Annotated in this window: 50 protein-coding genes and 1 pseudogene (2 of these 51 cut by a window edge); 22 read left to right on the top strand and 29 right to left on the bottom strand. The window is 74.5% G+C overall.

From position 1 onward, the window contains the following. Positions 1-693 carry the beginning of a glycosyl hydrolase family 95 catalytic domain-containing protein gene (locus ACQPYD_RS02055; RefSeq protein WP_433699533.1) on the bottom strand. It extends 1,914 nt beyond the left edge of the window, so the window shows 693 of its 2,607 coding nt (coding positions 1-693); the start codon lies at positions 691-693; its stop codon lies beyond the left edge, outside the window. Between the two features lie 374 nt (positions 694-1,067). Between ACQPYD_RS02055 and ACQPYD_RS02050 the strand changes: the two genes are divergently transcribed. Then, positions 1,068-3,059 carry a beta-galactosidase gene (locus ACQPYD_RS02050; RefSeq protein WP_433701921.1) on the top strand — a complete coding sequence of 664 codons (1,992 nt, stop codon included), beginning with the start codon at positions 1,068-1,070 and terminating at the stop codon, positions 3,057-3,059. 208 nt (positions 3,060-3,267) lie between these two features. Then, positions 3,268-4,425, top strand: coding sequence for a xylose isomerase (xylA, locus tag ACQPYD_RS02045; protein ID WP_433699532.1), 1,158 nt, complete (start codon positions 3,268-3,270; stop codon positions 4,423-4,425). A gap of 275 nt (positions 4,426-4,700) precedes the next feature. Here the strand turns inward: xylA and ACQPYD_RS02040 are convergent, their stop codons facing one another. Together ACQPYD_RS02040 and ACQPYD_RS02035 are read right to left on the bottom strand one after the other, a co-directional pair. Continuing rightward, positions 4,701-4,955 carry a DUF397 domain-containing protein gene (locus ACQPYD_RS02040; RefSeq protein WP_433699531.1) on the bottom strand — a complete coding sequence of 85 codons (255 nt, stop codon included), beginning with the start codon at positions 4,953-4,955 and terminating at the stop codon, positions 4,701-4,703. Further along, complete coding sequence (locus ACQPYD_RS02035) at positions 4,952-5,752, bottom strand: helix-turn-helix domain-containing protein (protein ID WP_433699530.1); 801 nt, start codon at positions 5,750-5,752, stop codon at positions 4,952-4,954. The genes ACQPYD_RS02040 and ACQPYD_RS02035 overlap by 4 nt, the downstream gene beginning before the upstream one ends. Before the next feature lie 351 nt (positions 5,753-6,103). Here ACQPYD_RS02035 and ACQPYD_RS02030 point away from each other — a divergent pair, with 351 nt between their 5' ends. After that, positions 6,104-6,586, top strand: a complete 483-nt coding sequence (locus ACQPYD_RS02030) for an ATP-binding protein (RefSeq protein WP_433699529.1) — start codon at positions 6,104-6,106, stop codon at positions 6,584-6,586. 144 nt (positions 6,587-6,730) lie between these two features. Further along, a pseudogene (locus ACQPYD_RS02025) lies at positions 6,731-6,892 on the top strand (BldC family transcriptional regulator); the annotation flags it as partial. Positions 6,893-7,440: 548 nt separating this feature from the next. Here the strand turns inward: ACQPYD_RS02025 and ACQPYD_RS02020 are convergent. Then, complete coding sequence (locus tag ACQPYD_RS02020) at positions 7,441-8,424, bottom strand: LacI family DNA-binding transcriptional regulator (RefSeq protein ID WP_433699528.1); 984 nt, start codon at positions 8,422-8,424, stop codon at positions 7,441-7,443. A gap of 351 nt (positions 8,425-8,775) precedes the next feature. Here ACQPYD_RS02020 and ACQPYD_RS02015 point away from each other — a divergent pair, with 351 nt between their 5' ends. Next, a complete protein-coding gene (locus ACQPYD_RS02015) occupies positions 8,776-9,156 on the top strand; it encodes a hypothetical protein (RefSeq protein WP_433699527.1) in 381 nt (126 codons plus the stop codon). 10 nt (positions 9,157-9,166) lie between these two features. Beyond that, a complete protein-coding gene (locus ACQPYD_RS02010) occupies positions 9,167-9,784 on the top strand; it encodes a hypothetical protein (protein WP_433699526.1) in 618 nt (205 codons plus the stop codon). 143 nt (positions 9,785-9,927) lie between these two features. On the opposite strand, the gene ACQPYD_RS02005 is transcribed toward ACQPYD_RS02010, so the two are convergent. Continuing rightward, positions 9,928-10,407 (bottom strand): DUF6194 family protein, encoded by a 480-nt coding sequence (locus tag ACQPYD_RS02005; RefSeq protein ID WP_433699525.1) that lies wholly within the window; start codon positions 10,405-10,407, stop codon positions 9,928-9,930. Positions 10,408-10,503: 96 nt separating this feature from the next. Here ACQPYD_RS02005 and ACQPYD_RS02000 point away from each other — a divergent pair, with 96 nt between their 5' ends. Continuing rightward, positions 10,504-11,223, top strand: coding sequence for a MerR family transcriptional regulator (locus tag ACQPYD_RS02000; RefSeq protein WP_433699524.1), 720 nt, complete (start codon positions 10,504-10,506; stop codon positions 11,221-11,223). Positions 11,224-11,302: 79 nt separating this feature from the next. Here the strand turns inward: ACQPYD_RS02000 and ACQPYD_RS01995 are convergent, their stop codons facing one another. The 8 genes from ACQPYD_RS01995 to ACQPYD_RS01960 all read right to left on the bottom strand — a co-directional run bounded on the left by ACQPYD_RS01995 (position 11,303) and on the right by ACQPYD_RS01960 (position 21,703). After that, a complete protein-coding gene (locus ACQPYD_RS01995) occupies positions 11,303-13,753 on the bottom strand; it encodes a PEP/pyruvate-binding domain-containing protein (RefSeq protein WP_433699523.1) in 2,451 nt (816 codons plus the stop codon). Positions 13,754-14,029: 276 nt separating this feature from the next. Continuing rightward, the gene (locus ACQPYD_RS01990) at positions 14,030-14,362 is read right to left on the bottom strand and encodes a thioredoxin family protein (protein ID WP_433699522.1); all 333 of its coding nucleotides are present in this window, start codon (positions 14,360-14,362) and stop codon (positions 14,030-14,032) included. Next, positions 14,359-14,757 (bottom strand): MerR family transcriptional regulator, encoded by a 399-nt coding sequence (locus ACQPYD_RS01985; RefSeq protein ID WP_433699521.1) that lies wholly within the window; start codon positions 14,755-14,757, stop codon positions 14,359-14,361. The genes ACQPYD_RS01990 and ACQPYD_RS01985 overlap by 4 nt, the downstream gene beginning before the upstream one ends. Before the next feature lie 238 nt (positions 14,758-14,995). Continuing rightward, positions 14,996-15,715, bottom strand: coding sequence for a class I SAM-dependent methyltransferase (locus ACQPYD_RS01980; RefSeq protein ID WP_433699520.1), 720 nt, complete (start codon positions 15,713-15,715; stop codon positions 14,996-14,998). Positions 15,716-15,726: 11 nt separating this feature from the next. Then, positions 15,727-16,098: an STAS domain-containing protein gene (locus ACQPYD_RS01975; RefSeq protein ID WP_267947713.1), complete on the bottom strand. Its 372-nt coding sequence runs from the start codon at positions 16,096-16,098 to the stop codon at positions 15,727-15,729. Positions 16,099-16,449: 351 nt separating this feature from the next. After that, positions 16,450-17,493, bottom strand: coding sequence for a methylmalonyl Co-A mutase-associated GTPase MeaB (meaB, locus tag ACQPYD_RS01970; protein ID WP_433699519.1), 1,044 nt, complete (start codon positions 17,491-17,493; stop codon positions 16,450-16,452). A gap of 62 nt (positions 17,494-17,555) precedes the next feature. Continuing rightward, positions 17,556-19,781 (bottom strand): methylmalonyl-CoA mutase, encoded by a 2,226-nt coding sequence (gene scpA, locus ACQPYD_RS01965; RefSeq protein WP_433699518.1) that lies wholly within the window; start codon positions 19,779-19,781, stop codon positions 17,556-17,558. Next, complete coding sequence (locus ACQPYD_RS01960; protein WP_433699517.1) at positions 19,778-21,703, bottom strand: methylmalonyl-CoA mutase family protein; 1,926 nt, start codon at positions 21,701-21,703, stop codon at positions 19,778-19,780. Before ACQPYD_RS01960 ends, scpA begins: the two co-directional genes overlap by 4 nt. Positions 21,704-22,018: 315 nt before the next feature. On the opposite strand from ACQPYD_RS01960, the gene ACQPYD_RS01955 reads away from it, so the two are divergent. Then, a complete protein-coding gene (locus ACQPYD_RS01955) occupies positions 22,019-22,849 on the top strand; it encodes a transporter substrate-binding domain-containing protein (protein ID WP_433699516.1) in 831 nt (276 codons plus the stop codon). Positions 22,850-23,031: 182 nt separating this feature from the next. Next, on the top strand, positions 23,032-23,853 hold the full coding sequence (locus ACQPYD_RS01950; protein WP_433699515.1) for a DUF4184 family protein: 822 nt from the start codon (positions 23,032-23,034) through the stop codon (positions 23,851-23,853). A gap of 52 nt (positions 23,854-23,905) precedes the next feature. Here ACQPYD_RS01950 and ACQPYD_RS01945 read toward each other — a convergent pair whose 3' ends face one another. Then, positions 23,906-24,304: a spore-associated protein A gene (locus ACQPYD_RS01945; RefSeq protein ID WP_433699514.1), complete on the bottom strand. Its 399-nt coding sequence runs from the start codon at positions 24,302-24,304 to the stop codon at positions 23,906-23,908. A 29-nt stretch (positions 24,305-24,333) separates the two neighbouring features. After that, positions 24,334-25,965, bottom strand: a complete 1,632-nt coding sequence (locus ACQPYD_RS01940) for a serine/threonine-protein kinase (RefSeq protein ID WP_433699513.1) — start codon at positions 25,963-25,965, stop codon at positions 24,334-24,336. Positions 25,966-26,318: 353 nt separating this feature from the next. Here ACQPYD_RS01940 and ACQPYD_RS01935 point away from each other — a divergent pair, with 353 nt between their 5' ends. The 6 genes from ACQPYD_RS01935 (at position 26,319) to ACQPYD_RS01910 (ending at position 31,915) form a co-directional block, all read left to right on the top strand. After that, positions 26,319-26,510: a hypothetical protein gene (locus tag ACQPYD_RS01935; RefSeq protein ID WP_433699512.1), complete on the top strand. Its 192-nt coding sequence runs from the start codon at positions 26,319-26,321 to the stop codon at positions 26,508-26,510. Positions 26,511-26,774: 264 nt separating this feature from the next. Continuing rightward, positions 26,775-29,174: a protein kinase domain-containing protein gene (locus ACQPYD_RS01930; RefSeq protein ID WP_433699511.1), complete on the top strand. Its 2,400-nt coding sequence runs from the start codon at positions 26,775-26,777 to the stop codon at positions 29,172-29,174. A 455-nt stretch (positions 29,175-29,629) separates the two neighbouring features. After that, a complete protein-coding gene (locus tag ACQPYD_RS01925; RefSeq protein WP_433699510.1) occupies positions 29,630-30,154 on the top strand; it encodes a hypothetical protein in 525 nt (174 codons plus the stop codon). 42 nt (positions 30,155-30,196) lie between these two features. Next, entirely contained in the window at positions 30,197-30,619 is a 423-nt protein-coding gene (locus tag ACQPYD_RS01920) for a hypothetical protein (protein ID WP_433699509.1), read from the top strand. A 15-nt stretch (positions 30,620-30,634) separates the two neighbouring features. Further along, positions 30,635-31,480 (top strand): hypothetical protein, encoded by an 846-nt coding sequence (locus ACQPYD_RS01915; RefSeq protein ID WP_433699508.1) that lies wholly within the window; start codon positions 30,635-30,637, stop codon positions 31,478-31,480. Between the two features lie 9 nt (positions 31,481-31,489). Next, entirely contained in the window at positions 31,490-31,915 is a 426-nt protein-coding gene (locus ACQPYD_RS01910) for a hypothetical protein (RefSeq protein ID WP_433699507.1), read from the top strand. A 146-nt stretch (positions 31,916-32,061) separates the two neighbouring features. Here the strand turns inward: ACQPYD_RS01910 and ACQPYD_RS01905 are convergent, their stop codons facing one another. The 12 genes from ACQPYD_RS01905 to ACQPYD_RS01850 all read right to left on the bottom strand — a co-directional run bounded on the left by ACQPYD_RS01905 (position 32,062) and on the right by ACQPYD_RS01850 (position 45,023). Further along, complete coding sequence (locus tag ACQPYD_RS01905) at positions 32,062-32,556, bottom strand: DUF4913 domain-containing protein (protein ID WP_433699506.1); 495 nt, start codon at positions 32,554-32,556, stop codon at positions 32,062-32,064. 88 nt (positions 32,557-32,644) lie between these two features. Next, a complete protein-coding gene (locus tag ACQPYD_RS01900; protein WP_433699505.1) occupies positions 32,645-34,261 on the bottom strand; it encodes a hypothetical protein in 1,617 nt (538 codons plus the stop codon). A gap of 22 nt (positions 34,262-34,283) precedes the next feature. Further along, a complete protein-coding gene (locus ACQPYD_RS01895; RefSeq protein ID WP_433699504.1) occupies positions 34,284-35,648 on the bottom strand; it encodes a hypothetical protein in 1,365 nt (454 codons plus the stop codon). A 68-nt stretch (positions 35,649-35,716) separates the two neighbouring features. Then, entirely contained in the window at positions 35,717-36,367 is a 651-nt protein-coding gene (locus ACQPYD_RS01890) for a hypothetical protein (RefSeq protein WP_433699503.1), read from the bottom strand. A 56-nt stretch (positions 36,368-36,423) separates the two neighbouring features. Beyond that, on the bottom strand, positions 36,424-38,238 hold the full coding sequence (locus ACQPYD_RS01885) for a type IV secretory system conjugative DNA transfer family protein (protein WP_433699502.1): 1,815 nt from the start codon (positions 38,236-38,238) through the stop codon (positions 36,424-36,426). An 8-nt stretch (positions 38,239-38,246) separates the two neighbouring features. Continuing rightward, a complete protein-coding gene (locus tag ACQPYD_RS01880; protein WP_433699501.1) occupies positions 38,247-39,800 on the bottom strand; it encodes a hypothetical protein in 1,554 nt (517 codons plus the stop codon). A 12-nt stretch (positions 39,801-39,812) separates the two neighbouring features. After that, on the bottom strand, positions 39,813-41,282 hold the full coding sequence (locus ACQPYD_RS01875) for an SCO6880 family protein (protein ID WP_433699500.1): 1,470 nt from the start codon (positions 41,280-41,282) through the stop codon (positions 39,813-39,815). Then, positions 41,283-42,860 carry a hypothetical protein gene (locus ACQPYD_RS01870; protein ID WP_433699499.1) on the bottom strand — a complete coding sequence of 526 codons (1,578 nt, stop codon included), beginning with the start codon at positions 42,858-42,860 and terminating at the stop codon, positions 41,283-41,285. A gap of 55 nt (positions 42,861-42,915) precedes the next feature. Beyond that, a complete protein-coding gene (locus ACQPYD_RS01865; RefSeq protein WP_433699498.1) occupies positions 42,916-43,755 on the bottom strand; it encodes a hypothetical protein in 840 nt (279 codons plus the stop codon). Between the two features lie 35 nt (positions 43,756-43,790). Then, entirely contained in the window at positions 43,791-44,132 is a 342-nt protein-coding gene (locus tag ACQPYD_RS01860; protein ID WP_330162310.1) for a hypothetical protein, read from the bottom strand. A gap of 2 nt (positions 44,133-44,134) precedes the next feature. Continuing rightward, the gene (locus tag ACQPYD_RS01855) at positions 44,135-44,473 is read right to left on the bottom strand and encodes a hypothetical protein (RefSeq protein ID WP_433699497.1); all 339 of its coding nucleotides are present in this window, start codon (positions 44,471-44,473) and stop codon (positions 44,135-44,137) included. A gap of 16 nt (positions 44,474-44,489) precedes the next feature. Beyond that, positions 44,490-45,023, bottom strand: coding sequence for a hypothetical protein (locus ACQPYD_RS01850; RefSeq protein WP_433699496.1), 534 nt, complete (start codon positions 45,021-45,023; stop codon positions 44,490-44,492). A 601-nt stretch (positions 45,024-45,624) separates the two neighbouring features. On the opposite strand from ACQPYD_RS01850, the gene ACQPYD_RS01845 reads away from it, so the two are divergent. The 7 genes from ACQPYD_RS01845 (at position 45,625) to ACQPYD_RS01815 (ending at position 54,781) form a co-directional block, all read left to right on the top strand. Then, positions 45,625-46,245, top strand: a complete 621-nt coding sequence (locus ACQPYD_RS01845; protein ID WP_433699495.1) for a hypothetical protein — start codon at positions 45,625-45,627, stop codon at positions 46,243-46,245. Continuing rightward, positions 46,242-47,708, top strand: a complete 1,467-nt coding sequence (locus tag ACQPYD_RS01840; RefSeq protein WP_433699494.1) for an NlpC/P60 family protein — start codon at positions 46,242-46,244, stop codon at positions 47,706-47,708. Before ACQPYD_RS01845 ends, ACQPYD_RS01840 begins: the two co-directional genes overlap by 4 nt. A 46-nt stretch (positions 47,709-47,754) precedes the next feature. Further along, positions 47,755-48,156, top strand: coding sequence for a hypothetical protein (locus ACQPYD_RS01835; RefSeq protein ID WP_433699493.1), 402 nt, complete (start codon positions 47,755-47,757; stop codon positions 48,154-48,156). A 195-nt stretch (positions 48,157-48,351) separates the two neighbouring features. Then, positions 48,352-49,365, top strand: a complete 1,014-nt coding sequence (locus tag ACQPYD_RS01830; RefSeq protein WP_433699492.1) for an AAA family ATPase — start codon at positions 48,352-48,354, stop codon at positions 49,363-49,365. Further along, a complete protein-coding gene (locus ACQPYD_RS01825; RefSeq protein ID WP_433699491.1) occupies positions 49,365-50,492 on the top strand; it encodes a DUF58 domain-containing protein in 1,128 nt (375 codons plus the stop codon). Before ACQPYD_RS01830 ends, ACQPYD_RS01825 begins: the two co-directional genes overlap by 1 nt. Further along, positions 50,480-52,747: a transglutaminase-like domain-containing protein gene (locus tag ACQPYD_RS01820; RefSeq protein ID WP_433699490.1), complete on the top strand. Its 2,268-nt coding sequence runs from the start codon at positions 50,480-50,482 to the stop codon at positions 52,745-52,747. Before ACQPYD_RS01825 ends, ACQPYD_RS01820 begins: the two co-directional genes overlap by 13 nt. Positions 52,748-52,795: 48 nt before the next feature. After that, positions 52,796-54,781 carry a protein kinase domain-containing protein gene (locus ACQPYD_RS01815; RefSeq protein ID WP_433699489.1) on the top strand — a complete coding sequence of 662 codons (1,986 nt, stop codon included), beginning with the start codon at positions 52,796-52,798 and terminating at the stop codon, positions 54,779-54,781. A 37-nt stretch (positions 54,782-54,818) separates the two neighbouring features. Here the strand turns inward: ACQPYD_RS01815 and ACQPYD_RS01810 are convergent, their stop codons facing one another. Further along, complete coding sequence (locus ACQPYD_RS01810; RefSeq protein WP_433699488.1) at positions 54,819-55,256, bottom strand: spore-associated protein; 438 nt, start codon at positions 55,254-55,256, stop codon at positions 54,819-54,821. Continuing rightward, on the bottom strand, positions 55,253-57,213 hold the 3' portion of the coding sequence (locus tag ACQPYD_RS01805; RefSeq protein WP_433699487.1) for a fibronectin type III domain-containing protein. It continues 250 nt past the right edge of the window; only the last 1,961 of its 2,211 coding nucleotides appear in the window; the start codon falls outside the window, past its right edge; the stop codon is at positions 55,253-55,255. The genes ACQPYD_RS01810 and ACQPYD_RS01805 overlap by 4 nt, the downstream gene beginning before the upstream one ends.

The raw sequence follows: 57,213 nt of genomic DNA, 5'->3' as shown, positions 1-57,213 counted from the left end.
CAGCCCGGGGGCCGTCTCGGACTCCACCGCCAGACGGACCGGCGGGCTCTCCTCCAGGAGGGTGAGGCGCAACAGCCCGTCCAGTCCGCCCCCGCCGGTCCCGTCCCCGGAGACGGCGGCGGGCACGCGCCCGGGGGCCGCCGCGCCGCCCCCGGCGCGGTCGCCCGCCCCCGGGCCGTCACCGGGTGCCGGCCCGGGTCCCGCGCCCTCCCCGGCGGAGGTGATCTCCACGGCCACCGCGTGGTCGGGGCGGGAGGCGAGGACCCGGTGCACGACACCGCCCGGCAGATCCTCGGTGACCAGGCCCGTGTCCAGGTCGCACCGGCGCTCCACCGGGCCCGACCGGGGCCTGAGCGGGACGAACGACAGCACGGCCGCCCCCACCAGCGGGTCGATCCACCGGGTCTCCGCGTACCCGGGGTCCTCCTCGGCCGCCGTCCGGACGATGAGCGCGGCGGCCTCCCGTGAGCGCCCCCGGAGCAGGAGCCGCCGGACCTCGGGCAGGACCCGGGAGGTCCGCGGGGCGGGCAGGGACTCCGTGACGGGCAGGAACAGCCGTTCGTGGCTGAGGGTGACGCGGGTGCGGCCGGCCGTGGAGTGCACGAGCGCTCCCAGGCGCCCGCTGCCGGTGACCAGCGCGTCCTCCCAGTCCGTGACCGGGTGGCGGGTGCGGACCTGACGTGTCGCGAACATGCGGGCTCCTCGCGTGGGGGTGTCGCCGGGGGACGCGGTATCGCCATACTTTGTTGGCCCACGCGCCGAACCGGCCCGCGCCCACCCTAGGAGGAGCCCCCATGCCCACCCCGCCGTCGCCTCCCCCGGACCGCCCCGACCCGGCGGGAAGCCCGCACGGGGCCCCGCCGCCGGCACCGCCCTCCGCCCCGCCCGCGACGCCTCCCGCCGCGCGGCCCCCCGCCCCGTCGGCCGCGGCCCCGCCCCCCTCCCGGCCCGCGGCCGCGCCGCCCACGACCCCGCCCGTCACACCCCCCGTGGCGCCCCAGGCCCGGCCCGCGGCCTCCCCCGGCGCCCCCTCCGCCCCGGTCTTCCGCGCCTCCCCGTCGTCCCCGCTGTGGTTCGGCGGCGACTACAACCCGGAGCAGTGGCCCGAGAAGGTCCGGGAGGAGGACATCGACCTGATGCTCCGCGCCGGGGTCAACCTGGTGACGGTCGGCGTCTTCTCCTGGGGCCTCCTCGAACCCCGCGAGGGCGAGTACCGGTTCGAGTGGCTGGACCGGACCATGGACAGGCTCGGCGAGGCCGGGATCGGCGTCGCGCTGGCCACGCCGACCGCGTCCCCCCCGCCGTGGTTCACCCTCGCGTACCCCGACGCGATGCCGGTGACCGCCGACGGCACCCGGCTCACGCACGGCAGCCGCGACACCTACGACGTGTGCGCCCCGGCCTACAGGGAGGCTTCGGCGCGGATCGCGCGCGCCCTGGCGGAGAGGTACGCGGGCCACCCGGCGCTGCGGATGTGGCACGTCCACAACGAGTACGGGTCGTGGTCGCACTCGGACCACACCGCGCGCGCGTTCCGCGACTGGCTGCGCAGGCACCACCACGACCTGGGGAGGCTCAACGAGGCGTGGACGACGGCGTTCTGGAGCCAGCACTACTCGGAGTGGGAGCAGGTCCTGCCGCCGCGCGCCACGCAGTACCTGCCGAACCCGGCGCACGTGCTGGACTTCCGGCGGTTCCTGTCCGACGAGATGCTCGACCACTTCCTCGACCAGCGCGACGTGCTGCGCGAGGTGCGCCCGGACGTGCCGGTGACCACGAACCTGGCGTTCGGGGACTGGGTGCCGGTGGACCCCTGGCGCTGGGCGGAGCACCTGGACCTGGTGGCGGTGGACGACTACCCCGGCCTGACGGGGCAGGGCGGCGCGGAGCAGACCGCGTTCGCGGCCGACCTGGCGCGCTCGTGGGCGGCCCGGGTCCCGGGCGAGGGCAGGCCGTGGCTGCTGATGGAGCAGGCGGCGGGTGTGACCTACACGGGCGAGCTGACCCGCCCGAAGAGCCCCGGCGAGACGGTGCGGCACAGCCTGGCGCACGTGGCGCGGGGGTCGCGGGGGGCGATGTTCTTCCAGTGGCGTGCCTCCCGGGGCGGTGCGGAGCAGTGGCACTCGGGGATGGTGCCGCACGCCGGCCCGGATTCGCGGATCTTCCGCGAGGTGTGCGAGCTGGGGAGCCTGCTGCCCCGTGTGGCGGAGGCGAGCGAAGCGGAGGTGGTCGCGGACGCCGCCGTCACCTGGGACCCGGAGTCCTGGTGGGCGCTGGGAAGCCCGTCGCTGCCCTCCCGCAGCGTGGACTACCTGGAGTCGGTGCGCCAGGTGCACCGGGTGCTGTGGCGGTCGGGCCGCACGGTGGACTTCGTGCGCCCCGACCGGGAGCTGCCCCGGGTCCCGCTGCTGGTGGTCCCCGCCCTGTACCTGCTGTCGGACGCGGCCGCGGAGCGGTTGGCGCGCTACACCGAGGGCGGCGGGACCCTCGTGGTGACCTACCTGAGCGGGCTCGCCGACCCCTCCGGGACGGTGCGGACCGGCGGGTACCCGGGGGCGCTGCGCGACCTGCTGGGGGTGCGGGTGGAGGAGATGTACCCGATGTTCGCCGGGGAGACGGTCGGCATGGACCTGGGGATGGTCCGTGAGGAGGTGACGACGTGGAGCGAGCACGTCCACCTGGCCGGCGCGGAGGCCGTGGCCAGGTACGCGGGCGGGCCGCTGGACGGGTTCCCGGCCGTGACGCGGCGGCGCTACGGGGCCGGTGAGGCCTGGTACGTGTCGGCCCGGCTCTCGGACCGCGGGCTGGGCCGGGTGGTCTCCGAGGCGGCGGGCACGGGCCCGTTCCCCGAGGACGGGCTGGACGTGGTGCGCCGGGTCGGCCCGGACGGGGCGTGGGTGTTCGTGACCAACCACGACGACCGGTCCCGGCGCATCGACCCGGCGCGGCTGGGGCTGGGGCCGGACGCCGTGGACCTGCTGTCGGGGGCGTCGGCGAAGGGGTTGAACCTGCCGGGGGGCGGGGTCGCCGTCCTGCGCGGGCATCCGGTCACCGGCTGACCGGCGCCCGGTGCGGGGACGGGTCCGCGCCCCGGCGCGGCCCCCGCTCCGCACCGGCCCACGGCGGGAACGGGTCCGGAACCCGGCCGGGGGACGGGTCCCCTTCGCCGGACCGCACCGGGCCCCGACACCGGGGCGCCGCACCGTTGACATTTAGTTGTCTGTCTAGACAAACTGATCGGAGGCCCCTACCCCCAGGAGACACGTCATGAGCGACTACCGGCCCGTGCCCGCGGACAGGTTCACCTTCGGCCTGTGGACGGTGGGCTGGCGCGGCGTCAACACGTTCGGCGACGCGGTGCGTCCCCCCCTCGACGGCGCCGACGCGGTACGCGCGCTCGCCGGCCTCGGCGCCCACGGGATCACGTTCCACGACGACGACCTCATCCCGCCCGGGAGCTCGGACTCCGACCGCGAGGCGATCCTCAAGCGGTTCCGGGCCGCACTGGAGGAGACCGGGCTCGCGGTGCCGATGGTGACCACGAACCTGTTCACGCACCCGGTCTTCCGGGACGGCGGGTTCACCTCCAACAGCCGGGACGTGCGCCGGTACGCGATCCGCAAGGTGATCCGCAACATCGACCTGGCGGTGTCCCTCGGCGCCAGGACCTACGTGTGCTGGGGCGGCATGGACGGCGCGGAGTCGGAGGCGGGCAAGAACGACCACGCGGCCCTGGACCGGCTGCGCGAGGCGTTCGACATCCTGTGCGGGTACGTCATCGACCAGGGCTACGACCTGCGGTTCGCGATCGAGCCCAAGCCGAACGAGCCTCGCGGCGACGTGCTGCTGCCGACGGTCGGGCACGCGCTGGCGTTCATCAACGAGCTGGCGCACCCGGAGATGGTGGGCGTGAACCCGGAGGTCGGACACGAGCAGATGGCCGGGCTGAACTTCGCGCACGGCGTGGCCCAGGCGCTGTGGGCCGGGAAGCTGTTCCACATCGACCTCAACGGGCAGCGCGGGGTGAAGTACGACCAGGACCTGAGGTTCGGCGCGGGGGACGTGAAGGAGGCGTTCTTCCTCGTGGACCTGCTGGAGAGCGCCGGGTACGAGGGCCCCCGGCACTTCGACTTCAAGCCGCCCCGGACCGAGGACATGAGCGGGGTGTGGGAGTCCGCCTCGGCGTGCATGCGCAACTACCTGATCCTCAAGGAGAAGGCGGCGGCGTTCCGCGCGGACCCGGAGGTCGTGGCCGCCCTGGAGGCCTCGCGCGTGCCGGAGCTGTCGGTGCCGACCCTGGGCAAGGAGGAGAGCCTGGCCGACGTCCTGGCGGAGGAGATCGACCTGACGGAGGTCGGGGAGCGCGGCTACCACTTCGAGCGCCTGGACCAGCTCGCCCTGGAGCACCTCCTCGGCGTCCGCTGACACGGCCCCGGGCCGGGTGCCGCGGAGCGCGGAGGGCTCCCGCCGCGGACGCGGACGGGCCGGCGGGTGTTCGCGGTGGAACCGGGCCGAACGGGGCGGCCGTCCGGCAGAGGGGCGGCGTGACCTCGGACGAGTACGGGAAGCAACCGCGGCCTGACGCTCCGGGAGGGGACTTTGGTCACCGGCACAGGCGGTGACCTGCGGGTAGCCTGGTCGAGCAGAACACGACCGCCCCCTGCCAACAGCCCTGGCAGGGGGCGGAACTGTGTGCGGGACTACTGACCGCTGAGGGCGAGACGCAGTGCGTCCCATTCGCGGACCGGCACCGACAGGTGGCCGGACCCGCGGTTCTGCGTGTCGCGCAGGAGCACGCGGGAGGCGGCGGAACCGGTCCGGGCCTCCACGCGGTGTCCGCCGTCGCCGTAGCTGGGCTTCTTCCAGGTCCCGCCCATCGCGTGAACGCGTGCCTCCACGCAGTTCCCGCCGTCGCCGTTGCTGTAACTGGACTTCTGCCAGCTCTGGCCCATCATGCGCTATCGCCTCGAATCTGTTCCATCAGAGACCGTGATGCGGGAACCGGCAGGGCGGCGCTCCTCAGCTCCGCGAAGGTCCGGTCGTAGCTGGCCACGATCTCCGGTTCCTTGAGGGACATGCCCGCTTTGTGGCCTTCGACGTAGGCGAAAGTGCCACGGTCAGGGGCAGAACTAAGCATAAACGCGCCCCCCAGACCGGCGTGGCCCTCTGTGCACATCGGGACGACCTGGAGGGTGATCCGGGGCCGGTGCGACGCCTTGATCAGATGGGTGATCTGGGCCGGCATCACGCCGGGGTCCGAGAAGCGGCGGAGCAGCAGCGTCTCGTCCAACAGCACCGTCACCCTGGGGGGATGGGGCCTCCCGAGGATCTCCTGCCGTTTCAGCCGCGCCGCGACGATCTGCTCGATGGCGTCCGGGGAGGCGTGCGGCGAGCCGATCTGGATGACGGCCCGGGCGTACTCCGCCACCTGGAACAGGCCGGGCACCAGCCCCAGGGCGTACTCCCGGATCTCCACCGCGACCTGCTCCGCCTCGGCGACATCGCGGAAGTAGGTGTTCATCCCGGACGGCGAGAAGGCCGTGTCCCAGGAATTGACGAGAACGTCGTGTGCGATAAGCGCCCTGTCGATGCGTACCACTTGCTCACGCCGTGTCCCTTTGATACCACGTTCCAACTCGCTGACCGTACTCTGGGCGATCACGGCAGCCCGAGCCAGTTCGTGTTGCGTCATACCTGCTTGCAGGCGGTATTTGCGCACCAGTAGACCGAACCGCTCGCGTGCGGAATCCACTTCTCCACACCTCATCGCTCATATCGCTGGATTATCGTTTGTCATCGCGCGGCATACGAAAGGCAACGTCTTTCCTAATGAATGTAGACCAGGAAATGCCACAAGTGGAAGAGTCGTCGCCGGGAGGGGCCCGGACCGGCCACGATGCGGCGGCACGGGGTGCTCCCGGCCACCCGTCCACCGGTCGGGGGGTGCGCAACCGAGCCGGAAGGACCGGACACGCGGGGCCGCTTCGTCCACCGAGGGACAGGGTGGGGCGGCCCCCCGGCACGAGTTGGCCCGGAGGCCGGGGACGCAGACGGCCGCCGGGACCAGGGCCCACCTGATGACAGAGACCACGAGGTGAGACGTATGCAGCCTGCCGCCGCACCCCCGGCGCCCCCAGGCCCGGACCCCGAACCCGTTCCGTACCCGCACCGCCTCCGCTTCGAGGAGCGCCACCGGAGCGGCATCGTCCTCGGCCCCGAACCCGACTACCGGACCCTGGACTCCTGGGTGCGCGGAACCGTCCTCGGCCCCGCCTCGGACAGGGTCGCACGCGTCACGGTCGCCCTCGTCTCGAACGCCCACCGCCACTCCCTCAGCGGCGAACCGGGCGGAAGCGTGCGCATCGTGATCGACCAGAACCCGTTCCTGCTCACCGTGCGCGTGACGGACGACGGCCCCCGACCCGGCGCGGAAGTGCCGTATCCGCGCCTGGGAGAGCCCGGCCGGGCCCCGCTCTCCGGCCTGCGCCTGGTCGACGAGCTGACCGTGTACTGGGACTGGGAGTGGGAGTGGCGGGGCACCACGATGGGCCCGCTCACGATCCGCGCCGTGGTCGAGACCCCCTGAGCCGGGTGCGGCGGTCGAGCTCCCGCGGGCCCCGCCGCCGCATCCCCACGCACCGACGCACCTGCAGACGCGGGAACCGCACCCGCACCGCCCACCGACCGAGGAGACCGCTCCGTGCCCGCCCCTTCGCCCCTGCCCGACCTCATGGACACCGCCGAGGACCTCCTCACGCCCGGCGAGGTCGCCCGCCTGTTCCGCGTGGACCCCAAGACCGTCGCCCGCTGGGAGAAGGACGGCCGCCTGTCCTCGGTCAAGACCCTGGGCGGCCACCGCCGCTACCCCAGGTCGCAGATCACCCACGTCCTGCACGCGGGGACGGGCAGCGGCGAGGTGGTCCGCGCCCTGGAGTCGGTCCACGCCCTCGCGCTGGAGGTCGGGGCGGTGGGCGACGCCGGGCACATCGCGGCCCTCATCGAGACCCTGCGCACCGGCCACCGCTGAACGCGCCGGACGGGAACACGTACCACCGGGCCCCGCTGCCGCACCGTCCGGGCCGTGGCCGGGGCCCACGCCCGGAAAAGGTCCCCATCCCCCACACTGTTAACAAAAGTGGCCAATACCGACACCAAGCATTGCCGGGGCAGGGACGGGAGAACCATTCCTTCTTTTCCGAACTCGCTGAACTGCGAGAATCCGAAGAGGCATGATTTTTTTCGCCTCTTCCGCGAAAAGCAGCACCCCCCTCGCCTTTCTGCTCTATCCTGTGACCGAACAGGCAGCCCAATCCGCACAATGTCCCCGACCGCGGTCGATTGACGCCGGGCGCCGGGGACGGCGAGCCCGACCCCTTTCACCCGAAAGGATTGTCGGCCTGCGCCGTTCGGCGCAGTCCGGCCCGGGCGGGGGCGCGGTGTTCAGGGCCGGGGCGCGGTGCTGTCCCTCGTGGTCAGCCTCGGCACCTGGAGGGTCACCCCCGGGTGCGCGGGCCCGTCGATCTTGTCCATGAGCAGGCCGACGGCACGGGCTCCGACCTCCTCGGCGGGGAGGTCCACCGAGGTCAGCGGCGGGACGCCGGGCGGCACCGGCCCGATGGCGACGACGGACAGCCCCGGGACGGTGCGCCCGTGCTCCGCGAACGCCTCGAGCAGCGGGCCCACCGAGGGCTCGTTGTGCACGATGAGGCCGGTGACCCCGGGGTGCTCCCCGACCAGCGTGCCGACGACCTCGCGGACGGTGTCGGGGGAGCAGGGGTGCGAGGTGGCGACGATCCCGCGCTCGGCCGCCGCCTCCTCGAACCCGGCGACGGTGCGCTCGGCGAACCCCGTGCGCCGCTCGTACACCGACGGGGGCTGGCCGACGAACGCCACCTCGGTGTGCCCCAGGTCCGCCAGATGGTGCACGCATGCCGCACCGGCGGCCGCGAAGTCCAGGTCCACGCAGGTCAGACCCTCGGTGTCCTCGGGGACCCCGATCAGGACGGACGGCAGGTCCAGGGAGCGCAGGACGGGCACGCGCGCGTCGTCGGCCTCCACGTCCATGACGATCACGCCGTCCACCATCGCGCTGCCGGCGACCCGGCGCAGCCCGTCGGGCCCCTCCCCCTGGGTGAGGAGGAGGACGTCGTGGTCGAAGGCGCGGGCCGCGGTGACCACGGAGACCGCGAAGCGCATCGCGACGGGGACGTGGACGTCCTCGCGCAACGGGATGACCAGGGCGATCACGTTGCTCCGGCGGCTGGCGAGCGAGCGGGCGCCGGCGTGGGGCTGGTAGCCGAGCGCGTCGATGCTCTCCCGCACCCGGCGCGTGGTGGCCTCGGAGATCGAACGCTTGCCGCTGAGGACGTAGGAGACCGTGCTGGGCGACACTCCGGCGTGCCGGGCCACATCGGAGATCCGCAAGTGCCGTCCCGTCCATCGTCGAACCGGTTCGAAGAGATGTTACGCACCGCGCCGAACCGGCGCAATGCCACGCCATCATGGCACGGAGCCCGTGGTTCCGGGGCGTATCCGGCGCCCGGCGCGGAGGCGGCGGGCCGTGGAACGCCAGGGGCGGCGGACCGGGCGGGGGCCGCGGGTCGGGAGCCGGACGCGCACACGGCGCCGGGATGGGGTGGGACGCGGATGCGGCGCCGGGGTGGAGGCCGGTGCGGTACGGCGCCCGGCGAACCCCTGTGGCCGGAATCAGCCAGAACCGGGCACGGAGCACACACCCGTCGTTAGGGTCGGGATGTCCTGCCCCTCGGAGGCCCCATGTCCAGCACCCCCCTGCTCACCGTCCTCGTCTCCACGCTGACCGTCCTCCTGCTCGCGGTCCTCGGCCTCGTGGTCCTGGTCCTCGCCTTCGCGGTGCCGTCCGGCCGCAAGGGGCTGGTGGCCGCGAGCGGCTCGCTCATCACCGTCGGCGCGCTCCTGGGCGGGCTCGTCCGGGCCGGCGGCCACTACGTCTTCACCGGCCTCGGGTACGGGGCCGTCCCCCCGCTCCTGTTCACCCTGGTCTCCCTCGTGCCCGGCCTCGTGTCCGCGGCGGGGCTGCTCCTCCTGGTGGTCGCGGCGACCGGGCGCGTCCCGGACCCGCACGGTCCCCCCGGGACGCCGCGTCCCCCTGTCCCTCCGACACACCGGGCGTCCTGAGGAGGCCGACGTGTACATCCTGAGCATCCTGGTCACCGGCGTCGTCGTCGCGGGACCGGTCGCGGCGGTCGGGGTCGTCGCCCTCGTGCGCGCCCGCAGGGCGTCCCGCTCCCCCGGCACGGTGCGGACCGCCGGCGCCCTGTTCCTCGCCGCCGCCCTCCTCCAGGCCGTCAGCGCCCTCCTTCCCCCGGCGCTCATCGCCTCGGGGATGCCTCCCGACCGGTACCTCCTGGTCAACGGCATCGTGCCGATGGCCCTCGACGTCCTCGACGCCCTGCTGGTCTGCGGGGCCGTCGTCCTGCTGATCGTCGCCCTGGTACGGGCGAGGTCCGGTCCGGCGCGGGGGCCCCGGTACGCGGGGGCGCCGGCCCCGGAGCCGGGACGGCAACCGCCTCCGGCCCCCCGGGGGCGGCCGAGCCCCGGCCACGCGGCTCCGGGCCGTGCGGCCTCCGCCGGGTACGGCCCGCAGCCGGCGTACGGCGCTCCGGGCCCCGACGTCCCGGGCCCCGACCGCGGTGCGCCGTACGGCGACCCCGGCACGGACACCGGCGGGAGCGGCGGTTCCGGCGGTTCGGGCTGGGGCGGCGGGGACAGCGGTGGCGGGGACGGAGGAGGAGGCGGCATGTGACCGCCCCCGAGCGGATGCGGGGCCGGAGCAGCGGGTGACGCCCCCGGCCGGGCTCCGCCCCGGCTGCCCCCGACACCCGGGCCGACGGACCGGCGTGCCCCTCCTCCGGCCGCCGGGTCCGCCACCGGGGGCGGGCGTGACCGCTACCGGGCCGGATCCTCCCCGGCACGCCGCTCGTAGCGCGAGCGGGCCAGGCTGTGGGCGGTGACCAGCAGGTCCCGGACGGCCGGCTCCGTTCGCGGACCCGGTTCGACCACGGCCAGCCACCCCAGTGCCCCGTAGACGGGGTGGGCCACCAGGACGTCGGGCTCGCCCGGGTCGGCCCCGTCCTCGGACCCGTCACGCGGCCGGCGTCCCGTCCACTCGACGAAGGCGTCCTTGCCGGCGGAGATGTTCAGGCGGAAGGCGCCGGGGCGGTCCAGGCGCGACGACGCGTCCTCCGGGTAGTCCTTCGTCACGATCGTCGCGAACGGCTGCGTCGTCCGCGGGACCTCGCCGTCGGGAGCGTAGTAGAAGAACGCGTCGCCCCAGCTGAGCTCGGGCGAACCGTCCCCGGGGCCGGGCCGGAGGGTCAGAACCCCGTCGAGGCCGCCGACGAATCCCATGATCTCTTCTATGGTCATGCCTTCTAGTATTTACTTCATGTGCTTGTGGAGACTTTGCGCCGGGGAAGCCCAGGCAGTCCGGTGAGAAGTCGCAAGTCGGCTGTCCTGCGAACCGTGGACGTCGCACGCCGTGCCGGGTACTCGGTCCAACAGGTGCGCGACCTCGAACGGGACGGTGTGCTGCCGCCGGCGCCGCGCACCGGGTCCGGCTACCGGGTCTACGACGCGTCGCACGTGGATTCCGCGCTCGCCTACCGGGCTCTCGCGCACGGCACGGGGCCCGTGGAGGCCAGGAGGATCATGCGGGCGGTACACGCGGGCCCCGGCCCGGAACCGCTCGCACTGCTCGACGCGGCGCACGCGCGGCTCCACACCGAGCGCCGGGACCTCGCTCTGGCCAGGAGGGCCGCCGGCCTGATCTCCGCCGAACCGATCGGTGACGTGCGCTCCTCGGACGCCATGGGCATCTCCGAGCTCGCCGCCGCACTCGGCGTGCGCCCCTCGACGCTGCGGCACTGGGAGGCCGAAGGCCTCGTCGAGCCGCCCCGCTCCTCACCGCGGGGTCCGCGGCGGTACCTCCCCGACGACGTCCGTGACGCGCGGATCGTCCATCAGCTGCGCCTGTCCGGCTACCGTGTCGCCACGCTGCGGGCGATGATGCCCGAACTGCGGCGCGCCCGCCGGTGGGAGGAGGTGGCGACCGCGCTGGACGCCCGGGACGCGAGCATCGATGCCCGGTCGAGGTCCCTCCTCGACGGCGCCGCCGCCCTCGCCGCGCTCGTCGCCCGGGCGGGGGAGCGGCCTCCCGGGGCGGACGGGGGCGGGCGTGGGTGAAGCGGGCCCCGTGCGCCGCCGACAACGGGGGTGGGGGTCCCCCACCCCCACCCCCTCCCGCCCCCTCCCACCCCGCCCCTCAGTCCTCCAGCCGGATCGTGCCCGCGCCGCCGTCGATCGTGATGGTCCGTCCGTCACGGACGAGCTCGGTGACGCCGGGCACGCAGATCACGCAGGGGATGCCGTACTCCCGGGCCACGGTCGGTCCGTGCGCCACCGTCGAGCCGGTCTCCACCACCACCCCGCCCGCGGTCATGAACAGCGGTGTCCATCCCGGGTCGGTGGTGGGCGCGACCAGGATCTCCCCCGGCCCCAGCGACGCCCCGACCGGGTCGTGGACCACCCGGGCCACACCCGTCGCGGTGCCGGCGGACGCGGCCACCCCGACCAGCACCCCGTCTCCCGCGTCCCCCGTGGAGAGGGCGGGGAGGGTCGTCTCCACGTCCGTCCCGTCGGACAGCAGGACGGGGGGCACCCTGCGGCGGCGCCGCTCCCGCGTGTACACCGCCCGGCGCTCGGCGACGAGCTGTCGCCGGTCCGCCCCGTCCAGCGCCGCCCGGGCCTCCTCCAGGTCGAGGAACATGATGTCGTCGGGAGCGTCCAGCCTCCCCTCGGCCACCAGCGCCTCCCCGACCAGGAGGAGCTGGCGCCGCATCTCCCCGATCGCGAACAGCCACGCGAACTTGGGGTACTCGCGGAGACCGGACAGTGCGCGCGCCCGGTCGAAGAAGAACGCGGCCAACCGGGCCCGCACCGGTCTGGACGCCATCGCGCGGCGCACCAGCTCGTCCCGCATGCGTTCGGCCTCCGCCACCGCGCGGGCGAAGCGCCGGTCCGGCGCCTGGTCGGGATCGTCCACCCGAAGGTAGTTGGCGATCACCCCGAACAGCGGCGCGGGGTCCTCCGCCCAGCGGGGCACACCGACGTCGATCTCGGCCGCGCCGCGGTGGCCGTAGCGTTCCAGGAAGCCGCCGAGCCCGAACTCGGGCAGTTCCCCGGCGCGGTACAGCTCGGCCAGCCGCCCGGGGGGCGTCTCCCCGAACAGGGCGCGGTGGGGGCCGGCCTCCTCCGCGAGGCGCCACAGCGCCAGGTCCATCTCCGTGGTGACGTTGTGCGGCATGCCCCCGAGGACGGTGGCGACCTCCCCCGGGTCCGCCACGCCCCGGAGCAGGAGCTCGGGCGCCTTGGCGGAGAGGATGCCGGTGTACAGGGCCCCCAGCATGGGGGTCATACCGCCCGTCATCACCGGGACCTGGACCCTCTCCGCGAAGGCCAGGCGCTCACCGGCCGTGACGACGCCCCTGGAGGACTCGGCGATCTGCCGCCGGATCTCGGGCCCGGCCCGCAGGACCCGGCGCCTGGCGTCGTCGGGGAAAGCGAGGGCGGTCACCGCCCCCGCGACGAAGTCGCGTGTGAGCGGCGCGACCCCGGCGACGATCCGGGCCACGACGCGCGGGTCGACGCGTCCGCCGCGCCGGGGCGCGAACCGGGGGTCGGCGAGGAGCGCGCGCACGGACGCGGCGGTCCGGGGGCCGTAGACGCCCATCAGCCCCGGCAGGAGACCCCGGATCACCCGGTTGCGCAGGAACGGCGTGAGGTCGAGGTAGAACCTCCCGCCCACCTCGGCGACCGACCGCTCCGCCGCACCGCCCCTCGCCGCCCCCACCGCGCGGAACCACGCGAGGCCGGCCACCCGGAGCCCGGAGAACCCCATGGGGGTGAAGGGCCGCAGCATGCCCTGCATATGGCCGGACTCGAGGTAGGCGCGCGGCCCGTCGGAGGGCGGAGGGAGGGGGAACAGGGTGGTGATCGGGCGCGACTGGAGAATCCACGCGGTCCCGTCGTGGTCGACGGCCCACTCGACGTCCTGCGGAGCGCCGAAGTGGGACTGGAGCCGTGTGCCCGCGGCCCGGAGCCCGTCCACGTCCCCGGGGGAGAGGCAGCCGTCCGGGGGCCCGTCGGTGCTCCCGTCGGGGCGGACGACGTAGTGGTCGGGCTCGGCCGTGCCGTCCACGACGGCCGTGCCGAGCCCCGGCACGGCGTCGAGGACCGTCTCCCCGCGGGTGCCGGTGACCGGGTTGGCGGTGAACAGCACCCCGGCCGCCCGGGGGCGCACCATGCGCTGGACGATGACGGCCATGCGCACGGAGGCGTCGTCGATGCCGAGGTCGCGCCGGTAGGCGACGGCGCGGTCCGTCCACAGGGAGTCCCGGCACCGCCCGATGGCGTCGAGCACCTCCTCGATGCCCTCGACGTCGAGGTAGGTGTCCTGCTGTCCGGCGAAGGAGGCTTCCGGCAGGTCCTCGGCGGTGGCGCTCGACCGGACGGCCACGGGCCCGCCGCCGAGTGCCCTGTACGCGGCGGCCACCTCGTCCTCGGGGACCGCCCCGGAGGCGTGCTCCGCGGCGGTCACGCAGAAGCCGGGTGGAACCCTCTCACCCGCCCTGATCACCTCGCCGAGCCCGGCGGCCTTGCCGCCGACCGGCCCGGCCGGGTCCGCGTCGATCCGATCCAGTGGAATCACCGGCACGGCCGTCACCTCCGTCTTCCCGTCCTCCTCCATACTTCCCCGCGGGAGGGGGGTGCACCGGGTTTTCCACAGGACGGATTCGGGTCGCCGCCCCCTCCCCCGCCGCCGGGCGGGCCGGGAGGGCCCGCCCCCGGCTCCCCTGGGTGGGGACGGCTCCGCCGCGCACGGCGAGGGGCGGGCGGCGGCCCGGAGGGCACGACACCGCGGGAGCCGCGGGAGCCGCGGGAGCCGCGCACGGACCGGGCCGCCCGTACCGGGGGTACGGGCGGCCCGGCCTCACCGCACGTCCTCCAGCTCCTGGAGGAGGCGGCGCCTGGAACGGGCGCCGACCATCGTCATCACGGGCGCGCCGTCGCGGAAGACGAGCATCGTGGGCGTCCCCATCACCCGGTAGGCGCGCGTGGTCCCGGGGTTGGCGCCGACGTCCAGCCGGACCACCCTGATCCGGCCGGCCGTCTCGGCGGCGACCGCGTCCAGCACGGGCACCATCTGCCTGCACGGCGGGCAGTGGTCGGAGGTGAACTCCACCAGGACCGGCCGGTCCGCCCCCAGCACCTCCTCGTCGAAGGTCGCGTCCGTGACCTCGTCCAGCCCGGTCGTACCGTTCATCCGTGTCCCCTCGTCCGGCACAGCGGCTCGGGCGCGGCGGACCTGTCCGCCTCCGCCCGGGCCAGCTGTGCGCCCACCTGGGCGCGTACCGCCCCCAGCCGTCCGATCAGCGCGTCGAGCTCGGCCAGTTTGTCCCGGTAGACGTCGAGCGAGGCGGGGCAGGAATCCCCCGTCGGGTTGCCCTCCCGCAGGCACTCCACGAACGGCCGGGTCTCCTCCAGGCCGAAGCCGAAGTCCTGGAGCGTGCGGATCTGCTCCACCAGGCGCAGGTCCTCGTCGTCGTAGACGCGGTATCCGTTGACCGCGCGGCGGGTGGGGAGCAGCCCCCGGGACTCGTAGTACCGCAGGGTCCTCGTGCTGACCCCCGCCCGTTCCGCGAACTCTCCGATGCGCATGGACGCCACGCTAGACCTTGACGTCCGCGTCAGGGCAAGGGAGTTCGGGGGCCCGTCCGCTCCTACCGCGGCCGGGGCGGGACCGGGAGGAGGGCCGGGGACGGGAAGAGGGCCGAGGACGGGAGGAGGCCCGGGGACGGGAGGAGGCCCGGGGACGGGAAGAGGGCCGGGGACGGGAAGAGGGCCGGGGACGGGAAGAGGGCCGGGGACGGGAGGAGGCCCGGGGACGGGGCCGGGTTCAGGCGGGGCGGTGGTACACCAGCGAGTACCGCCAGAACAGCAGCCTGCGCAGCCGGGCCCCGGGCAGGTGCCTACCGGCCGCCTCGGCGATCTCGCCCATGTCCATGTCGGGCTCGCGGACGGGCATCTCGGCCGTGGGCCCCGCCTTGTGCAGGTCGGGCGTGCCGGTGAGGGCGCGCGCCAGCCCCAGGCCGGCGCCGATCGCCCACTGCGGGCCGAGCGCGGCCAGGCCCACGGCCGCGTCGGTCCAGCCGCGCTCCCGGTAGTGGCCGAGGACGGCCAGGGTCCCGCCGGGGGCGAGGGCGGACGCCATCCGTTCGAGGGACGGCCCGAACGGCATGTGGTGGATGCTGGAGACCGCGCCGACGAACCCGTACCCCGCCGGGTCCAGCTCGGCCTCCTCCAGGGAGGCCACCCTGTAGTCGACCGGCAGCCGGGGCGGTGTCAGCGTCCGTGCCAGGTCGATCATCCGGCTCGCCGGGTCGATGGCGTCCACGGCGAACCCCCGGGTCGCGAGGACCCGGGCGAACCTGCCGCCGCCGCAGCCGACGTCGAGGGCCCGGGGCCGCGCGCGGAGCGCGTCGCGCGAGGGCCCCGAGGCGCCCCGGCGGTCGGCGGGCGGGCCGTGCCCGGGCACCTGGCGCAGGAGGTGGTCGTGGTAGTGGCTGTTGTGGTCCCACGAGAAGTCGACGGGACCCGGGGGGAGAAACCGGCTCATGCGGCCGGAGACTACCCGGCCTGCCGCTTGGCCTCCAGCGCCTCCATGGCGGCGACGGCGGTGGCCACGGTCTGGTGGACCGGGACCTGGCGGTGCAGGCCGACCAGGCGGACGACCTTGGTGACGCGTTCGTTGAGGGCGGCCAGTGCCAGCGATCCGCCCATCTCGCGAACGGTCCGGTAGGCGTTGATGATGACGTTCAGGCCGCTCGAGTCCATGAAGTCCAGACCGGACAGGTCCAGGATCAGCCACGGACCGTGGTCCTTGACGGCGGACTGGACGTGTTCCTGGAGGTCGGCGGCGGTCGCGATGTCGAGTTCTCCCTCGATCGCGACGATGACGCTGCGGCTCTCTACCCGCGTGCTCAGCCCAAGCCTGTGCACGTTCACTCCTCCCGGCCCCACATTGAGATGGTGAGGGGTCCCTCGCTTAACCATACGCAGACAGGCGAGTCGCGCCCACCCGGCCCGGCGCCACTCCCACAGAACCGGACCACCGGAGGCAGGACGCTTGCGCGTCCGCGAGTCTGGTAAGTCGTTGGACACACACGGTATAAGCGAACCGCCCGTTCGGGAATGGCATAGGGCAAGAAATTTTCGCCTCGTGGGCACGAACCTCCCTCCGGCCAGGCGGTATCACCCGTTTACGCTGGGTCATTTCACGACATGGAACCCCCTGCGGCCGCACCCGCGTCGAGCACCGGCGCCGAGAACCCCGGTCCGGTCACCGTGTGTTCACCCCTTCGGGGAAGCGTCACCCTGGGTGAAGGCCTCCAGGAGGGTGAGCGCGGCGAGGGTCGCCGTCGTCTCCCCCGAGCGCACCCCGTCCTCCGTCCCCGGGATGAGGGAACTCACCCCCGGGTCCCGCAGGAACGAGTCCATCAGCCTGTCCCGCACCTGGTCCCACATCCAGCTGACGCCCTGGTCCCGGCGGCGCTCCCCGAGGGCGCCGTCGGCCTCCAGCGTCCGGCGGTGCCGCAGGACCGCCTCCCACACCTCGTCCACCCCGTCCCCGGTGAGACCGCTGCACGTCAGCACCGGCGGGCGCCATCCCGGGTGCACCGGCTGGAGCAAACGCAGCGCGCGCGACAGCTCGCGGGCCGCCTTGCGGGCGTCGTCGGCGTGGGGCCCGTCGGCCTTGTTGACCGCGGCCACGTCGACCAGTTCGAGCACGCCCTTCTTGATGCCCTGGAGCTGGTCGCCCGTGCGGGCCAGGGTGAGGAAGAGGAAGCAGTCCACCATGGCGGCCACGGCCACCTCGGACTGGCCGACGCCCACGGTCTCGACGAGGACCACGTCGAACCCGGCCGCCTCCATCAGCAGCATGGTCTCCCGGGTCGCCCGGGCGACGCCGCCCAGCGTCCCCGCCGTGGGCGAGGGCCGGATGAACGCGTCCGGGTCGACCGCCAGGCGGGCCATCCGGGTCTTGTCCCCCAGGATGCTCCCGCCCGACCGCGTGGACGACGGGTCGACGGCGAGGACGGCCACGCGGTGCCCGGCGCCGGTCAGCCGGGTGCCCAGCGTGTCGACGAAGGTGGACTTGCCCACGCCCGGCACCCCGGTGATCCCCACGCGGTGGGCCTTCCCCGTGTGCGGGAGCAGCCGGACGAGGAGTTCCTGGGCGGACCGGGCGTGGTCCGGACGGCGTGACTCCACCAGGGTGATCGCCCGTGCCAGCGTCGGCCGGTGCCCGGACAGGACCCCCTCGGCGAGGGCGGCCACGTCGACCGGCCGCCGCCCGCCGCCGCGCGCCCCCGGTACGGATCCCTCGTCGCCCACGCCTTCTCCCCTTCCGGCCCCTCGGCCCCTGTCGCCGTGCCGCCCGCGCTGCCGACGGCCCGCTACGGCCCCTCCCCGCGGCCCCCCAGCCGCTCCTCCAACTGGTCGAGCAGGTCGACCGCGGCCTCCGCGACGACCGTCCCCGGGGGGAAGATCGCCGCCGCGCCCGCCTCGCGCAGGGCCTCGAAGTCCTGCGGGGGGACGACCCCGCCGACCACGATCATGATGTCCTCCCGCTCCAGGGCGGCCAGCTCCTCGCGCAGGGCCGGCACCAGGGTGAGGTGCCCCGCCGCCAGCGAGGACACGCCGACCACGTGCACGTCGGCCTCCGCGGCCTGGGCGGCGACCTCGGCCGGGGTTTGGAACAGCGGACCGACGTCCACGTCGAAGCCCAGGTCGGCGAACGCGGTCGCGATGACCTTCTGGCCGCGGTCGTGGCCGTCCTGCCCCATCTTGGCGACCAGGATCCGGGGGCGGCGGCCCTCCGCCTCCGTGAACCCGTCCACCCTCCGGCTCACGCGCTCCATGAGCCCGGCCGCGTCCGCGCTCCCGGCGGCCTCGTTCCTGTACACACCCTGAATCGTACGGATCTGCCCCGAGTGGCGGTCGAAGACCTTCTCCATGGCGTCGGAGATCTCGCCGACGGTGGCCTTGGCGCGTGCCGCGTCCACGGCCGCGGCCAGGAGGTTGTTCGTCAGGGACTCGTCCGCCCTGGACTCGCGTCCCGCCGCCTCCGTGAGGGCGGCCAGGGCGCGGCGCACCCCGTCCTCGTCCCGCTCCTCGCGCAGGCGGCGCAGCTTGTCCAGCTGCTGGGCGCGGACGCTGGAGTTGTCGACCTTGAGGACGTCGATCTCGTCGGCCGTGTCGGGGCGGTACTTGTTGACGCCGATCACGGGCTGGCGGCCCGAGTCGATGCGCGCCTGGGTGCGTGCGGCGGCCTCCTCGATGCGCATCTTGGGCAGTCCGGCGTCGATCGCGGCGGCCATGCCGCCCGCGCCCTCCACCTCGCGGATGTGCGCCCACGCCTTCGCCGCCAGCTCCTGGGTGAGGCGTTCGACGTAGTAGCTGCCGCCCCACGGGTCCACGACCCGCGTGGTCCCGGACTCCTGCTGGAGCAGCAGCTGGGTGTTGCGGGCGATGCGCGCGGAGAAGTCCGTGGGCAGGGCCAGGGCCTCGTCCAGGGCGTTGGTGTGCAGCGACTGGGTGTGCCCCTGGGTGGCGGCCATCGCCTCCACGCACGTGCGGGCCACGTTGTTGAACACGTCCTGGGCGGTGAGCGACCAGCCCGAGGTCTGGGAGTGGGTGCGCAGGCTCAGCGACTTGTCCCCGGTCGCGCCGAGGTCCCTGACCAGGCGCGCCCACAGCAGGCGCGCGGCGCGGAGCTTGGCGACCTCCATGAAGAAGTTCATGCCGATCGCCCAGAAGAACGAGAGGCGCGGGGCGAAGGCGTCCACGTCCAGCCCGGAGCGCCGACCCGCGCGGATGTACTCCACGCCGTCCGCGAGGGTGTACGCCAGCTCCAGGTCGGCCGTGGCTCCGGCCTCCTGCATGTGGTAGCCGGAGATGGAGATGGAGTTGAAGCGCGGCATCCGCTGCGACGTGAACGCGAAGATGTCGGAGATGATCCGCATCGAGGGCTGCGGCGGGTAGATGTAGGTGTTGCGGACCATGAACTCCTTGAGGATGTCGTTCTGGATGGTCCCCGACAGCTTCTCCGGGGGGACGCCCTGCTCCTCCGCGGCGACGATGTACAGCGCGAGGACGGGCAGCACCGCCCCGTTCATCGTCATGGACACGCTCATCCGGTCCAGCGGGATGCCGTCGAACAGCTGGCGCATGTCGTAGATGGAGTCGATGGCCACGCCCGCCATGCCGACGTCGCCCGCCACCCGGGGGTGGTCGGAGTCGTAGCCGCGGTGGGTGGCCAGGTCGAAGGCGACGGAGAGCCCCTTCTGCCCGGCGGCGAGGTTGCGCCGGTAGAAGGCGTTGGACTCCTGGGCGGTGGAGAAACCGGCGTACTGGCGGATGGTCCAGGGCTGGTTGACGTACATGGTCGGATACGGGCCGCGCAGGTACGGCGGGATGCCGGGGAGCCCGTCCACGAACTCCAGGCCCGCGCGGTCCGCGGGGGTGTACAGGGGTTTGACGGCGATGCCCTCGGGGGTCTCCCACTCCAGGGCGTCCGCGGCCTTGCCGGTGGCGGACTCGACGGCCGCCCGCCAGTCGGCGGGAGCGGCGGGGACGGCGCCGGACGGTTCCGGGGCGACGGCGGAGAAGTCGGGGATCATGCGTGCGCCCCCTGGGCTTTCGTGGGTGGAGCGGGCGGCTCGGTGGCCAGGACGTCGACCAGGTCCGTGAGCAGGGCGACCGCGTCGCAGCCCCGGTGGGCGAAGGCGTCCACCCCGGCCTCGCGGTAGGCGTCGCGCGGCGGTCCCGCGAGCAGCACCCTGCGGGCCCCGGCGCCCTTCAGCGCCCGCGCGACCGCCTCGGCGTGCTCGTCGTACACCCTGTCCGAGGAGCAGATCACCGCGACCCTGCACCCGGAGGCGGCGAACGCCCCGGCGGCGGCGTGGGCGTCGGCCAGCGGCCCGGGTTCGCGCACCCCCACGCCGCCCGCGGCGAGGAGGTTCGCGGTGAACGACGCGCGGGCCGTGTGCGCCGCGACGGGCCCGAGCGTGGCCAGGAACGCCGTCGGACGCGTCCCCGTCCTCGCCTCCCGCGCGTCGCCGCGGTCCCGCAGCGCCTCGAAGTCCGCGGCGTACCGGCGGACCGGGAACCAGGCCCCGGTCACCGCGGCCGGGTCGGGCTCGCGGACCAGGCGCTTCTCGGCCGGGTCGGGGTACTCGCTGACCCCTGTCAGCGGCGACCTCCGGTGCGCGAGGTCGCGGCGGCGGCGCTCCCACACCTGGTCGACGCGCTCGCGCAGCGAGCCGTCCGCGACGGCCTCGGCCGCGCCGCCCGCCGCCTCGAGCTCCTGGAAGAACTCCCAGCCCGTCCGGTACAGGTCCCCGGTCAGGGCCTCCACGTAGAACGAGCCCCCGGCCGGGTCGATCACCCGCGCCAGGTGCGACTCCTCGATCAGGAGCGACTGGGTGTTGCGGGCGATGCGGCGGGCGAAGTCGTCCGGCAGGCCCACGGCCGAGTCGAACGGGGCGACGGTGACCGCGTCCGCGCCGCCGACGCCGGCCGCGAAACACGCCACGGTGGTGCGCAGCATGTTCACGTGCGCGTCGCGGCGGGTCATCATCGCCTCGGACGTGGCGGCGTGCAGGCTCATGGAGCGCCGGCCGGCGGGCACCCCGCTGGCGGCGAGCACCTGGTTCCACATGCCGCGGACCGCCCTCAGCTTGGCGATGACGCTGAACTGGTCGGCGTTCGCGGCCAGGCGGAAGCCGATCCGGGAGGCCGCCTCGGCGACGTCCAGCCCGGCCGCGTGCAGGGCCCGCAGGTAGGCGGTGCCCGCGGCGATCGCGAACCCCAGCTCCTGCGCGTCCGAGCCGCCCGCGTTGTGGACGAGGGTGCCGTCCGCGACGAACAGGCCCAGGCCGGGGCGTTCCCGGGAGAGTTCGGCGGCGAGGCGGGCCGGGTCCATGACGTCGGGCCGCTCGCCCGAGCGCGCCGCCACGGTCAGGGGGTCGATGCCGAGGTGGGAGACGATCCGGCCGTCGGGCACCCCCGCGTCCGCGTGCGCGCCGAGCAGCGCCGATGCGGCGTCGGCGTGGTCGGCGCCGGGGTCCAGGACGACGGGCGCGAGGTCGAGGTGGACGTCGGCGAGGGCCTCCCCGAGCGCCGAGGGCGGCAGGCCCGCGCCGCCGACGGCGATCCACAGCGAGCCGACGCCGTTCATGAGGTCGGCGTGCAGCCGGCGGCGGAGGACGGCCGGGTCCGCGTCGGTGTGGCGGGCGCGGATGTCCCAGCCGTCGGGCACGCTCCCGCCGGGCCGGTAGCCGCGGGTGAACGGGGGCAGTCCCGGGAAGCCCGGGTCCGCGGCCGGGGGCTCCGAGGTGTAGAGGGGCTCGATGTCGAACCCGTCGTAGGTGTGCGTGGCCAGCGCCGACTCGGGTGCGTCGGCGAGCTTCTCCTCGGGGACACCGCTCTTGCGCAGCACCCCCGCGACGAGTTCCCGCCACCTTTGTGGGGTGGCGTCGGGAAACCCTTCGGCCAGGTTCGGGGCGCCGGTTCCGGCGGCCCCGCTCTCAGGGACGTCCATACACCGGATGGTAGAGAACCGCGTTCGGTCGCGGGGCTCCGGGGGCCCGTGCCGGGCGTGTCCGCGCGGCGGCCGGGTGCTGCGCCCGCGTCCGCCCGGGTGGCGGGCGAGGAGGCGCCCGGCCCCGCGGCGGAACGCGACCCTGCCCCCCGGGCCGGCGTCGGCGTCCCCCGTCGGGGAGGTCCGGTTGCCCGGCGCGGGCCCCGCGGGCGGGCGGCCGGGAGGAGACCGCCGTCGGTAATATGACGCGGGTCACACGGCGTCCCGCGCGGCCGGCCCCCGGCGGTCCGCGGGACGGAACACGGAGGAGACCCAGTGAAGACCCGCGCCACCGCCCTCACCGCCCTCGCGGCCGTCGCACTCGCCACGGGATGCTCCGCCGCCGACACCGGCGGCGCCGGGAACGCCTCCGACGGGGAACAGGTCTCCGGGAGCCGGCTCGACGAGATCCTGGAGAGCGGCACGCTGCGCGTGTGCACCACCGGCGACTACCGGCCCTTCACCTACCTCGACCCCGCGACGGACGAGTTCACCGGGATCGACGTCGACATGGCACGCGACCTCGCGGACGACATGGGCGTGGAGGTCGAGTGGGTCCGGACCAGCTGGGACGACCTGATGGGCGACTTCCTCAGCTCCTGCGACATCGCCGCGGGCGGCATCTCGGTCAGCACCGGGCGCGCCCGGCAGGTGTACTTCTCCGCGGCGCTCATGGAGGACGGCAAGACGCCCATCACCCTGTGCGAGAACGTCGACGACTACCGGACGATCGAGCAGATCAACCAGCCGGGCGTCCGCTCGATCATGCCCAGCGGGGGGACCAACGAGGTCTTCGCCGAGGAGCACTACCCCGAGGGGGAGCTCATCCGCCACGACAACAACACCGTCTTCGAGGAGATCATCGCGGGCAACGCCGACGTCATGACCACCGACGCGTCCGAGACGCTCTGGGCGGCCAACGAGCACGAGGAACTGTGCGCGGTCCACCCGGACGAGCCCTTCGACTACTTCGAGAAGGCCTTCATGCTGCCTCTCGGCGACGAGGTCCTGAAGCACTACGTCGACCAGTGGCTGAACATCGCCCTCAACGACGGCACCTGGGACGGGATCGTCGAACCGTGGTTCGGCGAGGACGTGGAGCTCTGACCCCGGCGGCCGGGGCCGCCGAGGCTCGGGCGCGGCTCGGCCGCGGACCCCTGGCGCCGGTCAGCGCGACCGCGCCCGGCCCCAGGGGCGCCGGAACACCGGGGAGCACCCGCTCGGCCGCCCCTCCGGAGGACCGGTCCCCCTGCCCCGGAGCCCGTGCGGGAGCCCGGTAGCCTGCCGCCGTGCCCTTCACCCTCAGCCACGTCGCGGCCGTGCTGCCCCTGGCGCGCACCCGGCTTCCCCCGGCCGCGCTGGTGGTCGGATCGGTCGTGCCCGACCTGCCCTACTACCTGCCGCTGCCCCTCTCCGCGACGACCACGCACACGCCCGGCGGGCTGTGGCTGGACGTCCTGCTCGGCGGCGCCGTGCTGGCGGTGTACACGTATGCCCTCCGCCCCCCTCTGCACGCCCTGGCGGGCCGGGCACCGGGGTCCGGCGGAACCGGGGCGGGGCGGCCGGTGCACGCGGCGGCACTCGCCGCGGCCGCCCTCGCCGTGGGCGCGGCCACCCACATGGCCTGGGACGCCTTCACGCAGACCGGGGGCGCCCTCGTCCGGGCCTGGCCGCTGCTGAGCGCACAGGTCGTGGGTCCGCACCTGCTCTACAACGTGCTCATGTACGCCAGTTCCGCCCTGGGCCTGGCGGTCCTGGCGTGGTGGGCGTGGCGGAGGCGCGGCCGACCCGGGCAGGGGGACGCCTCCCCCTCCGACCCCTCCCCGGCCGCGGCCCCACAGGCCTCCCCCGGAGCGTGCGGCCCCGGCACGGACCGCACGCGCGGCCTCCCCGCACCGCGGGTGCGCACCGCCGCGCTCGCCGCCGTCGCCGTGTGCGCGGTGGCGGGCGCCGTGCTGAACGGCCTGTCCGAGCGGGCGGCGGCGAGCGGCTACGACCTGGTGCGCTGCCTGCTCGTCGGCGCGGTCACGGGCACCTCGCTCGGTCTCACCGCGTGGACGGCCGCGTGGTGGGGGCGGTTCGTCCCGGCGGCACGGGCGGGAGGCCCCTGACACGGGAACCGCCCCTCGCGCGGGAGCCCGTTCGGGGGCCGCCGCGCCGGGGTCAGCCGCAGTTGGTGCCGGTGCGGACGACCCACTCCCCGCCGATCACGCCGCCCCAGTCCACGCACTGGCCGGCCGCGTCCAGGTAGACCGGGCCGGCGTACTCCGTGAAGTTCCCCGGGTCGGTCTGCCACGAAGCGGAGTCGCTGCGCTTGAGGGCGGCGTCCATGTTCATCGCGGAGCCGGGGCTCGACCGCGCGACCACGACGCAGTTGCGGCCGTTGGAGTTGTTGTACGTGAGGTGGACGGTCCCCCCGCTGACGGAGGTCTGATTCACCTCCGTGTAACCGCTCCCGCACTGGCCGCCGTACGCGGCCGAGGCGGGGGCCGCGGTGAGGGCGGTCGCCGCCAGCGCCAGACCCAGCGCGGCGGCGGCCCTGCGGACCGGGGTCATCGACATGTCTCTCCTCACGGTTGCGGTCCGCCCGGCTACCACGGCGGCGTGCCGGAGCCGCCGGCGCGGTGCTGCTCCACCAGGCGGGTGATGGTGACGGTGCCGTCGCCGGCGGTCGTGTAGGTGACCTCGGCCCGGATCGTGCGGCTGCCCTGGTTCACGTAGCCGGCGAGCGCCGCCGGGCTGGAGGACACGGTCCCGGCCTCGCCGTCGCCGACCGCCCCGGCGACGTCCTGGCAGAAGCTCCACGCGCACAGCACGGTCGCACCGTCGAGGAGCGCGTACCGGGCGGAGCCGCCGGAGGGCTGGAAGGCCACGACGTGGTCCCCGGAAGGCTGTGAGCCGCTCGCGCCGACCCCGGCCCCGACCACGGCGGTCGCGGTGGCGGTCTCTCCCCCGCCGCCGGAGTCGTCCTCACCGGCGCCCCCCGCGTCGTCCGAAGCCCCCGCGGCGGGGCTCTCGGAGGGCGACGGGTCCTCCTCGTCCTCCCGGACCGCCGAGCCGGAGCGGCGCTCGCCCCCGGAGGGTCCGTCATCGCTCCCGGTCGCCTCCGCCGCACCGCCCTCGAACCAGGCGGCGACGGGCAGCGAGTCCCAGTTGCCCGCCACGGCGGCGCCTCCGACGGCCGCCCCCGCGAGCAGGAACAGGGCCGCGGCGACGGCGAGCACGGACCACGCCCCGGAACGCCGTCCCCGGGAGGTCCTGCGGGGAACCGCGACCTCGCGCTCCTGCGGCATGCGCACGCCGTGCCAGCCCGCGTGGAGCGTGGTGGCCACGGCGTCGCCCGCCCCCTGCGGCCGGGTGACCGGGGTTCCGCCCAGGTTCGCCGCCGCCATCACCCCGGTCACGAGAGCCAGGGCGCCGGGCCTGCGCCCGGCGTCCTTGGACAGGGCCCGCCGGGCCAGGTCCGCGAGCGGCCCGGAGAAGCCCTCCATGTCGGGTTCCCCGCTCAGCACCCGGTGCGCGACGGCCGCCGGGTCGCCTCCGCCGAACGGAGGACGGCCGGTCGCCGCGTAGGCCACCAGGGCGCCCCAGGCGAAGATGTCGTCCGCGGTGCTGATCGGCTCGCCCCGGTAGTGGGCCGGGCTGATCCAGCCAGCCGACCCCAGCAGTGAACCGGTGCGGGTGAGCGCCGTCTGGTCCAGGGCCCGGGCGATGCCGAAGTCCAGGACCCTCGGCCCCTCAGGGGACAGGATGATGTTGGCGGGCTTGAGGTCGCGGTGCACCACCCCGGAGGCGTGGATCTGCGCGAGCGCCTCGGCGATGCCGACGGCCAGGCCGTACTGGAGGCCCTCCGGCAGCGGCCCCCCGTTCTCCTTCAGGTACGCGGAGAGGGTGAGGCCGCGGATGAGCGGCGTGGCCAGCCACGGCTGCTCCCCGCGGGTGTCGGCGGCGAGCAGGGGGACCGCGCAGGCGCCGCCGACCCGCGAGAGCATCTCCACCTCGCGGGCGAAGCGGTCCCGGAACTCCGGGTCCGCCGCGTACTCGGGGTGGACGACCTTGACCGCGACGAGCTCGCCGTCGTCGGCGCGGGCCGCGTACACCACGCCCATGCCCCCGGCGCCCAGCCTCTTGAGCGGCGTGTAGGGACCGACCGCGGCGGGGTCCTGGGGCAGTAGGTTCGTGGCCGTCGCGGGAAGCGACGCGGAGGGGCGTGCGGGAGACATGGTGGCTCACAGGTGAGGGTGCGTGGGGCCGGGATCGACGCCTCGGAGACAGGGAGCGTCGGAGAATCAACCGGACAAGGCATCTTAGCGCCGCGTCCGGAGCGGCGGCACGGCAGGGCGCTTCCACCTGCGGGGGAGCCCTGTGACCGGGTCCGGCCGGGCGGTCGGGCACGGGGCGGTCCCGAGCCCGTACGTCGCACGACGCCCTTTCGGCCTGTCCTGACGCCGTGTTAGCATCCCGCCCATCTCGAAGGCCGGTACCGTCTCCCGGACCGGTCGCAGAACCGCCTGCTCTCCCTGCTCCGTTGAGCGCCTGAGGCACATCGACGACTTCGCAACAGGAGAATCCCGGCATGGCCACACGCAAAGAGATCAAGGACGAGCTGAAGAGAATCCAGGAGCAGAACGCGCCCACCTCCCTGGCCGCGCACCTCAAACGCTCCGTGAAGTCCGTCGGCCAGAGCGACCTGGGCAGCAGCGGGGCGAGGGCGAGCAGGAGCCAGAAGCCCGGCAGGCTGTCCCGCAAGAAGGGGAAGAGCGCATGAACGCCCGGCGGGCCTGAACGGCGCGGGCCCGGTGGGGAGACGCCCCGCCCCGGCTCGCGCACACCCGCTTCCGGGTGAACAGGCCATGCACTAGGCTCGCCAACGCACCACCGGGGCTCACAGGGCGCGTCCTCGCCCCCGTCCCGCCCCCTCCCCCTGCTCCCGTCGGATGGGCCGGTGGTGTTCCGCCGTGCCACCCCTCCCCAGGTCCCCGTGACGCCGGGGTGGAGACCGGAGGCCACGGGCTCCACCAGGAGGGACGCCATGAGAAGGACCACCCGCCGCGAACCGCCGCCGTTCCCGGGCATGCGCGACCTGACGACGCTGTACTGCGGCAGGAGCGCGCTCCTCTACCGCGCCGAACGCGAGTCCGACCGTGCCCCGGTGGTCGTCAAACTGCTGGGGCGGGGTCCCGGCACGGCCGGGCCCGACGAGGCCGGGCTCTGGGACCGGCTCACCCCCGTGCCCGGTGTCCAGCCGCTCCTGTCCTCGGGAGTCACCGAGGCGGGCCGTGCCTTCGCCGTGACGGAGTACCGCGGTGAGGGCGACTACGCCCGGGCCCTGGCCGAGGACGGGCCGCTCGCGGTGGACGAGGTCCTCACCGTCGGCAGGACCGTGGCGCGGGCGCTGGAGGGCATGCACGGGCTCGGCCTGCTCCACCACGCGGTGACCCCGGCCAACATCCTCCGCGGGGCGTCCGGGCCGACCCTGACGGACTTCGGCTCGACCCTGCCCCTGGACCACCCGTTCCCTCCCGTGTACTACACGCGGGCGACCCTGGACCACGCCCCTCCCGAGGAGGTCGCCGGCTCCCTCCCCACCCCCGCGTCGGACGTGTACCGGCTGGCCTCGACCCTCTGGACCCTCCTGGCCGGGCACGCCCCGTTCGCCGGTCCGGGGCAGGAAGGGGCCGGTCCGCGGGAGTACCGCTCCCGGCTGCTGTCGGGCACGCCGCCGGAGATGGACCGCGAGGACGTCCCGGACCGGCTGCGCGCCGTCCTCCTCCGGGCGCTGGCCGCCGAACCCGGGCGGCGGACGCCGACCGCCGCGGAGTTCGGCCGCGCTCTGGAGTCGGGTCCGGCCGCGCAGGACGTTCCTGACGCGGACCGGGACCGGGCCGCCGCCGCGGGGTCCGCGGAGGACGGGCCCGAGGCGTCGGCGGCCGGGGTCCCGGCCGTTCCGGCGGCGCCGGTCCCGGACGGGGCGGACACCGCGACCGCCGCGGACGGCGCCGGGCCGGAGGCGGAAGAAACCGAACCTGAGCCGGAAGAGACCGGTTCGGAGGAGGCCGGGCCCGAGGCGGAAGGGCCGGAGCCGGAAGGGACCGGTTCGGAGGAGACCGGTTCGGAGGAGCCCGGGCCGAAGACGGAGGAGCCCGGGCCGGAGGAGGCCGCCGGACCCGGCGGGGACACCGCCCACGGCCCGGACGACGACGGGTACACCGACGGCGCCTGGTACGACGACGATGACGAGGACGGCGCCTGGTACGAGGTCGACGACGACCGGGGCGGTCACGGGGACGGCGACGCCCCGGACGACGCCGGGGAACCGCCGTCGGCGGACAGCGGGTCCGGGACGGACGCACCCCTCACGAAGTACAGCCCGTCCGAGAGGCACGCGGCGCCCCCGGACACGGCGCCCGGACCGGGGAAGGCCGGCGGGCCGGCTGCGGCGGCCGACCCGGACGACGGGCTCCCGGACGGTTCCGGGACGCCCGAGGCGGTCCCGGCCGACCCCCCGGCGCCGATCGCGTCCTCCACGACCGAACCCCCGTCCCGTACCTCCTCCCCACCGGTTCCCGACCGCGCCGAACCACCCTCGGACACGGGGAACGGGGACCCGGCGTCCTCTCACCCCGACTCGTCCGCCCTGTCCGCTCCCACTCCGGTCCTCGGCCCCGGACGCGTCGGGGACGCCCCTGCGGGAACCGGGGCCGCACTCCCCGGGAGCCGTCCGCCGTCGGCGGAGAGGGCCGCCCCCTCCCCCTTCTCCTTCGAGGCCATCACACGCGGGGCGGAGCCGCTGACCAACCGGTCCGCGCCCCCGGACCGGGCGTGGAGCGCCCCGAGCGCTCCCCTGACGCCACCGCGGACCGCCGACGCGGGCTCCGCCTGGACCGACGAGCGGCACGCGCCCGCGGACACCGCGGCGTGGGCCCCGGCCCCTCATGCGGAGCGCCACCGCACGGCGGTGCTCCTCCCCGTCCTGGTCGGCCTCGTCCTGGTCACGGTCGTGGCCGTCGGCGCGCTCCTGGTCACCGGCCGCGACTCCGGCGCCCCCGCCGCGGAGGCGCCTGCTCCGGCCGAGGGCGGAGGAGCCGCTCCGGAGGTTCCCGGAGGCACTGCGGGCGGGAACGGGTCCGCGGAGGAGGCGGACCCGGCGGCCATCGCCCCGACGGGGGTGGCGGTCGCCGACGACCTCGTGGGCGTCTCGCTGTCCTGGACGGACAACACCGGCGGCTCCACCCCGCACTTCGTGGTCGGCGGTCCCGTCGGGGCCCGCACCACGTCGATGGCGAACGTCCCGGCCGGGGCCTCCACCGTCGACGTCAGCGGCCTCAACCCCGAGGTCGAGTACTGCTTCCGGGTCGTCGCCGTCCGGTCGACGGACGTCATGGCCCCCTCGGAGGAGGTCTGCACCGACCGGGGCGCGGCGGGCGGCTGACCCCTCCCCGGGCCCCGCCTGCGGAGGCGGTCCGTTCCGCGGGGGCCGGGCACGGAGCGCCGACACCATTGTCCATAGGTGAGTCGGAAACTCATCCGTTCATATTCAACGGAGCCACCGGTTCCCTTCCCCGCCCGTCGGCCGCAGAAACAGAAGCATTCCGCTCCTGATTCCGGCGTGAAATCCTGGCGCCCGTGTCACGGAACGGCGAGTCGGCGAGGCCCCCGCCGACGTTCCGCACACAGGGCGACACCTACCGCATCCGCCGCCGACCGCCCGGCCCCCGGAATTTCGGAATTCACTCGACTGTGATGCAAGTCACACAACGAGCCCACCTGGGAAACCCTACGCTTGGTCCCCATGAGCCACAGAAGCCCAGACCAAGGATAAAGAGCGGAGATCCTTTCGTGCCCACCGGATCTTTTATGAGCCTCCTCCCGATATTCCTCCAACTCATGATCTGGTCCTACGGGGTCATTGCAGGAATGGGGCTCACGCTCAGCTATTCCATTCGGTCACGCCTCAACATCAACAACACGAAGAGCGACCGACTGCTCCAGAGCGGACCGCTTCCGGGCGAGGAGAATCAGAACTTCCCGTCGACGAAGGAGAAGATCGGCGATCTGAACATCGCGTCCAGGGAGGAACTGAACGCGCTCGACATCCGGATCGCCGACCTCAGGGACGGCCTGCGGTCGACCCAGGAGGAGACCCGCCAGATGGGGGTCCACGGCGACAGGGCCAAGAGCCTCGCCACCTTCCTCGACGGGACCTCGAAAAGGTATGACGGACTGCTCAAGGACTCGCGACTGGTCCTGAAGGCCCTGGGGGTGGACGGCGACAAGGAGTCCACGAGCACCCCGGAAGGCGCCGCGACACCGTCGGCCGGGCAGACGAGGGCCCACCCGTCCGGCTTGGTCGTGGTGCGCAGCGAACGAAGAAACCGCCCCCCGAACAGGAGCTCGGGCCCCTCCCTCTAGGAATGTCGTGACCACCGCAATCCCGAAGAAAAGGTTCTTCCCATGATCGATGAGCGGGTACTGGCCGTCGCCGGTGTCGCGGTTCTCATCCTGATCGCCCAAGGCCTGATCCACCTCTTCCTGACCGCGACCGGGGTGTACCTGTCCGACCGCACCCAGCCGGAACCGGATTCATCCGACGACCGGAGGGCTCTGCTGGAGTACCGGTCCCTCCTCCGCGAGAGGTCCCACCGCCTCTTCGCCGGGGACGGCGGCCCCCCCGGCGACGGTCCCGTCCCCGGAGGGGCGCCCGGAGACCGGCCGACCGCCCCGCGGGAACGGGACGCACGGCTCGGGGAGGCCAGGGCCCGGGCCGCGCTCGTCAGGGACCGCCCGGCCCCCTCACGGCCCGGCTTCCAGGCCGGCATGCTGATATGGCCCGCCCTGGTGCTCCTGATCGCCCTGTCCGCCGTCTTCAACTGGTAGCAGCGAGGAACACGCATGGTACCCATTTTGGTCGCCTCCATCCTCACGGTCGCTTTCAGCGGTCTCATGTGGGGAATCTCGACACAGATCAGAGACGCCATCAAGAGTGCGCGGGTCAAACAGAGGGGCAACCACCTCAAGGCCAAGATGAGCGCGACGGAGAAGACGAAGAAACTGGCAGAAATCGATGACCTGCAGCGGGAACCAGAGATCCAGCGCGACAAGCGGGTCGAAATCCTCGACAACCAGGCCATCAATGTCAACAGCGCCAACCTCCACGCGAACGAGACGTCGCGCAAGCGGGACGAATTCCTCCCCCTGGCCGATCTCATGGAGAAATCGGGGGCCCTCACGATCGGTTACGTCCTCACCGACAAGGGGACCGCGGCCGACGCCGACAGCGGACTGATCGCCACAGCCATCGGCGAGCGCGCCGCGCTGGCCGCCGCGGGGGAGGACACCACCGAGGCCACCCGGGAACTGCGGAAGAAGGCCGCCTCCGGGCTCGTGGTGGAACAGTACGAGGTGAAACCGGACAACCCCCTGTCCGGCGTGGAGCTGGCCACGCTCGAAAGGCTCGTCAAGGAGGGGAACCACCTCAATTCCTTCGTCGAGGACGCTCTGCGGGAAGGCCTGGAGATCCGCCCCGGCAAGGTCGCCAAGGCCAGGACGGAACACGGTTTCGCGAACCCCGACAGCACGAGCGCCCTGCCTCCCCTCTTCCTGGCCGAACTCGGTCCCGGACGGGGCATCTCCACCGCGCTCCAGAACAGGTCGGGCCAGGCTCCCGCGCCCCGTACCGCGCCCGCGCCCGGCAACCGCCCACAGCCCCCCTCGCCCGGCCGGGCCACGGGCTCCTAGACAGGTTGGGTGACAACGATGGTTCTCGTTCTCTGCTTCTTCGCCGGGGCGTTCGTCTTCTCGACGTCCCTGCGCAGGGTCATGGAGCACCAGCTCGACGCACCGCGCATGAACACCGCCCTCGCCGCGGAGCACGAGCGGTCCCGTACGGAACTGGCCGGGCTGGAACGCGTGGACGCCCTGTTGGACGCGTGGGAGGAGCGGCGTCCGGACCGGGGAGGGGAGGCGGCCGCAGCCGAGGAGCGGAAGCGGATCGACGCGGCGTTCTCCTCCGGGCGCGCCGAAGCCGAACGCGCGGCCGAGGCCGTCCGGGCGGAGCTTCCGCGCAAGGAGCGGTTGAGGTCCTTCGCGCGCGTGGCCGATGTAGTCCTCGTCGTCATCGGCGCGGCACTGATGGTGGTCAGCCCGGTCCTCGGGGTCTCCATGGTCCTCTGACGGAGTCGTACCCGGCGTGTGCGCACAGGCCGGGCGGGGCTGCAGGCGTCCGGGGCCGCCCGGAGAGGGCCCCGGCAGGGCGGAGGGGACCCGCCGCGGGTGCGGGCGGGTCCCCTCCCCGCCACGTCACCGTGTTCGGGCGGCGGTCACCACTCGTCCTCGAACCAGCCCTCGGGGGACGGGTCGGCGGGAAGGGGGCGCGGGTCCTGGTGGCGGCGCGAGGTGCACTCGCGGAACGGCCCGTTGTCCCCGAGGAGGATGCCCATCTGGAAGTCGAGGTGGTCCCGGTACCAGACCGCCATCCCGGTGCCGGCCTCCCACCGCAGCACCTCCCAGGCGTGCCACAGCGCCTGGAAGCGCGACACCGCCTCGGCGTGCCGCCACCACTCCTTGCACCAGCGGAACTGGCCGCCCTCGGGGCGGACGTAGACCGGCAGGAAGCGCAGCCGCACGAACTCCTCGACGTTCTTGAACACCGGTTCCGGCGCGGGCTCGCCGTCGTCCCCCTCTCCGCCGTCGACCCCTGCGACGGCCGAGGTGACGTCCGGGGCCTCGGCGGTGAGGCCCCCACCGACGGCCGGGGCCTCCCGGGACTCCTCCTCCCTGAGGTCCGCTGCGTGGTCGTGGGGTTCGGTGCTCATGGTCGGGTCGTCCTTCTTCGCGTTCGTGGTCGTGTCGGGGCCCGTGGGGCCGTTCGGGGTCGCGGAGGCGGCCGGGCCGCTCCACGGGTCACCTCGCGCGGGCGGTCCTGGTGTGCGCGGTGGTGGCGGAGCGGCGCCTGCGCTGCCCCTCGTGCACGGCGGTCAGTCTCCCGGCCGCGCGTTCCCGCTGGGCGCGTTGCGCGGGGAGCCCGCGCGGTGAGTCGCCGGTGGCGGCACGGGCCGCCTCGCCCCGCCTGTAGAGCGCGGCCTGTGCACGGGTCCGGGCGATCGCGGTGCGCTTCTCCCGGCGCTCGCGCTGCTCGGCCGCGCTCGCCCCGGAGCCGCGTGCCCCGGAACCTCGGTCCGGCGCGACCCCCTCCCCGTCCCGCGCCCCGAGGGCGCGTACCCCGTCGGGGCGCAGGACGGCGCCCCCGTTGGCGGCCAGGGCACTGCCCGCCTGCGCGCCGGTGACGGGGAGACGGGAGTCCCCCAGGACCAGGGCCGGGCTCAGGGCCCTGGTGGCGTCGTGCGCGCGCAGGTCCGCCTTGACGGCGTTGCCCGCGGCAACGGAGCCGGCCCGGTCCGGCAGGCTGTTCACCGGGTAGCCGCGGGCCCGGTCGAGCGTGTCGAGCAGGGCGTCCCCCGGCGGGAAGGCGTCCGCCGCACCCCCGGACACGCGTGCCTGCGCCTTCGCCAGGTTCCTGTCGTGGTCCTCGCCGAACCCGGGGAGGCTCTTGTTGGCGGCGGCGTTGGCGCGCACGTCGGCCAGGACGGTGACCGGGACCCTGCCGTCGAGGACGGCCGCGGACAGCGACTCGGCGTCGTCGCGGAGCTTGTTCAGGTCGGCCCGGTTGTCCTTGAACCAGGGGACCGCCTTGGCCCAGTACTCCTCCATGGTCTCCAGCGGGCGCCCGTCGGCCTGCGGCGAGGCGCCCGCCATGACGGAGTTGGCGTCGATCCGGGAGGACGCGGTGCTGCCCGTGTTGTTCGGGTCCCGCAGCATGTGCCGTTCCATGGACTCCGCGAGCTGCGGGTGCTTCTCGGCCAGCTCGGCGAAGAACCTCTCCTGCGCCTCCCGCGCCCCGGGCTCGTTGGAGTTCGCCGCGCTCAGCCAGTGCAGCGCGAGCTCACGGGGGTTCATCCTGCCCGTGTCCAGGGTCTCGTCGAGCCCGCGCCGCCACAGGTGCTCCGGGGGCGTGTCCGGGTCCGGCCCCCGGCCCCGCATGCCGACCCGCAGGGCCTGCTCGATCCGCCCGGTGCGGTAGTCGGCGCGCAGCACCGCGTCGACGTCCTGGAGCGACGTGTTCCGCTGGACCTCGCGGACCCGCTGGACGTCGGCGCCCAGGACGTCGGCGACCAGTCGGGCGTCGGCCCGGCGGACGAGGCCGAGACCGCCCATCGCGACCTCGGGCGAGTACCCGACGTGCTCCTCCGCGAAGAACTGCTCCCCCCTGCTCTGCCTGCTCCGCTTCCTCAGGGAGTGGTACAGGGAGCCCCTGGCGAGGGCCCCCGAGTTGCTGATCCCGCCGGGGCCGACGGAGGAGCCGATCGCGGCGAGGAACAGGGCCTCGCGGATGTCCGCGTCACCGCCGCCGCCCGACCCCGCGCCCGAGGACGCGAGGAGTTCGGCGAGCCGCGCGCGGTTGCGGCGCAGCTCGTCGGCCTTCTTCCCGCTGATCTGGCCCTTCGGCCGCTTCGGGCTCATGCGGTCCTCCTGTCGGGTCCGGTCACGGGGTCGCCCTGCCGTTCCGCCCGGCCGTGCGCCCTCTCCGGACGTGGTGGGGCGCGGCGGCGGGGCGGGCCTGTCCGGCCCTCACCCGCCCGAGGGCCGGGGCGCCCGGACCGACCCCCGTGGTCTGCGGTCCGGCGGCGGGAGGCGCGGCGCGCCCCCACCGGACACCCCGGGCGGGTCTCGCCCCGGTGGTCCGCAGATTCGGATTCCCGGGGTCGGCCGCCGTCATCTCCTTCTCGAACTGCTTCCGCTGACCGGACGCCTTCGCCCGGTCCCAGCGCAGGATCTGCTTCGCGTCCGCCTTCGGCACCTTCTTGTCCCCGGCGAGGCTCCGGAGTTCCTTCACACGGGCGTCGATCCCCGAGGTGTAGGCGGCATGCGCCGACTCCGCGGCGTCGACGGCACGATCCCGACGGTCCACGGCGGCCCGCACCTCTCGGTCCCGTCGCTGTTCGGCCGCCCGCACCAGAACGGCGCTCAGCCGTGCCGCGCCGATGACTCGCGCCCCGCCGGCCTGGATCGCCGCCCGGACTTCCGCGTCCCCCTTGCCCACCGCGGCGGCGACCGCCCGGTTGCCCAGGTCCCTCGCCCGCTGCACTCGTCGCGTGCGCTGGTCCTCGGCCTTCCGGACGAGCGCCTCTCCCCGCGCCCTCGCGTCCCCGACAGCCGCGGGTCCCTTGCCCGCGGCATCCCTGATCAGCTTGTCCCTCTGCCACGTCGCCCGGCGGACGTTCGTCCCACCGGTGCGCCGCGCCTGCGCCACCAGACGGTCCGCCCGCTGCCGAACATCCGCGATCCGTGCGCCCCGCCTCTCCCGGGCGGCCGCCACGTCCTCCTTGGCCTGGGACAACGCCCTGTGGACCATCAGCAGACCCGTCTGCCCTGCCGACCGCACCATGCCCTCGCCGCGTGACCGCGCACTCGCCACATGCGCGTCAGCGCGGCCGACGGCCTCCCTGAGACGCGCGTCCGCTCCGGCACGGGCACGCCCGGCCTGCCGCAGGCGCGACCTGATCCGTATCCGGATCGGGATGCGGCCCCTGCGGACGCGCCACCGGACGAAGGCCGCGGCGAGCCTCGCCACCGGGCGGAGCACCAGCATCGCGAGGCCCAGTACCGCCTGGAGGAGCGCCAGGAAAATCCGCGCCAGGTAGTCCAGGACCCACGCGGCGAACCTCGTGACGGAGGAGAGCGCGGCCTGGGTCTCCGACGCCACGTCGCCGGCCCCGCTCGCGCTCTGGGGCGCGTCCGGGGCGCCGACCGACATGTTCCGCCGGTCGTGGGCGGTGTGCTGCCTGGCGGCGGGCTCGTTCCCCACCCGGGGAGGGGGCGGTTCAGCGGTGGCTGTCGGGGAGGCCATGGTCCCGCTCCTTGCCGGTCGGTGCTGCTGGGTCGAGGGTTCCGGTGCGCGCGGCGGAGGGTGTGCTCTCAGGCACCCGTCCCCCTCCCGCGCCGTTCCGCCGGGCCCCGTCGTCGTGCCGCGGGCCGGACGGTGGTCCTGTCGGCGGCCCGGGGCGCCCTCCCGGACCGGTCGTGCAGCTCGGTCCGGGGAAGCGGCGCGGAGGCGTCCGCCGCGCGGGCTCCCGGGACGGACACGGCAGGGGGCACGAGGGGGTCCCCCTTCTCCCGAGCGGGGGCCGGGCGCACGAGCCCCTCCTTCTGGTCGAGGAGGGTGAGGAACCCCGTGAGCGCCCTCTCCCCCCGGTCCCTGTCCGTCCGGAGGGCGGAGTGGAGGTCGGCCGCGGCTCCCCGACGGCCGGTCCGCCACCCGAGTTCGAGGTCGGTGATCCTGCTCCGGTTCCTGGAGAGGTCGAGCGAGAAGTAGGTGTGCGCCTTCTCGACCTCCGCGATCACCCGGCCGCTCAGGTCCCGGGCGGCCCCCGCGACGGCCCCGCCGCTCGTCCCCCTGGCCTTCTGGTACTCCACGGCGGCGGCGCAGACCTCGGCGCACCTCTGCCTCGCCCTCTCCCGGTGGGCGTCGATCTCGTCCAGCCGGTTCGCGATGTCCCGCTGGAGGGGGGTGAGGGAGTGCGGCAACAGCGTGTTCAGCACCCTCGTCCTGCGACTGGTCTCCGCCATGGTCCTTCTCCTCGTCCTCGCCGACCGGGTCGGGCGTGTCGGTGGTCGACGCCTGTTCACGCGCCCCGGGGTGCGTCGTACCTCGCACGGGCCCCGGCGGTGATCAGCTCCTCGGCGTCCTTGATCGCCGCGGTGACCAGCCGGGCCCTGCCGGTCCTGTACCAGGGGCGCATGCGCAGGATCGTGGGCCGGGCGGCCGTGGCGAAGAGCAGGCACTCGCCCTTGTCGATCTGGCGGATGTCGGACCCCTGCATGATCTCCTGCCTGCGGAGCTGCACGGAGTGGTTGCCCTTGCCCTCCCCGTAGCTGAACGACGTGGTGGAGACGTCGTGCTGGCCGATCAGCTTGGAGAGGGCGTCCACGATCTTGTGGTCGTCCAGCCCGGCGCCGAACACCTTCACCGTCGCCGCCGACCACATCGCCTCCATGCCGTTCTCGGTCCAGACGCGCACGCCCTGCCGGTAGCTCTGGAGGATGGTGACCGGGACGATGCCGCGGGAGCCCAGGTGGGAGTACATGTCGGGGAGGTCCGCGATCTTGCAGATGTTCGCGGCCTCGTCGAGGACGGCCACCAGGGGCGGGTCGAGCCGCCCGCCCTGCGCCTCGGAGGCCTCCTCCCCCGCCAGGAAGATCGCGTCGGTCAGGGCCGCGATGAGCGGCGCGGAGGCGGCGCGTGACTTGCTGAGGAGATGGAGCGTCTGCTTGCTGGTGACGAACGACCGCGGCTCGAACTCGGGGAGCGGCCGGCCCCCCGGAGGGGTCACCCACTCCATGATCCGGGGGTCGTCGAGGCAGCGCGCGGCCGTGCGGGCCGTGGTGTAGATGCCGTCACGGGTCTCCGCGACGATGTTCTGGGTCTCGCGCAGGGCCTCGGCGTAGGCGGTGAAGCCGTGCTCGAAGAGGACGTCCACCGGCTGCGGGAGCTTGGTGTCGTGCAGCCACTCCCCCACTGTGGACAGCGACCTGCCCGAGAGCGCGGCGGCGAGGATGAGCTGGGAGAGCAGCGCGCGGGCCGCGGGGCCCCACATGTCCTTCTTCGAGTCGTCGTCGATGGTGAGGACGAAGTGCCCGGCGAGGCGGTAGGCCTCCTCGACGCCGCGGACGTCGGTGAGGGGGTTCCACCAGAACTCCTGGCCCTGGTGGGTGACCTGCTGGGGGTCGAACAGCCACACGCGCTCGCCGGTCGTGTGCTCGCGGATCCGCGCGGTGGCCGACCACACGTCGGCCTTGTTGCTCGTGGCCAGCGCCGGTCCGGGCGCGTCCAGGACGTAGGGGATGGCCATCGCGGTGGTCTTGCCCGCGCGGGGGGCCATGAAGGCCAGGACGGTGTCCTCCCACGACGCGAAGAGCCGGGCGCCCGTCCGGTCCCCGTCGCCGCGCATGTCGCCGATGGTGAGGCCCACGTCCGCGTCATCGAGCCCCCTGCCCCTGCGTCCGGCCAGCGATGTCCTGCGCAGCCGCACCGCCTTGTCGGCGGCCTCGGGCCGGGCCAGCTCCGCGACCGTCCCGTTGTCCTTGTTCAGTGCGCCGATCGCGTCCGGCTGCCCGTACAGGGCGTTCCGGACCCGGTGGAGGACCCACCAGAGGAGCGCCGCCGACAGTGCGGCGAAGACGCCGAACAGCAGGACGACGGGGAGGGTGGGCGTGCCCGGCCAGACCGTGCCGGTGTCCCAGACGACCAGGGAGACGACCCACGCCATCCCGAACCCGCCGACGGCCCCGCCGGTCAGGGAGGCGACGATCCGCGCCGCCAGCCAGAAGAGGAAGAAGAGCCCCACCGTGCCCCAGAGGGCGATCAGCACCAGCAGGGGCGGCGCCCCCGCGGCGGCGGCCCCGCCCTTCACCTGGTACTTCGGGCGTTCACGTGACATGGTCGTCCTCACTCCCTCCGGATGGCCTGGTCCGTGTCGTACAGGGTGAGTTCGTCACGGGTGAGCGTCATCTGCACCGGGATGCCGAGCCGCTCGGCGCCGGTCTTGATCAGGTACTTGCCGCGCCCGGGGTGGCGTGCGCCCGGCTGCCAGGAGTCCGGTGAGGACCACGACGCCACCAGCCCCTGCTCGGGGCCGGTCATCGGGGTGATCCGGTTGACGGAGGCCAGCTCGCGCGGCGGCAGTCCGGCGAGGACGGTGATCGCGGAGCGGTCCACGAAGCCCCGGGCCTTGGCCCGGTCCTCCTCGGTGGCCAGCGCCTCCAGGTCGCCGAGGGAGTGCGTCACCATGACGGACGCCATGCCCTTGGAGCGGTTGAGCCGGGTGAGGGAGTCGGCGAACTCCACCAGGCCGGGGGCCCCGCGCAGGGCCCGCCACAGCTCGTCCATCACGCCGATGTAGGACCGGCGCCGGATGAGGCCGTGTTCGGAGAGCACGGCCGCGGCGTCGACCATCCCGAAGCCGTAGCTCCACGTGCACAGCATCGCCGCGGTCAGCAGCTTGTCGCCGGCGGCGCCCACGCGGGAGATGTCGACGCTGATCCCCGGCGCCTCCATGTCGAGCGGGCTCGTGGTCTCTCCGTCGAAGACCCCGGCCAGGGAGCCGGTGCACAGCAGCCGCAGGGTGAAGACGAGGTCGTCGACGCGCTTGTCGTACTGGTCCCTGGTGTCGGCGCGCGCGAACGACCGGAGGGACTCGGGCCCCTCCTCGACGACCCGGAGGACGTCGATGACGTTGGGCTGGCGCGTCCCGGCCAACCGCTCGTCCAGGAGGTCGACCGCGGCGCCGAGGACGACCTCCTCGGCGTTGGCGATCCTGTCCTCGCGGACCAGCGTGCACAGGGCCATCAGCAGGGAGATGCGGCGGGAGCGCACCTCCCAGCGCAGCTTCTCCCGCTCCACCTCGGAGAGCCGGCCCATGACCCCGCCCAGGGGCCCCGCGTCGAGCGGGTTGATCCGGTCCAGCCCGCGCCCGATCCGCACGACCTGCCCGCCGAGGTGGCCGATGAGGTCGGTGTAGTCGGGCTTGGTATCGCCGAGGATGATGGCCTGCGAGCCGAAGGCCACCGCCCCGGTGACGAGGCGCTTGACGAACGTGGACTTGCCCGTGCCCGGCTGTCCCAGCACGAAGCACCCGGGGTTGGTGATCAGCCCCGCGCGCAGCCAGGCCATCGGGTCGAGGCAGACGACCTCCCCCGACAGCAGGTCGCGTCCGATCGGGGTGCCGATCGAGGGCGGCTTGCTGCTGGTGACGAACGGGAACAGTCCGCACGCCTGGGCGGTGGTGGCCTGGTACTCGACCGCGTTGGGGATGTTCGGCGAGGCGCCGCCGCCCCGGTGCCGCCAGCCGAGCAGGGGGGCGATGACCTCCCGGTCCCTCTCCGCCGACCGGTCCGGCCGCTCCGCCCTCTCCTTCTGCTCCTGCCTCTGCTTGAGGCGTTTGCGCTCCGCCCGCTGCTGGCGGCGCTCCTCGCGCCGGCTCTGCCGGTCCACGATCGCCATCGGTGCCCCCTTCTAACCCATACCGCGTTGGACGAGGAACGGCGGGCACACGCCGAGGGGCAGGGTCGTGGCGAACGCGACGTCCTGGCTGCCCCAGGCCCTGCGCAGCCGGATCCGGGAGGTCTCGGCCGCCGACTCGGTGTGCGCGACGGCCTGCTTGAGCCTCTGCTCGTCGTCGACGGTGGCCGTCGTGTACAGGCTCACCTGCACCAGCCCGGCCCCGCGCGTCTCCTCCTGGGCCGCCTGCCGGGCGTAGGCGAGGTCCTGGCTGTCCCTCGCGCTCACCCGGTGGCGGACCCGCCAGGACAGCTCGCTCTTGTACTGGGCCGCCGAGTTCTGGCTCTCCAGCGCACGCGCCGCCGCGGCCGCCGGCCAGGGCCGGAACAGCAGCGTGGTCCGCTTGGCCCAGCGGGTCGGGGAGAGGAGCTCGGCGAGCACCGTGCTCGTGACGTGGGTCCTCGGCGCCTCCTGCCAGATCCACGAGACGCTGGTGCCGCTGTCGTGGGTGTAGCGGTCGTGGTGCGCCTCGGCCTCGACGGGGGTCGCGTCCGTCCAGTCGAGCGTCCCGATGTCCTCGGGCGTCGAGTGGAGCAGGGTGCTGAGGTCGTTGAGGGCCGTCGGGTCGTAGGCGGTGCGCACCATGGCGACGAGCTGCTCGGGCGTCGCGCGCCCCAGCACGGACACCCCCGTGGTGGCGAGGCTCGACTCGATCTGGTTGAGGTAGCCGCTGATCTCCACGGCCGCCTGCATGCGGTCCTTGGGGGCCACCGGGAACTTGCGGGGGTCGTAGGTGATGCTGATCCGGGTCTCGACCTGGGCGCTCACCGTGGGGGCGCTCAGCACGAGGTCGCGCATGATCTTGCGGGCCGCCGCCGGGGACTTCGGGTCGATGTCCGCCTCGACGTTGTTGCGCAGCGCGCTCCCGGGGTCGGGGCGCGACTCGACGGTGACCGTGACCCACTGGACCCACGGCATGTAGCCGAGGGAGGCCAGCCACTGGTGCCAGCTCGCCACCCAGGTGTCGACGTCGGCCGGCTCGGCGAGCCACACGGAGTTGGACGAGACCAGGACCGTCGCGGTCATGTGTCCCAGCCGCCGGTTCCAGGCGAGGCCGAACCGCCCTCCCTTGCCGTCCTCGCAGGAGAGCAGGGTGACGGGGGCGAGGATGCCGGGCAGCTGGAAGGCCCGCGGGTGCTCCACCATGACGCCCGCGCGGTAGCGGGTGTGCCCGAGCACCTTGGCCCACCACCACCGCAGGCGGGTGAGCAGGAAGCTCAGCAGGGACTCCCCCTGGACCGGCACCGCGGCGAACACGAAGGCCACCGCCATGACGGGCAGGAGGTAGAGGGCGAGGCCGGGCGCGAACATCCCCGCCAGCATCAGGACGACCAGGCCTCCGAGGAGGACGAGCGTCGCGGTGAGGCCGAGCCCGAACAGCCCGATGCTGCGCCGGCGGCGCCACCCTCCGTACGTGCGGACCACTTAGACCATCCTTCCGTCGGCTCCGTCGGCGAACTGCGCCCCGGACGCGCCTTCCGGCGACACCGCTCCGGCGCCGCCCGGGTACCCGCCGCCGGAGGCGCCGCCCGACACGGCCCCGGTGTCGGCCGCCCCCGCTCCCGCGGGGGCGTCCCCGACCGCGCCGGGGTCGGAGCCGCCGTCACCGCCCGCGCCGGAGGCCACCGTCTGGCTGTACCCCTGCTCCGAGCCGCTGACGGTCGTCGAACCGGCCGACTCCGTCGCGCCCGCGGCGGCCACGGCCCCGCCGTCCTGCGCGCCGCCGCCCTCGGGGCCGCCCATGGCGCCGTCCACGTTCGCGGTCCCGTCCACGCCGCCCGAGGGACCGCCCGCACCGCCCAGGGGACCGCCGGCGCCGAGCCCGCCCTGCGTGCCCAGGGTGCCGGTGTCGACGGCGCCCGTGCCGGCCGCGCTCGCCGCCGACGCCGGGGACACGCCCCCGGCGGACTGTCCTCCGCCGCCCTCGTCGAGGTTGCGCGACACCGCGGCGGCGCGTTCGTTGGCGCCGGCCGCGGCGGCGGCCTGGGCCCCGCCGTCAGCGGACGGGGCGTTGCCCGCGGAAGGGGAGCCGGACGCCGACGAGGGGGACGCGTCGGCGCCGCTGCCGCTGCCGCTCCCTCCCCCGCCGCCCCCACCGCCGATGGAGCTGATGCCGCCCGCCGCGAGGGCCATCATCCAGACGCTGCCCGAGCTCATGAGCTTCATCAGCACGGGGAGGGCTCCGGTGGCCATGAGCATGACCGCCGCCCCCAGGAGGTACCTGGACAGGCCGCCCTCGGCATCGGTGTCCGTGGTCGCGATGAGGACGAGGCCGGACAGATAGATCAACAGGAGGAGCGGCTTGTACAGGAGGCAGGCGAAGAGCCAGCCGATGACCTTCGGGAAGATCTTCAGCCCGGGCACCAGGGAGCTCGCCGCGGCCAGGGGCAGGAGGCAGGCGAGCAGGTAGACGATCGACTTGAGCATCGCCAGGACGATCATCTGCGCGATGAGCCCGAGGATCACCGCGAGGCTGACCAGGTAGGTGACGGCCTCGCGCGCGGAGTCCTCCGCGAAGCCGAGGTCGTTGTCGCCGACGCCCACCCGCATGATGCTCGGGTAGACCTCCTGCGCCGCGACGAGGAAGCTGACCTGCCGCGACCCGTTGCCGTTCTCGTAGGGCGCCGAATACGTCCCGGTGTCCAGGATCATCTGGGTGAGGCCGCTGCTGAAGCCCGCCAGGACGTAGACGAAGAAGAGCCCGGCGAACGTGGTGATGATGACGGTGAGCAGGCCCCGGACCAGGTCCATCATGGGGTCGAGCCGACGGGTCCAGAGCAGGCGGACGGCCGCCAGCAGGATGCCCAGCGTGGCCAGGAACAGGATCAGCGGGTTGAAGACGTTCTGGAGCTGCAGCACGCCCTGGTCGACCACGAGCTGGTTGCTGCCGTACTCCCGCTGAAGGGGCGCCCCGCTGCCGCTGCTGATGAGCAGGCCGAACATCCGCTCGATGATGCCCTGAAGGCTTTCCGTGATCCAGCTCGCCGTCGCCTCGTTCTCCATTCAATCACCCCCCTTTTCCGTCGTCCGACCGAATTCCCTCGCACACAGCACTGCGCTATCCGACGTTGCAGTAATCGTCCCCGACTTGTTCTTCGCGCTTGTTCCCATTCGCCCACTCGGGAAATTCTGTGCAGATGTAGTACTTGTGCATCGCGGGCTCACCGCGCCCCGCGGCGGCGTACTCGCGCGGAACGTCGTCGAAGTGGTCGACCGGGTTGTCCGGGCACGAATCGCTCTGGTCCCACAGGGACGAGGGCAGGTTGGGGCAGTGGTAGTCGGCCCAGATCCAGTCGCCGCCGTTCAGGAGGTCCATGCCGTCCCGGTCCGGGGTACAGGGGGAACGCGTGTAGGTGTTCCCGTGGTGGAACCCGGAGTCGAAGCAGTAGTCGTAGCAGTCCGCCTTGCCGTCGCGCGTGCAGCGCTCGTCGTCTGCGCCGGTCAGCGGAACGGTGTCGTGCAACCGGCCCCACCCGTCGTCGTCGGGGCAGAGGAACTCCTGGGAGTCGGGGTCCCGGAGGGCCCCGTCGCAACCGGCCGCCTCCCGCTCGGTCTCGCCCTGCTCGGCCGCGACCCCTTGGATGAGGGACCCGAGGTCGTCCTCGGTCTCGTGGTAGGAGCCCTGGAGCAGCGTCCCGGCGAGGGTTCCGGACGCGACCAGCAGAACGACCCCGAGGAGCACCCAGGGGAGTTCCGCCATGCCGCGCGCGGCGATCCAGGGGTCGCCGGTGAAGTTCGCGTGGATCATGCGCCCGCCGATGATGATCAGCGCGAGGACGCCGACGACGGCCCCCGCCCAGGCGACGTATCCCAGCACCTCGTTCCCCGACTGCTGGAACTGCGCCATCGCCACCGGGTTCCGCGCCGCGTCGGCGGCGAGGATCCGCTCGTACACCATTTCGCTCTCCCCCCGACCTCTCACGATCCGGCCCGCTACCCGACGAGCGTGGTGACCACGGAAACGGCGACCAGCATCAGCGAGACGCCCATGACGGTCCACACCACGCCGCCGACGCCCTCGGCGGCCACCTCGGAGCGGCCCAGCTTGCCGGCGGCCATCTTCGCGGCCGAGTACAGGATGCCGATGACCCCGATCACGACGACGACGCCCTGGGCGATGTTGAGGAACCGTCCGACCGGGTCCCCGTCGGGGTCCTGCGTCCCCCCGACGCCCCAGTCCGGCATCCGCGGCCGGACCTCCCACGTCACCTCCGCGGGAAGGGCCGCGGCCAGGTGCGCCGCGTCCACCGCCGCCGACAGGAGTTCCAGCGGCATCGTCAGCCGCCCGCGACGTTGGCGACCGCCAGGATGACCGGGATGGCGACGAGCATCAGGGAGATCCCCATGACCGTCCAGACCAGTCCGCCGACACCGTCGGCGGCGAGGTCGGAGCGGCCGAACTTGCCGATGGCCATCTTGCCCGCGGCGAAGAGGATGCCGATGATGCCGATCACGACGATGATGCCCTGGCCCCAGCTGAACACCTGCTGGATCGGATCGTGTCCGTCCTCGAAGGCGGGCAGGTCCGGGTTGGTGTCCCAGCCGAAGGCGCCGCCGTCCATCGGGACGGCGGCCATGTGGGCGACCAGGTCGTTGGTGGCGTTCAGAACGTCCATGCGTATCCAGTTCTCCTTACCCTGAGGCCTGACGCGCCAGGGTCTCGCTCGCCGCGGCGAGGCACGCGTTCCTGATCCGCTCCAGGGCCCGCCTCGCCCTCGCGGGAAGTTTCACCCGGTCCGCCTCGACGGCGTCCACGTAGCGCAGGGCCGGGACGAACGGGAAGCGGACGAGGAGGCCGACCCGGTCGCGCACCAGGCCCAGGCGCGCCGCGGACTCCGCGGGTTCGGGCCCGGAGCCGTCCGCCGAGACCACCAGCGCCGCGGGCCGGAGGCCGTCGGCCTCCAGGACGTTGATGACCTCGGCGGCGCGGGCCGTCGAGGCGACGCTGTTCCGGGAGACGAGGACCAGGGGCCGTCCGAAGGCGCCGACACCGCCGCGGTCGGAGGAGTAGGCGCCGAGGTCCCAGGGGGTGTTCAGCAGCACGCGCAGCGTGGTGGTGCCCGCTCCGCCGTGGCAGCCGAGCACGACGGCCTCCCCGGCCCAGTCGGGCAGGGGCGGGCCCGCCGGTTCGCCCTGGTCCGTGCCGCCGGCCTGTCGCCTCCCCATGTGGTCCCCTCGTCCGTGTCGTGAAGGCGCCGCCTCCCCGGCGGGGTCGGCGCTCCCCGCGCGGCCCGTGTTCCGGGACGCCGCGCCGGGGTGGGCGTCCGGGGTCCTGGGAGCGGTCGTCCGCCCCCGGAGGCCTCCGGCACTCCCGCCGCACCGGGGGTCTCGCGTGACGGCGCGAGAATGCGGTGGCGCCGTCGAACCGGGTTCGGGGGCCGAACAGCAGGCTATATATACCGCACCGAATCGAATCCGATCAAGTGACCGTTTTCATTCCTGCTACTTTGCGTGACCGTTCGGACATTGGAAACACTGGAAAGTGAACGAGGCCGAACTTCTTTCACGAACGCAAAAGAGCCGATCCGCTCTTCTGCGTGATAAGCCTTGATCAATGCCATTGCCGTGCACCGACGCCGCGAACACCCCGACCTTTTTCCACGGGAGAACCCGCAGGCCTCCGGCCGAAACGTTATCGATTATCACCCTTCGTGACCCACTTGTCGCACAGGACCCATTGCGCTCCCGGTGCGCTCCCTGTACGCATGGGTGCATCTGTCCGCCCTCACGACTGGTGGGTACCCATGATCAGAACAGCGTGGCCGTCATGAGCGACTTCGCCGGCGGCTCGCGGGAGAAGACGATCGTGTTCGGGATCCTCGCCGTCCTGGTCGTCGTCCTGGTCGTCCTCGCACAGCAGCTGCTCTCCGGTCCGGACGACGGGGAGGCCGCGCCCCCGGCGGAGGCGTCCGCCGGGTCCGGGGGGGACGGGGGCGGAGGAGAGCCCGTCGGCGACGTCATGGCGCTGATGCCGTACTCGGAGGCCGAACTGGAGGCCGGGGCGGAGACCGCCGCGGCCTTCGTCGCCGCCTACGGCGAGGTCGATCCCGGGGAGAGCGACGACGAGCGCCTCGCCCGCCTCTCCCCCCTGCTCTCCGAGGACTTCTTCGGCGCCGTCGAGGAGTTCGTCCTCAGCACGCCCAACAGCGGGGCCCCCAGGGGGACCCCGCAGCGCGTCACCGCGGAGGCGACGGCCACGGCGATCCGCAACGTCGGCTCGGGGTCGGTCATCGTCGAGGTGGAGGCGCGGTTCATGACGGAGACCGGCGACGACGGCGGGGCCGGGCCGGCGTCGTACGCGGTCACCGTGGTACCCGGTGGCGAGGGCTGGACGGTCTACGCCTTCCAGGACGCGGCGGTCGGGAACATCGCCGAGGAGGGCGCGTGAGGGGCGCCTCCGGCGGCGCCGCCGGGGTCCTGTGGGAGCGGACCCGCGCCTTCCTCCTCCCCCGGCGCGGACGCGGCGGGGACCGGGGCAGCGCGACCGCGCGCGTGGGCGGGGGCGTCACGGCGCTCGCGGTCATGGGGGGCATCGCCTACGCCGCCACCGTCTGCGGCCCTGCGGGCGGGGCCGCGCCGAGCAGCGCCGACGGGGGCGGCTCGTCGGGGGGTGTCGTCCAGGCGTCCGCGAACACGTCGAGCGAGACGATCAGCATCAGCGCGCACGGGGAACCGGGATCCTCGCAGAAGTCCGTCCGCGTCGACATCCCCGACAACGTCCTCCGCGCGCACCGCATGGCGGCCGAGGCCTACGGCCTGCCCTGGGAGCTCATGGCCGCGATCGGCGCGATCGAGACCCAGAACGGCCAGTACGTCTCGACGGACCCGAACTGGCACTCCGGCCTCCGGGAGGGCGAGCGCAACCCCTACGGCGCCGCCGGGATCGTCCAGTTCGGCGTCCAGGACCTGCGGACCGGACAGGTCGGCGGCCGGCTCGGCAGCGCGGGCAACTCGTGGGGCGGGAAGCCGAAGGAGTCGGTCGAGGACCGCCGCTTCCACTACGAGGTGGGCGAGATGCCGGGCAACCCGACCTACTTCGGGATCGACGGCAACGACGACGGCATGGTCAACGTCTGGGACCCGTGGGACAACATCGCCTCGGGGGCCTTCCGGATCGCCTACTACGCCGACCAGGCGGAGAAGAGGGGGTCGGGCTCCGTCTGCGGGAGCGGGCGGGCGGACCTGACCCCGATCGAGTGCACGGTCTACAAGCACAACCCCGCCCGGTGGTACGTCGCGCAGGTGCTGGAGGTGGCCGAGTACTACAGCGGCTCCGGCCTCGCCCCGACGTCCCCGTCCCTCGAACTCCAGCAGGCATCCTCGGCCCCGGGGCAGGGGCGGGACTGCGAGGAGCAGGGCGGCAACGCGTCCCAGGCCGCGTTCCTGGGCGACGTCGGCGAGGAGCACCGGACCGCGGTGGAGTTCGCCAGACAGCAGATCGGCAAGCCCTACGTGTGGGGCGCCCGGGGACCCGACTCCTACGACTGCTCGGGGCTCACCCAGGCCGCGTGGCGCGCGGCGGGGGTGACGATCCCCTGGGTGACGACGACGCAGTGGGACCCGGGCAACGCCGAGTACCGGGGAGGGACGGCCCGGCGCGTCCTGGAGGGGGACCTGGACATCTCCGTCCTCCAGCCCGGCGACCTCCTCCTCTTCCACACCAGCCCGAGGTACGCGAGCCCGTCGCACGTCGGCATCTACTCCGGCGGAGGCCGCATGATCCACGCCGCGAACCCGAGCAAGCCGATCGAGGAGGTGTCGATCGACTCCGGGTACTACCGCTCCTCCTTCGTGGGGGCGGTCCGGATCAGCCCCGACTCCTCGGGCGGCGAGGACAGCTTCGCGGCGTGACGGCCCGTCACCGCGTTCCACGAACCCATCGAGAGGATGATCCACCATGGTCGCACCTATCGTCGTCGCCCTCGGGGGCGCAGCCCTGCGTGCAGGGGCACAGAGGCTCGGCGGCGCCGTCGCCTCCCGCGGCGGGGCCTGGCTCGCCGGAAGGGGCGGCTGGAAGGGGCTGATGACGGGGGCCGCCAAGGGCGCCGGAGCCTTCTCCCTCGGCGCCCTCAAGCTCGGGGCGAAGGCCGGGGTCCAGGGCCTCGGAGCCCTCGGCGGCCTGGCCGTGGGCGCCGCCTCGGGCATCATGGGCGCGGCCGGCGCCGCGGTGGGCGGCGCCACCGGCCTGCTCTCCGCCCTGGCGGGGGCCTTCGAGACCGCGGGCTCCGGGCAGAGCTACGGCATGTCGGGACCGATGCTGCGGGGGAAGGGCAGGGGCGCCACACCGCTCCATGCCTGACACCCCGCTCCCCCGGACCGCTCCCCCGGGAGCGGTCCGTCCCATCGGTACCGGTTCGTGCGGTTCAGCCGCGATCGCGCTATCTTCACGCAGGTGAGCGCCTGCCCCGAGTGCTCCCGCCGACACGCCTCCCCCGCCGCCGTGAACGGCGGCGGCGCTCCACCTCAGCACTTCACGCGGAAAGACGCCCTCTCCATGAACACCCACGTCTCTCCCCCCTCGGACGCCCCCCTGTCCTCCGACGACGCGGTCATCCGCGCCGACGAGTTCGACGGCATCGCCGCCTCCGTCGAGGCCGCGGTCCTGGGCAAGTCCGACGTCGTACGCCTGGCCCTGGTCGCGATGCTCACCCAGGGCCACATCCTGCTGGAGGACGTCCCCGGCACCGGGAAGACCACCCTGGCGCGCGCCATCGCCGCGAGCGCGAACGGCGACTGGCGGCGCATCCAGTTCACCCCGGACCTCCTGCCCTCCGACATCAGCGGCGTCACGATCTTCCACCAGGGGACCCGCGAGTTCGAGTTCCGTCCCGGTCCCGTGTTCGCCAACGTCGTCATCGCCGACGAGATCAACCGGGCCTCGCCCAAGACCCAGTCGGCCCTGCTGGAGGTCATGGAGGAGCGGGCGGTCACCGTGGACGGCGTCCGGCACGGCGTCCCCTCCCCCTTCCTCGTCGTGGCGACGCAGAACCCCGTGGAGATGTCGGGCACGTACCGCCTGCCCGAGGCCCAGCTGGACCGGTTCCTGATGCGCCTCACCCTCGGCTACGCCGACCCCGCGTCCGAGCTCGCGATCATCCGGGGCGACCGGCTCGTCACGCCCGAGGACCTGGAGCCGACCGTCGACGCCGAGCGGATGGCCGCCATGAGGCGCGACTCCCGGCGGGTCTTCGTCCACGACTCCGTCTACGAGTACGTGCTCCGGGTCGCCCACGCCACACGCGGCCACCGGGAGCTGAGCGTGGGCCTGTCGACCAGGTCGACGGTGGCCATGGCGAGAACGGCCCGGATGCTCGCGCTCGTCTCGGGCCGGCCCTTCGTGGAGCCCGAGGACGTCAAGCTCCTGGCCCAGCCGGTCTGGGCCCACCGCCTGGTGCTGTCCCCGGAGGCCTCGGTCGGCGGGCGCACCGGGGCCGACGTCCTGGACGGGATCCTCCGTGAGACCCCCGCGCCGTCCCCGGGCGCGGCCGGGGTCCCGGCGGTCCGCTGATGCCGACCGTCCGGGGGTGGCTCGTCGCCGGGGCGGGCCTGGTCCTCCTCGCGGTGGGCGTGGTGTCCCAGTACCAGGAACTGGCGCTGCTCGGCGGCGTGGCCGTGACCGCGGTCGCGGCGGCGTCGCTCGTGGTGGGGCGTCCGGCCGCCGTGGCGGTCCGGCGCTCGCTCCCCTCCCCGCGCACCTCGCCGGGGTCCGCCCTGCGCGTGCGCCTGGAGATGCGCAACCCCGGCCGGCGCTCCGTCGGCGTGGTCGAGCCCGTGCGCGGCCACGGGGGCGAGCGGCCGGTCCGGCTGCCGTCCCTGGGAGCGCGTGCCGCTGGCGGGGCCGAGTACCGCGTCCTGGCGGCACGGCGCGGCGTGGTCTCCCTCGGCCCCCTCCGGGTCGGGCGCGCGGACCCGCTGGGGCTCGCCGCGGTGTACCGGGAGTCCGGCGGCGCCGACCGGGTGTGGGTCCATCCCCGGTGGGAGCGCCTGCGCACCGTCCCGGTCGGCCGGGTGGCCGACCCGGAGGGCACCGCCGACGGCGCCCCGGCGGGCGCGCAGACCTTCCACTCGCTGCGCGACTACGTGCCCGGCGACGACCTGCGGCTGGTCCACTGGCGCAGCTCCGCGCGGCTGGACAAGCTCGTCGTGCGCGAGTACATCGACACCTCGCAGCCGCGCCTCCACGTCATCGTCGACGACCGGCCGACGGCCGGGGGCGAGGACCGGCTGGACGAGGTGGCGAGCGCGGCCGCCTCGGTGCTGGCGACCGGGGTGCAGGCGTCGCTCCACTGCGAGGTGAGCCTGGTGAGCGGTCGGGGGCGCGACAGCACCGGAGGGCTCCCCCCGCTGCTCGACCTCCTGGCCGAGGCGCGTCCGACGCCGGACGCCGACCTCCCGCAGGCCCTCCGCCTGGCCCGGACCCGGCCCTCCGGGGACACGGCCGTCCTGGTGAGCGGCGCGCTCACCACCACCGACCTGCGCTCCTTCGGAGAGCTCGGACACCACTACTCGGCCCTGGTCGCCGTGGCCGTCGGCACGGAGGACCGGCCGAGCGCCCCCGCTCCGGTCACCCTGCTCGCCGCCGGCGACGCGGCGGGGTTCGTCGAACGCTGGAACGAGACGTCATGGCCGCGCTGACCCCGCCGCGCCCCCCGGAGACCGCGCCCGCCCCCGGGCGGGGGCCAGGCACTCCGCTCCGCGCCGTCCTGGCCCCCGTCGGGCTGGTCATGGCCGCCGCGGCGGGGGGCGTCGCCCTCGCGCCCGGTTACGCCGTCCCGGCGCCGGTCTACGCGGTGCTGCCGCTCTGCGCCCTGCTCTCCGTCGCCGTGACCCTGGCGGCGCGGGCCCGGCTGTCCCCGCTCGCCGGGATCCTCGTCGGCCTCCCCCTGCCCCTGATGGGCGTGGTGGTCTGCGCGGCCCGGTTGCCCGGCCAGGGGACGGGCGTGCTGGGAGGGACGGTGGAGGCCCTCCTCCACTCCGGGGCGCGCATCCTGACGAGTGCGGCACCCACCCCCCTGAACGCGGACACCCTGACGCTGCCGCTCCTGGCCACGTGGATCACCGGTGTGGCCTCGGTGCTGCTCTGGCAGGGGAGCCGACCCGCGCTGGCCGTCCTCCCCGGCCTCCTGGCGCTCGTCGGCGCCGTCGTCCTGAACGGCCCGGTGGCCCCGCCGGGGTTCCCCTCCATCGGCCTGGTCGCGGTCGCCGCGGTCCTGCTCATGGCGGCGTCCTCCGACGGCCGGACGGCCGCGCGGACGCGCGCCGGGTCGGAGGACCTGCGGATCGAGGTCGACGCACCGGAGACACAGACCCTCGGGCGGCTCGGGCGGATCCTGGTGACCGCGGTCGCGGCGGCGCTGGCGGCCGCCGCCACGGTGTTCGGCGGTCCCGTCCTCCTCGCCTCGTGGGAGGCGGCCCCGGGCGACCCGCGCGAGGCCGTGCGCCCGCCCCTCGCGCCGGAGGCCGCCCTCAACCCGCTCGGCTACCTCGCGGCCTGGGCCGCCGAGCCGGACGACCCTCTGCTCACGGTGCGCTCCGAGGAGCCGGTGGACCTGCGGTGGGTCGCCCTCGCGGAGTTCACCGGGACCACGTGGCTGCCCGAGGGCGGCTACCGCGCCGCCGGGGAGGTGCTCCCCGACCCGGTGCCGCCGCCCCCGCACGCCACCGGCGTCAGCGCGGAGATCTCCGTGGGCGACGACCTTCCGGGCGGCTGGGCGCCGGTCGTCGGGGTTCCGCGGCGGGTCGGGCTCCAGCCCCTGGGCTACGACGCCGTCTCGGGGACGGTGGTGAGCGCGGACGGCGGCATCGCGGGCGCGCGCTACGAGGTCGCCGGCGACGTGGCGGACTGGAGGGCGGCCGAACTCGCGGACGCGTCCGTTCCGGCCGACGCGGTCTTCGACCGCTACCGCGAGCTGCCCCCGGGGGCGCCGCCGGTCCTGAACGACGTGGCGGCGGCCGTCGCCGGGCAGGGGTCGCCGTACGAGCGCGCCGTCCTCCTCTCGGAGTACCTGCGGGAGTCCCACTACTTCTCGGCGGAGACCCCCGGCGGCCACGGCTACGCCAACGTCGCGGACATGCTGGCCCCGCCGGGCCAGCAGGGCGGCGGCGGGACCTCCGAGCAGTTCGCGAGCGCCTTCGCCATGCTCGCCCGCGCGGCGGGCCTGCCGAGCCGCGTCGTCGTGGGGTTCGGCTCCGGCTCCGACGAGGGGGACGGCGTGCGCACGGTGACGACCGGTGACGCGCTGGCGTGGGGCGAGGTCTACTTCAACGGCGTCGGATGGGTGCCGTTCTCCGTCACCCCGGGGGAGGAGGGCGGGGACGGGGCCGAGGAGGCCTCCTCCGGCGCGGCGGAGGCGGAGGCCCCCGAGGAGGCGGACGAGGCGAACGGCGCGGACGACGACGCCGGCCCCGGTGCGCCGCCGGAGAGGGGGTCCGGGGCGGCGCCGCTGTGGCCCTTCCTGACCGCCGGGGGTCTGCTGCTCGCCTCCGCGGCCGCCGTTCCGGCGCTGCGGCTGGCGCGGAGCCGGTGGCGACTCGGGCCGGGCTCCCCGGAGCGGCGCGTGCTGGGCGCCTGGCGGGAGCTGTGCGACCACCTGCGCCAGTGCGCGGGCGCCCCTCCGCAGCCCGGCCACACCGTCGGCGACACCGTGGCCCTCGTCCAGGCCCTCCTGCCCGAGGAGGGGCGGGAGTGGGCGCGGGTCGACCTGCGGCGCCTCGCGGGGGCGGTCAACCGGGTCGGCTTCGCCCCGGGCGCCGGGGTCTCCGCGACGGAGGCCGCGCACATCACCGACGGGGTCCGCCGCCAGGCCCGCGCGCTGCGGCGCACGCTCGGCCGCGGCAGGAGGCTGGCCTGGTGGTTCGATCCCCGTCCCCTGTTCTGGCGGGCGCCGTGACGCCCGCCTCCGACCGTCGCCCGCCGCACGGCGGGGAAGGGGCGTTCCATGAGTAGTACGGGGTCCGGCGCCAGCCTCGTCCCGGGGTTCCACTCCCTGGAGGCGCTGCACCGCGGCGCCTCCTCGACCGTCTACCGGGCCGTCCCGGACGCGGGCGGCGACCCGGTCGCCGTCAAGGTCCTGCGGGGCCCGGACGGCGGGGCCGAGTCCGAGCGCCTGCGCCGGCTGTCCGGCGTGCCGGGGGTGGTGCGGGTCCTCGGCCACGGCTCGACCACGACGGGGCGCCCGTTCGTGGCCATGGAGCTCCACGGGGGCGGGGACTACGGCCGGGTCCTGGCGGACCGCCACCCGCTCCCGGTGGACGAGGTCGTGCGCGTCGGCCTGGACGTGGCCGGCGCGCTGGCGGGCGTGCACGCGCTCGGCCTGCTCCACCACGCCGTCGAGCCGTCCAACGTGCTGGCGGGAGAGGGCGGCGCCGTCCTCGCGGACGCGGGCGCGACGTTGCCCGGGGGCTCCCTCCCGCCGCCGGCCGGGCCGCGCACCGGCGCGCTGCTCCACGCCCCGCCGGAGGCGGTCCGGGGCGAACCGCCGACCGCCGCCTCCGACGTCTACCGACTGGCCGCCACCCTGTGGGAGCTGCTGGCGGGACGGCCCCCGTTCGGTGACGGGGCGGAGGCCGCCGCCGACCCCTTCGGCTACCGGGAGCGCGTGCTCGGCGGCGGGGCGCCGGGGCCGCCGCGCCCCGGCCTGCCCGCCCCGCTGGTCGCGGCCCTCGCACGGGCGCTCGACCGGGACCCCGGGAACCGCTACGCCGACGCGGAGGGCTTCGCCGCGGCCCTGGCCCCGGTGGACCGCGAGGAGGGGACCGCGTCCGCCGCCGCGTCTTTGGCGAGCGGTGACGCCACGGTTGCGGCCGACACGGACTCCGCGCTGCCCCCTGTACCCCACAGGCCGGAGGGGTCGGACCCGTCGGCGGCCGGGGACCTGACACGGCCCGGGGAGACGGCAGGAGCCGAGCCGGTGGCAGCGCGGGGCGCGCCCGGCGCGCCCGCCACAGCCGTCGGACCCACCGCACCCCCCGAGGACCGGACGCGGGAGGTCGATCCCCCGACGCCGCCCGCACGGGCTCCGGGCAACCCGGTCGCCGCTCGGGAGGACGGCGCGCCTCCGGCGGACCCGGGGCGCGCCCACGAGCCCGTCCCCCACCACCCGCGGGGCGGCGGGGCCGCCGGGTCCCGCTCCGGCGGATCGGAGCCGGGAGGAATCGCGGACGCCTCACCCGATGCGCCCCCGGACGACGCCGGGGACCCCTGGCGGGGGCTGGTGGAGTGGGATCCGCCCCGGACCGCCTCCGCGCCTCCCGCACCGGCTCCGACGTCGCTCCCGCCCCCGCCGCCCGCTCCGGCGTTCGGCGCGGGCACGCCCTACCCGGCCCCCGCCGGGCACGAGGCGCACCGCCCGGCCTCCGCCGAACGCGGTCCGTACCGGTCCGCCCCCGGCATGCAGGCACCGGTCCGCGGGTCCGTGCCCCCGCCGCACGCCGACGACGCCGAGGAGGCGCGCTCGCGACGGCTCCGCCTGGTGCAGGTGATCGTCTCCGCGACGGCGATCGTCGTCATCGCCCTGGGGCTGGTGGCCTTCGTGTACCCGGGGCCGGTCGCCGCGCTCCTGGCCTCCGTCGGACTGGTGCAACCAGGGACGGACCCGGCCCCCGCCCCGGTGGACCCCTCCTCGGCCCCGCACGCCGCCGTCTCCCGGGAGTCGGCCCCCACGGACGTGGAGGTGGAGGACTCCGGCGGCGCCGTGGTCCTCACGTGGACGGACAATGCCGGGGAGGGCACGCCGCACCACGTGGTGGGCGGACCGGCGGGCGGGGCCTACACCGCGCTCGCCGAGGTGGAGCCCGGCGCGGCGGAGGCGCGGGTGACCGGCCTCGACGCCGCCGGGGAGTACTGCTTCGTCGTCATCGCCGTGCTGAGCGCGGACGAGGTCGCCCCCTCGGAGGAGGCGTGCACGGAGCGAGGAGCGGGGTGACCGGACGGCCCGCGGGAGCGGGCGCGCCGGGGGCCGGTCAGGCGCCGCAGTTGGTGCCGAGCCAGGTGGCCGACCTGTCCCCGAGGGCCCCCGACACGTCGACGCACACACCCTGCGCCTGCACGTAGACGGGGCCGGCGGTACCGGTGCCCGTCCCCCACTGCGCGCCGCCCGCGCCGTCGGAGCGCCGGAGGCCGACGTCCGCGTAGCCGCCGTTGCCGACCGTCACCGCGCAGTTGTACCCGGTCTCGTAGTCGTAGTAGAGGTAGACGCTGCCCTGCCCGTTCGGGAGGGGCTGGGGCCAACCCTCGGCGTCCTTGGTGTACTGCAGACCGCCGCCCGGCTTGGACGCGTTGCACAGCGCCTTGGGATCCGCGCCCTGGGCGGCGGTGGCCGAGGACATCACCAGGACCGCGGCGGCCACGACCGCCGCGCCCGCCCAGGTCCGGCGGGCCCGCTTCCGGCGGAGGCTCATCTGAACTCCTGTTCGCACCTGGACTGGCTGCTGGTACTGGAATCGGCGGCGGTCCCGTCCGCCCCCACGGCGACCACGGTGAAGGAGTAGCAGCGTCCCGTCCCCCCGCGCCCGAGGGTGTGGGAGAGCTGCCCGCCCCCGGCAGAGGACCCGGTCACCGTCACGGCCCCGAGCCCCCCGTCGCCGCGCGGCGTGATCGTGTACTCGGCCGCGCCGTCGACCTGGTCCCAGGTCACGGTCACGTTGTCGCCGGAGACCGTGTGCGCGACGCCGGACGGGGCGCCCAGCCGCACCTCGGGCATCGTGAGCGGGGCGCTGTCGGTCGACTCCCCGCTCACCATCCCCTCCGTGCGGGCGGTGACCGTGAACGTGTAGGTCTCGCCGGGCGAGAGGCCCGCGACGTCCACGGACGTCTGGCCCGAGGTGCGGTCGCTGGGGTTCTCGCCGGATGCGGCCCTGGTGGCGACCAGGTAGTCGTTGGCGCCCTCGACCGCGCTCCAGGAGACGGTGGCCGTGCCGCTGCCCGACGCCGTGGCCGTCACGTCGGCCGGGGCGTCCGGGGCCTGCGGGCCCGGGACGATCTCGGAGGTCTGGGCGGCCGGACCGGTGCCGTGGGAGTTCACCGCGCGGACCATGAACCGGTAGGCGGAGCCGTTGGCGAGGCCGGTCACCTCGGCCTCCAGCTCGTCCCCGCCGACGGTGACCCTGCCGCCCTCCCAGGTGATCCGGTACTCGTCCACGGGCGCGTCCGGCGAGTAGGCCTCGGGCCAGCTCAGGAACGCGGAGCCGTCCCCGGCGGTGACGGACACGGGCGTGGGCGCGCCGGGCGCCTCCCCGGCGTCGGGTTCCTCCTCGGGAGCGGGGTCCGGCTCGTCGGCCCCCGCGGGCGTGGGCTCCGACTCCGGCGCGGACGGCTCCTCGGAAGCCGGGGTCCCGGCGCCCGGGTCGGGTGCGGCTCCCCCGGCCTCCGGCTGCTCTCCCGCGTTCCCGCCCGGCAGGGGCTGCGGTGCGGGGGCCCCGCCGTCCGCGTCGCCCGGTCCGGGCGGCGGGTCGGCCTTGTCGACGACGGTCGCCCCGCCGTCCGGGTCGACGATCGCGGCCACCCCGGTGTGGGGTGAGTTGATGTACAGGCGCCCCTCCCGAACCTCCAGTTCCAGGGGGCCCTCGGCCCCGGGAAGGGAGACGGGGTTGAGCCCGGCGCCCTGCGCGTCGAACACGCGGACCGTCCCCTCCTCGGGGAACGGCACGTAGACGCGGCCCTCGTAGGCGGTCGCCGTGCCCCCGCCGTCGCCCGCCGGGAAGTGCCCGATCCCGGCGGCTCCGGCCGGGTCGGTGACGGTGAGGACCTCACCGGTCCCGGGGAGCGTCACGGCGACGACGTCGCCGTGGGTGCGGACGGGCATCTCGGCGCCCTCCAGCTCCACGGGAACGTCCGTGACCACGGGGTCGCCGTCGCCACGCACGGCCACCACCCGCCCGCCCCCGGGGTCGGTCACGAGGGCGCCGTCGTCGAGGACGGTCATGGCGATCTCGGTCCCGGGATCCGCCACCGCCAGCGTCTCCGTGATGGCGGCGTCCTCGCCCCGGATCCGCACGCCGACGGCCGTGCCCTGCGTGGGCACGCCGAGCCAGAGGGTGTCGGAGTCGTCGAACGCGCCGCCGGTCAGGGGCGCCGGGACGTTGAGCGTGGCCCCGGTGGGTTGGAGGGTGGCCGGATCGACGGCCTTGACCTCGCCCGTGGCGCGGTCGATCACCGCCGCGGTCTCCTCCCCCAGGACGAGTCCGAAGTCGCCCCCGCTCCCGAGCTCCAGCACGCCGGAGTACCCCATGCGCCGGAGGTCGACCGAGGTCACCTTGCCGGTGGCGGGGTCGTAGAGCAGGAGGTACTCGTCGTTCTGGACGACCTGGACGTCCACGCCGGCGGCCTCGGGCAGGGACGCCACGAGGTCGACCGCGG

The organism is Nocardiopsis sp. CA-288880, assembly GCF_050955985.1.
Lineage (GTDB): Bacteria > Actinomycetota > Actinomycetes > Streptosporangiales > Streptosporangiaceae > Nocardiopsis > Nocardiopsis tropica.
This window is presented reverse-complemented; position numbering and strand designations above follow the sequence as displayed.

Coding starts and splice junctions, on each gene's coding strand:
- ACQPYD_RS01990 (WP_433699522.1), bottom strand. CDS start 14,362: ATGAACGGTACGACCGGGCTGGACGAGGTCACGGACGCGACCTTCGAC.
- ACQPYD_RS01845 (WP_433699495.1), top strand. CDS start 45,625: ATGAGCGACTTCGCCGGCGGCTCGCGGGAGAAGACGATCGTGTTCGGG.
- ACQPYD_RS01985 (WP_433699521.1), bottom strand. CDS start 14,757: ATGCGCATCGGAGAGTTCGCGGAACGGGCGGGGGTCAGCACGAGGACC.
- ACQPYD_RS01850 (WP_433699496.1), bottom strand. CDS start 45,023: ATGGGGAGGCGACAGGCCGGCGGCACGGACCAGGGCGAACCGGCGGGC.
- ACQPYD_RS02040 (WP_433699531.1), bottom strand. CDS start 4,955: ATGATGGGCCAGAGCTGGCAGAAGTCCAGTTACAGCAACGGCGACGGC.
- ACQPYD_RS01930 (WP_433699511.1), top strand. CDS start 26,775: ATGAGAAGGACCACCCGCCGCGAACCGCCGCCGTTCCCGGGCATGCGC.
- ACQPYD_RS01900 (WP_433699505.1), bottom strand. CDS start 34,261: ATGAGCCCGAAGCGGCCGAAGGGCCAGATCAGCGGGAAGAAGGCCGAC.
- ACQPYD_RS01820 (WP_433699490.1), top strand. CDS start 50,480: ATGGCCGCGCTGACCCCGCCGCGCCCCCCGGAGACCGCGCCCGCCCCC.
- ACQPYD_RS01865 (WP_433699498.1), bottom strand. CDS start 43,755: ATGGTGTACGAGCGGATCCTCGCCGCCGACGCGGCGCGGAACCCGGTG.
- ACQPYD_RS02030 (WP_433699529.1), top strand. CDS start 6,104: ATGCAGCCTGCCGCCGCACCCCCGGCGCCCCCAGGCCCGGACCCCGAA.
- ACQPYD_RS01920 (WP_433699509.1), top strand. CDS start 30,197: ATGATCGATGAGCGGGTACTGGCCGTCGCCGGTGTCGCGGTTCTCATC.
- ACQPYD_RS01885 (WP_433699502.1), bottom strand. CDS start 38,238: ATGTCACGTGAACGCCCGAAGTACCAGGTGAAGGGCGGGGCCGCCGCC.
- ACQPYD_RS01945 (WP_433699514.1), bottom strand. CDS start 24,304: ATGTCGATGACCCCGGTCCGCAGGGCCGCCGCCGCGCTGGGTCTGGCG.
- ACQPYD_RS01935 (WP_433699512.1), top strand. CDS start 26,319: ATGGCCACACGCAAAGAGATCAAGGACGAGCTGAAGAGAATCCAGGAG.
- ACQPYD_RS01880 (WP_433699501.1), bottom strand. CDS start 39,800: ATGGCGATCGTGGACCGGCAGAGCCGGCGCGAGGAGCGCCGCCAGCAG.
- ACQPYD_RS01980 (WP_433699520.1), bottom strand. CDS start 15,715: ATGAGCCGGTTTCTCCCCCCGGGTCCCGTCGACTTCTCGTGGGACCAC.
- ACQPYD_RS01960 (WP_433699517.1), bottom strand. CDS start 21,703: ATGGACGTCCCTGAGAGCGGGGCCGCCGGAACCGGCGCCCCGAACCTG.
- ACQPYD_RS01895 (WP_433699504.1), bottom strand. CDS start 35,648: ATGGCCTCCCCGACAGCCACCGCTGAACCGCCCCCTCCCCGGGTGGGG.
- xylA (WP_433699532.1), top strand. CDS start 3,268: ATGAGCGACTACCGGCCCGTGCCCGCGGACAGGTTCACCTTCGGCCTG.
- ACQPYD_RS01825 (WP_433699491.1), top strand. CDS start 49,365: ATGCCGACCGTCCGGGGGTGGCTCGTCGCCGGGGCGGGCCTGGTCCTC.
- scpA (WP_433699518.1), bottom strand. CDS start 19,781: ATGATCCCCGACTTCTCCGCCGTCGCCCCGGAACCGTCCGGCGCCGTC.
- ACQPYD_RS01925 (WP_433699510.1), top strand. CDS start 29,630: ATGATCTGGTCCTACGGGGTCATTGCAGGAATGGGGCTCACGCTCAGC.
- ACQPYD_RS01855 (WP_433699497.1), bottom strand. CDS start 44,473: ATGGACGTTCTGAACGCCACCAACGACCTGGTCGCCCACATGGCCGCC.
- ACQPYD_RS01835 (WP_433699493.1), top strand. CDS start 47,755: ATGGTCGCACCTATCGTCGTCGCCCTCGGGGGCGCAGCCCTGCGTGCA.
- ACQPYD_RS01915 (WP_433699508.1), top strand. CDS start 30,635: ATGGTACCCATTTTGGTCGCCTCCATCCTCACGGTCGCTTTCAGCGGT.
- ACQPYD_RS01830 (WP_433699492.1), top strand. CDS start 48,352: ATGAACACCCACGTCTCTCCCCCCTCGGACGCCCCCCTGTCCTCCGAC.
- ACQPYD_RS01870 (WP_433699499.1), bottom strand. CDS start 42,860: ATGGAGAACGAGGCGACGGCGAGCTGGATCACGGAAAGCCTTCAGGGC.
- ACQPYD_RS01890 (WP_433699503.1), bottom strand. CDS start 36,367: ATGGCGGAGACCAGTCGCAGGACGAGGGTGCTGAACACGCTGTTGCCG.
- ACQPYD_RS02015 (WP_433699527.1), top strand. CDS start 8,776: ATGTCCAGCACCCCCCTGCTCACCGTCCTCGTCTCCACGCTGACCGTC.
- ACQPYD_RS01810 (WP_433699488.1), bottom strand. CDS start 55,256: ATGAGCCTCCGCCGGAAGCGGGCCCGCCGGACCTGGGCGGGCGCGGCG.
- ACQPYD_RS01815 (WP_433699489.1), top strand. CDS start 52,796: ATGAGTAGTACGGGGTCCGGCGCCAGCCTCGTCCCGGGGTTCCACTCC.
- ACQPYD_RS01905 (WP_433699506.1), bottom strand. CDS start 32,556: ATGAGCACCGAACCCCACGACCACGCAGCGGACCTCAGGGAGGAGGAG.
- ACQPYD_RS01940 (WP_433699513.1), bottom strand. CDS start 25,965: ATGTCTCCCGCACGCCCCTCCGCGTCGCTTCCCGCGACGGCCACGAAC.
- ACQPYD_RS01860 (WP_330162310.1), bottom strand. CDS start 44,132: ATGCCGCTGGAACTCCTGTCGGCGGCGGTGGACGCGGCGCACCTGGCC.
- ACQPYD_RS02005 (WP_433699525.1), bottom strand. CDS start 10,407: ATGACCATAGAAGAGATCATGGGATTCGTCGGCGGCCTCGACGGGGTT.